We start from the raw sequence: 57671 nt of genomic DNA on the forward strand, positions 1-57671 counted from the left end.
CCGCGCCCGACTCCACTCGGCCCTGGGCTACACCACGCCAATAGAACACGAGCAATTACTCGCCAGCAATAAAGCTCAGCCGGCATAAGCCGCCTGATCAGCTGTCCACAACTTGCGGGCAACCCCAACGTTGTACTGCTGCGGGGGGTGTGGCGTTGGGGTAGACCCTAACGCAACAGTGCAGAACTGGCTCAATTGCGTTGCGTTAGGGTCCCTTTCTGGGTTTTGCGACACTTCTGTGCGCGGGTCTTGGGATGGTGCAACACACGAGACGAGAAGACGCGTCCGCGCGTTGCCTGGGTTGGCGATGGTCACAGGTGAACGATGCGGGATCCTTACCAGGGGTACATCTGTGTTGTAGACGTAGGTGTGGCAGGGGATGTGCTCGATCGAGTTGTGGGGGGAAGAGTGTCGTGAGAATCAGGAATTGGTTCAGGCGGGTGGTTGATCGGAAACCGGATGAGAGTGCTGAGAAGCATTCGGGTGGTGTCGGAAGTGCTCGTGTGACAGTCTCCCTTGAGGTGGGAGGGGGTCCTTGTGTGGAGGTGGCGGGTACAACGACGTTTGCCAAGCCGGCAGTGGTGGCGTTGGTCGACAGGTATCAATTGCCGGAGCGAGGCTATTTTGAAGCCGGGGCATGGTTACAGCGTGAACCGGAGAACCCTGTCGATGTTGATGCGGTCGCGGTCATCGTCGAGGGTGAGAAGGTCGGCAATCTCCCCTCGTATCGTGCCCGGGCCTTACAGCTTCCACCTCAGGCCAGTACGGAAGTTCGTTACCAGCTCCACGTACTCCAGGGTGAAAAGTGGGCAGCGAAGGCGTTTATCTGGCTGGGGCCAGGAGCCCCGCAGTGGACGTACTCGGCGGATAGCCCTCCTGCGTTGACGAGTAGGCAGCGCACTCTTGCTGCAGCGAAGCAGCAGTCCGAGATGGTCAGGGAAGCGCTTGAAGGCGGAGGTGATCGTGCTCGTCAGTTCCAGCGAGGCATGTATCAGGGTGTTCACTACCTCCAGCTGGTTGAGCCGATCAAACAGCTCAAGCGGGAGGACCGGTTGGAGGAAGCCCTGGCGTTGTGTTACCAAGCGATCAAAGGGGCCGAGCAGGATCGAGGCGGTCGTGAACCTGCCCCTTGGTACACCGAGCAAGCAGCGATCGTGCACCGCAAACTCGGGCAACATCAAGAAGAAATCACTGTGCTCGAACGCTGGCTGAGCATGACGCCACCGGATCGACGCGGAGGTAGCACGATCGCCGAACGTCACCGCAAGTGCGTGGAGAAAAAGGGTCTGCCCAAGGCGGACCACGGTACATAAGCCACCCAGCCCTATGTTGTTCGGGGCGTGTGCAGCACCTGATCAGAGTCCCGGCCAGGATGATGGAGAGCAGAGCTAGAGCCAGGGGAGGCAGCTCTGGAGTACGACGAGTACAACGACGATCTCTTAGCAGCGATCTACGACGGAGATAACCCGGACGGTCGTGACCATGACTACTACCGCGCACTGGTAACACGCCTTAGCGCGACTCGGATCACCGACCTGGGCTGCGGCACGGGCATCCTGACGGTCACACTTGCAGCGCCGGGGAGGACCGTTGCCGGTATCGACCACGCTGCGGCGATGCTCAGGTACGCCTCCTCCAGGCCCGGAGGTGACTCGGTGCAATGGCGCCTGGGTACCTCAACCGTGATCGACGCCGGCGTGAACGATCTGGTCATCATGTCGGGGAACGTGGCGATGCACATCCTCGGCGAGGACTGGCATACGACGTTGCGGGACATCGCCGCCGGGTTGAGGCCAGGAGGCGTGCTGGTTTTCGAGACCCGTAACCCGGCAGCACGGGCCTGGACTGGCTGGAGCGATCCGGGATCGGAGCGGGACACTGTCGTGGGTCGGCTTCGCGAGAGCACGGTCATCATGGGTCCTGACCCCGATGGTGTGGTCACGATGCGGTGCCACAACGAGTTCATCGACGCGGACCATGTCGTGGATGTCGAGCAGCGTCTTCAGTTCCGGAACCTCGAGCAGATCACCGCGGACTTGGAAGGTTCGGGCCTGACAGTCCTGAAGGTACGAAGCGATTGGGACGGGACCGCGTTCACCGGCTCTGCGACGGAGCCGCTGATGATCATCGAAGCACGCTCGACCGCCTGACTCATAGACCGCCACCAGCCCTGCACTCGAGCAGTGCACCCCATCTACAAGGTGTCCATCAAACGACCGATTGTGACAACCAAGAACTCGGGTAAGGAGAAGCCCCCGGTTGTCACGCAGTGCTGCCCTGAGCCATGGCGGTGAATGACGAACGGCATGGACTTCGATGGTGGAGGTGACGCTCCGCCGTCGGACGTCGATCGGGGCCGTGTCCGTGCCGTACCAGTGGATCACCGCTGTGCCGCGACCCGGTCCAGGGCTGTGCCCACGAGCCGGGCGTGTCCCGTCAGCGCTTCGATCAGGATCGCACCGTCGTCCTAGATCCCTTGTGGGCGCGGAGGTATCGGACACTCCTCGGGGAACAGAACCGACCGTACTCGGGCCATGTTCACGATGGGCCGGGGTCGGCGTCGAGCGCCCATAGGATCCGATGAGGGGTGTCTTCCGGACCGGACACAATTCCCGCTTCGGTTTTTGAATGCCGACGATCCTGCCCACGCCCCGCACCTCGCTAGGGTGGATGCGCGGCCACGTACGTACGCCGTCGCACCGATGCGGCGGGACCGGCCCGCCCTCCTGGGGAAGGACCCGCGCATGACCGTCGTCGAACGAGGGCCGGCCTGGCTGCGCCGGGGTGGTGGCATCTTCCTCATGGTGATCGCCGTGGTGCTCGCCCTGGTCGGCGCACTCGGCTCCACCTGGGGCCTGTACCTCGCGTCCCTCGCCTTTTTCACAGGCGCGGTCTGGTGGAGTTTCCTGGCCCGCATCTCGGTGACGGTCGACGACGATCGAATCGAGTTGCGCGGACCCCTCTGGAAGCGGACACTGCACCGGGAGGGCGTGCGGGACGTCGTCGTGGAGGACGACACCGGCATGAACCCCGGGATGATCAACTGGCCCGTCACCCTGCACGAGGGAGGCTCGCTCGTCCGGATGACCATGGGCGGCTCGGCGGCAGTCGGGTTCGTAGGTGATGGTCGCCGTTACCGGGTGGTCCTCGCCGACCGCCCCTCCGCCGAACGACTGGCCGAGGCCATCACCGGGTGAGGACGCCCGTCACCGCCGCCGCCCGAACTCGGTGACGGCGCGCTCGCAGGCCGCCCGCAACTGCTTCGCCGATGCCGCCCAGGAGTAGATGGACGCCTGCCGTGTCCCGGAAGCGGACGCAGCAGCCCAGCGGCCGGGGTCGTCGAGGGCGCGCACCGCGCTCGCCGCGGCACGGGGGTCGTCGGCGTCGACGAACAGCGGGGCGTCCCCGCCGACCTCCCGGAAGATCGGTATGTCACTCGCGATGACGGGTGTCCCGGTAGCCAGGGCCTCGATGACGGGCAGGCCGTAGCCCTCGGCCCTCGAGAGCGTGAGCAGCGCGGTGCACTCGGCCAGCAGGTCCTGGTACTCGGCGTCGGACACCCCGTCGTGGAACACGATCCGCTCCGGGTCCGTGGCCAGGGTGTGCAACTCGGCCCGCCGTCCGGGGGTGATCCTGCTGAGCAGGTGGAGCGTGTGCCCCGGAAGGAACGCCATGGCACGCACCAGCGTCTCCACGTTCTTGTAGGGCATGAACGAGCCCATGTAGAGCAGGGACGGCGAGCGCGGCGCATCAGGGTCCCGGTGGAGGGCCGTGGCCTGCGGTGCGTTGCCCACGAGCAGCACCGGCCGGCGGGTGAGTCGGTGCTGCCGCATGAGCGCCGCGGTGGTGCGGGAGATGGTGACGACGACGTCAGCCTTGTTCAGCAGGAGACGCTGCGGCCAGTACGCCAGATGGTAGAGCCGCCAGAGTGCCCGGACGGGCAGGGGCAGGAAGCCGGGCGGGGTGGGGTTCGAGTAGTAGATGAGATCGTGCAGGGTGAGGACCAGCGGGTACCTGCGTCCCCAGGAGCCCATGGTCTGCAGAGGGCTCACCACCACGTCGGGTGCCAGCCGGTTGAGCCGCCGGGCGATGAACAGTTCCGCGGGGGAGAGGGGACTGCTGACGAGCACGTGCGGCAGGTCCGGCAGGAGTGCCAGCTGGCGGGGGTCGCTGATGAGCAGGACGACGTCGTCGGTCGCGGCCAGAGCCTCGGCGAGGCTCGCCCCGTAGCGGCTGATGCCGTCGTGGTGGTCGGTACGCGTGAAGCGCGCGTCGAAGAGCACCCTCATGCAGGGTGCTCCCGGAGGAACCGCTGCACGAGGAGCGCGGCTTCGCGCGGCTTCTCGTAGTGCACGAGGTGGCCGACGGCGGGGAGGACCTCGAGGGTGGCGTCCGGTAGGGATGCTGCGAGGTGACGTTGGCTCTCCACCGGGCCGATGGGATCCTTCTCCGCCGCGATGAGCAGCACGGGCATCCGGAGCTCGTCCGCGGAGTCGCGGACGGTACCGGTGATGGAGGCGCGGAACGCCTCGAGGACCACGCGCCTGCTCGCGAACGCGCTGAAGTAGGCGGCGTGCTGGGCGTGGATCCAGCGGCGGAGTACGGGGTCCCGGGTTCTCGCCATGAAGACGCTCATGAGGCGGACGATGCCCGGATGGGACAGCAGCGCCCGCCCCGCAGGCTCGGGCAGTCGGTCCGCGGCGACGTAGTAGGCCTCCGCGATCCGCGAGGCCGTACGGCTCGGTCCCTCGAGGGCGGGGGAGCTGATCGGGTTCACCAGGACCAGCACGGGAGCCAGCCGCGGATCCCGTGCCGCGGCCTCGGCGGCGATCACGGACCCGAAGGAATGACCGAGCAGCACCCGGGGCCCGGGGGCGAAGCGGTCCGCGCAGGCGGCGACGAAGCGGGCGTACGCGGCGACGTCGTGCGTTCCCGGCAGCTCCGCACCCTGCCCGAAGCCGGGAAGATCCGGCAGGACCACCCGGTACCCGGGAAGTTCCTCCACCAGGCGCAGCAGCCCGTGGTGGTCCCCACGGAACCCGTGCACCATCACGAGCGTCCGCCGGGGAGGATCCTGGGCGGCCTGCTCGGCGGGGTACTCCCACACGCGCTGGAGCGTGCCCTCCCAGGAGAAGCTGCGGACCACCGCCTCGCGCATCACCCCACCCGGTCCGGGTGCGAGCCGAACCGCTGGTCGCGGTCCAGCGCGTGCAGGGCGGCGAGCTGGGCGTCGTCGAGCTCGACGTCGAACACGGCGAGGTTGCTCGCGATGCGCTCGCGGGAACTGGCCTTCGGGATGGTGAGGACGTCCTGCTGCAGGTGCCAGCGGAGGACCACCTGCGCCGGTGTCCTCCCGAGCTCGTCGGCGATGCCCTGGATCACCGGGTCCTCGAGGACGTGTCCGCGCCCCAGGGGACTCCAGGCCTGGGTGAGGATGCCGTGCCGCTCGTGGAAGGCCCGCAGGTCGCGCTGCTGCAGGTAGGGGTGGAGCTCGACCTGGTTGAGCGCCGGCGGCGTGTCCGTCTCGGCGAGAAGCCGCTCGAGGTGGGGCTGCTGGAAGTTGGAGACGCCGATCGAGCGCACCCGCCCCTCGTCCCGGAGGCGTTCGAGGGCTCGCCACGTGTCCACGTACAGGTCCTTGGCCGCGCAGGGCCAGTGGATGAGGTACAGGTCCAGGTACTCGAGCCCCAGCTGCTCCATCGACGTGTCGAAGGCGCGCAGGGCGGCGTCGTACCCGTGGTCGTCGTTCCACACCTTCGAGGTGACGAAGAGGTCCTCGCGCCGGCCCGTCTCCAGGAACTGCCGTGCGGCCCTACCCACACCGGCCTCGTTCCCGTACAGGGCCGCGGTGTCCAGGAGGCGGTACCCGACGTCGAGTGCCGTGGAGCACAGGGTCGCCGTGTCCTCCGGCGGGACCTTGTAGACGCCGAACCCGACGACGTCGATGCTGGTGCCGTCGGCGAGCGCCCTGCGGGGTACGGAGGAGGTCATGGGGGAGACTCTACCCAGCCGGTGCCCGCGAGCGGCCTCCGCGCCGTTCATGCGCGCATGTCACGGGCGGGAACGAGCCGCTCGGCGCGGTACCGGAGGAGGGGGAGAGCGCCGGCGAGGCACAGGACGCCCGTGACGAGGATCAGCACCCGGAAGTCCACCACGCCGATCAGTGCCGCCGCGATCGTGTTGGCCACCACCTGCGGCACGTTGATGAGCATGCTCGCCGCCGCCGAGGTGCGTCCCTGGAGCGAGGCCGGGGTCTCCTGCTGCCGGAGGGTCACGAAGGCGACGATCAACCAGCTGACGCCGCCCCCCATCAGGCCGGCACCGGTCAGGACCACGGGGAGGGAGGGGACGGCGGCGGCCAGCACGGCCACCGCGAGGAGCGCCACGCTGAGGAGGATGGACCGCCGCAGCCCGATCCTGGCCATGACGGTGGCCGCGGTGACACCGCCGACCACGGACAGGACACCCTGCGTACCGACCAGCACGCTGAGGAACTCCGGCGGCATGCCCAGGCCCTGCTCCACGGTGGCGAAGATGGTGACGTTGAAGATGCCCGTGGCGCCGACGGCGACGCCGAGGGTGATCATGGCGCGCGAGAGCAGCCGGTGCCCGGCGAGGAAGCGGAATCCCGCCGTCGTGCTCTGCCAGAACGATTCCGCCCCGCGACCGGCCCGGGGCATCTCGCTCACGTGCAGCGTCAGCAGGACCAGCGCCGCGACCATGAAGCAGGCGGCGGTGAGGAGCACCACGGACCGCATGCCCGCGAGGGCCAGCAGCGCGGCGCCGACGAGCGGGGAGACGATGCGCAGACCCTGGTCGATGCTGCTGAGCAGGCCGTTGGCCGGGGGGAGAAGGCGGTCGGCGAACAGGTCGCGCAGCAGACCCGACTGCGCCGCCGCGGTCACGTACGCCGTGGTGCCGTAGAGGAAGATCACCATGTAGACCAGCCACAGCTGGTCCGCGGTACGGACGGTGAGCAGGGCGAGGACCACGACGGCGGCGCAGAGGTTGTTGAGGACCAGCACACGACGCCGCGGGAAGCGGTCCGCGAGCTGCCCCGTCAGCGGTGCCAGGAGCGCGGGCAACCCCAGGGCCACGAACACCAGCCCCGCCGCGGCGTCGCTCCCGGTGAGCTGCTTGACCCAGATCGCCGCGGTGAGGAACAGCGCCGAGTCCCCGAAGTTGGAGAACACCCACACCATGCAGAGCCGCCGGAAGGCAGGGACGCGGAGGACGTCGGTGTTGGTGCCCCGGGCATCGGGGTCCTTCACCCGGAGCTCCGCCTCCGTCACCGGATCGTCGTCGTGCCCGGTCCGTGTGCCGCGTGCTGCGGCCCCACGCCGGCTCATGCGGGATCCTCCGAACCGTGGTGCGCGGGCCGGTCGGGGTCGATGTTGAGGATCGAGAGGACCTGGACGGGCAGGGACCCCTCCGGGCGCTGATCCGGGTTCCGCCACCGACCGTCGAAGCGCCGCTGGAGGGCCCAGATGTCCTCGCGCAGCTGGGCGATCTCCTCACGCGTCGCGTAGAAAGTCGAACTCGTGATCGTGGAGAGGTCCGCGTCCTCCACGGGGAGCTGCGGCGCTCGCTGGAGCCAGGACTGGATGCGGTCGAACTGCCGATGCAGGTACAGCCCCGCCATCGCGGACACGGCGTGGACGGAACCCGGCTCGGCGCGGTCGATCATCGCGGACCTGCCCTGCCCCACCGGCCTCCACGGTTTCTCCCGTCCGGGCTGGTCCACCTGCTCGATGTACCCGTGCTTGGCCAGGATGCGGAGATGGTAGGAGCAGCTGGCCACGGACTCCCCGATCCCGGCCGCGCAGACCGTCGCGGTGGCGGGACCCTCGTGGTCCAGGAAGTCGAGGAGTTCCAGGCGGGTGGGATGTGCCAGTGCACGGATGCGTACCGGGTCGCTGACCACCTGTTCATGACCGTTGCCCCGGTAGCCGGTGCCAGCGGGGAGCGCTTCGGGGTCATGCTGGGCGTCGTCGTTCGTCGTCATGAGTACATCTTGTATTCTAAAGAACTCTTTAGCAAGAAGTATTTAGAATAGAACTCAGCGGGTCAGATCCCCACCAGGCGACGTGCGCACCCCTCGTCGAGGATCAGGTCGGTGACGAGACCTGCGGCGAGCGCTCCGCGCAGTCCGTCGATCTTGGACTCACCGGACACCACGCAGATGCGGCGCCTCACCTGTCGGAGATCCTCGAGGTCCGGCCCGGTGCTGCGCTGGTTGAGCGTGATGCCGTGGTGGGAGCCGTCCGCCCGGAAGAACATGGTGGCCACGTCACCGGCCACCTCGTCGCGTTGCAGGCTGTCGAGGTCCTCGCGGTCCAGGTAGCCGCCGCGGTAGACATGGCTGGGGATGTCGGCGCCGATGGAGCCGACGCCGAAGATCGCCATGGTCATGCGGTTCTGCAGGTCGAGGATGCGCCGCACGCTGCGCTCCTCCCACATGGCGGTCTTGGTGGTGGCGTGGTCGAAGAACGCGGGGACGGGGAACTGCTCCACGCGTGCGCCGTAGGCCTGCCCGAAGCTCCGGAGGATCTCGCTCGCGTAGGTGATGCCGGTGGTCTGGGTGTTCCCAGCACCGTTGAGCTGCACGATCGTGCTGTCGTGGGTCTGCTTGCGGGTCAGGTGGTGGCTCACGGCGCTCAGGGTGGACCCCCAGGCGACGCCGATGGTGGCGTTGGACTCCACGAGCGGACCGATCGTGCGGGCGGCCTGGATCGCCACGCGGTCCAGCACCTCGGAGTCGTTGACGGAGTCCGCCACGGGGACCACGTGCGCCTCCACCCCGAACCGGCGCCGGATCTGGTGCGCGAGGGCAGGGGTGCGGTCGGAGGGGTTGTTCACCTGGATCTGCACGAGTCCGGTGCTCCGGGCCATCGACAGCAGCCGGGAGACCGTGGACCGGGAGGTGCGCAGCTCCCGGGCGATCGCCTCCATGGTGAGATCCTGCAGGTAGTACATCTGCGCCGCGCGGAGCGCGTCGCGGGACCGGCCGGGAGCGCCGTGCCCGAGTGCGCGCTGTCCGCCGTTCCGCTCGTCCTCACTCGTCATGAGGACAGTGTGAGCCGCCCGTGCACATATGTGCAATCGGATTGACTGTTATTCCCACCCGGCGAAGACTCTAACTGCGGCGTTGCGCCCACTCCGCGAGGACCGATGGTGCAACCCCACCCCGACATTGACGTTATGGAGTAGCACCGTGAGCAATCCAGCCGACCGGACCACCGGCGAAGGCACATCCACTTCAACCCGCACGGTGGTGCAGAGGCTCAAGGACAAGCCCCGCGCCTCGGTGCTCGTCATCGGAGGCGGCATCAACGGGGTCGGCACCTTCCGCGACCTCGCCCTGCAGGGCGTGGACGTGGCCCTCGTGGAGCGCGGCGACTACTGCCAGGGTGCTTCCGGCGCTTCCTCCCACATGATCCACGGCGGCATCCGCTACCTGGAGAACGGCGAGTTCCGGCTCGTCCGCGAGTCCGTGATCGAGCGCAACGCCCTCATGAAGATCGCGCCCCACTACGTGAAGCCGCTGCAGACCACCATCCCCATCTACACCACCTTCTCGGGGATCCTCTCCGCACCCCTGCGCTTCCTCACGCACCGCCAGGGCAAGCAGGTGGAGCGCGGCGCCGTGCTGATCAAGGCAGGCCTCACCATGTACGACTTCTTCTCGCGTGACGGCGGCAACGTCCCCCGCCACTCGTTCGTGGGGCACAAGAAGGCCCTGGCCGCGATGCCGGACATCCGCAAGGACATCAAGTACGCCGCCACCTACTTCGACGCCTCCGTGCACAACCCCGAGCGTCTCACCCTCGACGTACTGCGTGACGGCGCCGTGGCCAACCCCGAGGCGCGCGCCGCCAACTACGTCAGCGCCGTGGGCACCACGGACGACGGCGTGCTGCTGCGCGACGAACTCACCGGGGAGACCTTCTCCTTCCAGGCCGACGTCATCGTCAACGCCACCGGTGCCTGGACGGACGGCACCAACGAGGTGCTCGGCACCGAGACCCGCTTCATGGGCGGCACCAAGGGCTCCCACATCGTGCTGGACAACCCGGAACTGCTCGAGGCCTGCAACGGGACCGAGATCTTCTTCGAGCACGTGGACGGCCGGATCGTGCTCATCTACCCCATGGGTGACCGCGTGCTCGTGGGCACCACGGACATCGACGTGGACATCCGCGAGCAGGCCGTGTGCACGGACGAGGAGATCGACTACTTCTTCGAGCTGATCGGCCACGTGTTCCCGGACATCGAGGTCACGAACGAGCAGATCGTGTACAGCTTCTCCGGTGTGCGCCCGCTCCCGCGCCACGACGAGACCCAGCCCGGCTTCGTCTCCCGCGACTACCGGATCGAGCACCGCGAGGAGAAGATGGGCGGCCGGTCGGTCACCACCCTCAGCCTGGTGGGCGGCAAGTGGACCACGTTCCGCGCCCTGTCCGAGCACCTCGCGGACGACACCCTCGCCGCGCTCGGCGTACCCCGGAAGACCTCGACGGCCGGACTCGCCATCGGCGGTGGCCAGGACTTCCCGATGGACGACGACGCCGAGCGCGCCTGGATCCGCGACCAGGTACGCCCCGGCGTCGACGCGGCCAGGGTCCAGGTCCTGCTCACCCGGTACGGCACACGCGCCACCGACGTCATCGACTACCTCACCGCCGGCGACGACGCCCTGTTCACCTCCACCGACGAGCTCAGCACCCGTGAGGTCGCCTACATGGTGGAGCACGAGCAGATCGGCCACCTCATCGACGTCCTGGTACGCCGCACCTCGCTCGCCTTCCGCGGCCTCGTGACCAAGGAACTCCTCGCAGAGCTTGCGCAAACCCTCGCGCCGCTGTTGGGTTGGAGCAACACCGAGGCCGCCGGCGAGATCGAGCAGGCCGAGCGGATCCTCGCCGACGCCCACCGGGTCGAGGTCAAGAACCTGGTCGCATAGCGGCGTCCGCCGTTCCGCGATCGAACCGCTGTCCACTCGCAGCGGTGCACCACCAACGGCAGCAGGTGCCGGGGGGAAGAACGGGTGTCGTCGAGGCGGCGGCACCCGTCACAAATGAATAGGAGTCAACGATGTCTCTAGAAGTATTCGTCGCCGAGGCCTTCGGCACGATGCTGCTGATGCTGCTCGGTACCGGCGTGGTCGCCAACGTGGCGCTCGCGAAGACCAAGGGCAACAACGGCGGCACGCTGATGGTCAACTTCGGCTGGGGCCTCGCGGTCTTCGCCGGTGTCTACGTGGCGGCCCTCTCGGGTGCCCACCTGAACTTCGCCGTCACCATGGGTATCTTCTTCAGCGATGCCACCGAGTACGCCGCCGGGGTCGACAAGACCTTCGCCGCCACGATGGGGTACCTCGCGGCGCAGATGATCGGTTCGATCCTCGGTGCCGTGCTCACCTACCTCGCGTACAAGAAGCACTTCGACGCCGAGCCCGATCCCGCTGCCAAGCTCGGGGTGTTCGCCACCGGCCCCGCCATCCGCTCCTACGGGTGGAACCTGGTCACCGAGATCATCGCCACGTTCGTCCTGGTGCTCGTGATCCTCTCCTTCGGCTACACGCCCACCGAGATCGGCCCCCTCGCCGTCGCCCTCCTCGTGGTGGGTATCGGCGCCTCGCTCGGTGGCCCCACCGGGTACGCGATCAACCCGAACCGTGACCTCGGCCCCCGTATCGCCCACGCCCTCCTGCCCATCCGCGGCAAGGGCAGCAGCGACTGGGCGTACGCCTGGGTGCCGGTCGTCGGACCGATCATCGGTGGTTCGCTCGCCGGTCTCGTGGTCCAGCTGATCAGCTTCCCCGTCCCGGCCTAGCACCCGGGGGCCGCACGAGGCCCCACCCGAACATTCACGACGTCATCCGAAGAAGGAGTAAGACATGTCGCAGCAGTACGTCATCGCCATCGACCAGGGCACCACGTCCAGCCGAGCCATTGTGTTCGACCACAAGGGGGACATCGTGTCCTCCGGTCAGAAGGAGCACGAGCAGATCTTCCCGAAGGCCGGCTGGGTGGAGCACGACCCCGCCGAGATCTGGGACAACACCCGCGAGGTCATCGGCACCGCCCTCTCCAAGGCCAACCTGACCCGCCACGACATCGTGGCCGTGGGCATCACGAACCAGCGCGAGACCGCCGTCGTATGGGACAGGACGACCGGCAAGGCCGTGTACAACGCGATCGTCTGGCAGGACACCCGCACGCAGAGCATCGTGAACGAGCTCGCCGAGGACGGTGGCCTGGACCGCTACAAGGAGAAGGTGGGCCTGCCGCTGGCCACCTACTTCTCCGGCACGAAGATCAAGTGGATCCTCGACAACGTCGACGGCGCCCGCGAGAAGGCCGAGGCCGGGGACCTCCTGTTCGGCAACACGGACTCCTGGGTCACCTGGAACCTCACCGGGGGCACCGACGGCGGTGTGCACATCACTGACGTCACCAACGCCTCCCGCACCCTGTTCATGGATCTCGAGACCCTCACCTGGGACGAGGGGATCCTCGCGGACTTCGGTGTCCCGGTGTCGATGATGCCCGAGATCAAGTCCTCCTCCGAGGTGTACGGCGCGGTGCACGGCTCCCAGCTGCTGCGTGAGACCCCGGTGGCCGGGATCCTCGGCGACCAGCAGGCCGCGACCTTCGGTCAGGCCGCGTTCGACAAGGGCGGTGCGAAGAACACCTACGGCACCGGCAACTTCATGATCGTCAACACCGGCGAGGAGATCGTCCACTCCAAGAACGGCCTGCTCACCACGGTGTGCTACCAGCTCGGTGACGCGAAGCCCGTGTACGCACTCGAGGGATCGATCGCCGTCACCGGCTCGCTGATCCAGTGGCTGCGCGACAACCTCGGCATCATCAAGAGCGCGCCCGAGGTGGAGCAGCTCGCCACCACGGTCGAGGACAACGGCGGCGTGTACGTGGTGCCGGCGTTCTCGGGTCTCTTCGCCCCCTACTGGCGCTCGGACGCCCGCGGCGCGATCGTCGGCATGACCCGCTTCGTGAACAAGGGTCACATCGCCCGTGCGGCCCTGGAGGCCACGGCGTTCCAGACCCGCGAGGTCCTGGACGCGGCCAATGCCGACTCCGGGGTCAACATGGAGGATCTCCGGGTGGACGGCGGCATGGTCGCCAACGACGCCCTCATGCAGTTCCAGGCGGATATCCTGGGGATCCCGGTCATCCGACCCAAGGTCACCGAGACCACCGCCCTCGGCGCGGCCTACGCGGCCGGTCTCGCCGTCGGCTTCTGGAAGGACACCGACGAGCTGGCCACCAACTGGGCGGAGGACAAGCGCTGGAACCCCTCCATGGACGAGGAGGAGCGCGAGCGCCAGCTCCGCCTCTGGAAGAAGGCCGTCACCAAGACCTTCGACTGGGTCGACGACGACGTCCGCTAGCACCACCCGGCGTGCAGCGCCCGGACGCCCCCGGTCCACACCAGGACCGGGGGCGTCCCGCGTCCGGGACAGGAGCGGGTCCGCCCTGTGTCCTGGACCGGTGGCGTGTCCGCACTGCTAAGGTGGTGCCATGCTGCGCGTCCTCCTCCTTCCCTAGCCGCACGGTGTGCACCGTGCGGCGGCCCCTCCTGTAGTGAGGGGCTTTTGTGTGTCCGGCACCGGTACCGCCGGAACGGGCACCGAGGAGGGCACCGGGGAGGGCACCCCACCAGCGCAGCAGCACCGAGATCCACCGACAGGACAGGTCACCATACAGTGAGCAGCAATCCCGAGGGCGTCCAGCCGGACGAGAACACCTACGACGTCTCCGCCATCGAGGCGAGGTGGCCGGCGGTCTGGGACGACCTCCAGGCCTTTGCACCGGCCGACGACGGCTCGCGGGAGCGCCGCTACGTCCTCGACATGTTCCCGTACCCCTCGGGCGACCTGCACATGGGCCACGCCGAGGCGTTCGCGATGGGCGACGTCGTGGCGCGCTTCTACCGGCAGCAGGGCTACGACGTCCTGCACCCGATCGGCTGGGACTCGTTCGGTCTGCCCGCGGAGAACGCGGCGATCAAGCGCAATGCGCACCCGGCGGAGTGGACCTACGCGAACATCGACACGCAGGCCACCTCCTTCAAGCGCTACGCCATCAGCGCCGACTGGAGCCGCCGCCTGCACACCTCGGACCCCGGGTACTACCGCTGGACGCAGTGGCTGTTCGTCCGGTTCTTCGACAAGGGTCTGGCGTACCGCCGGAACTCCCCGGTGAACTGGTGCCCTAAGGACCAGACCGTGCTCGCCAACGAGCAGGTGGTCAACGGGGCCTGCGACCGCTGCGGTACCCCCGTGACCAAGAAGAGCCTGAACCAGTGGTACTTCAAGATCACCGACTACGCCGACCGCCTGCTCGAGGACATGGAGCAGCTGAAGGGATCCTGGCCCGAGCGCGTGCTCGCGATGCAGCGCAACTGGATCGGCCGCTCCGAGGGAGCCCACGTCACCTTCCGCATCGAGGCCGACGGCGGGTCCCCGGCGAGCGACGTCACGGTGTTCACCACCCGCCCCGACACCCTGTACGGGGCCACGTTCTTCGTGGTCGCCGCCGATGCCCCCCTGGCCCTGGAGCTCGTCGCTCCGGAGCGCCGCGCGGAGCTCGAGCAGTACCGGGAGCAGGTCAAGGGTCTGTCCGAGATCGAACGGCAGGCCACCGAGCGGGAGAAGACCGGGGTGTTCACCGGCCGCTACGCCGTCAACCCGCTCACCGGGGAGAAGCTGCCCGTCTGGGCCGCCGACTACGTCCTGGCCGACTACGGCACGGGCGCCATCATGGCCGTCCCCGCCCACGACCAGCGCGACCTCGACTTCGCCCGCGCCTTCGACCTGCCCGTGCGCACCGTCGTCGACACCGGGGCCGAGGACGCCGCGGACACCGGTGTCGCCACCACGGGCGAGGGCACCCTGGTCAACTCCGGGGAGCTCTCCGGGCTGGACAAGGCGACCGCCATCGCGCGCGCCGTCGAGCTGATCGAGGAGCAGGGCACCGGCGAGCACACCGTCAACTACCGGCTGCGTGACTGGCTGCTCTCCCGCCAGCGCTTCTGGGGCACGCCCATCCCGATCATCCACTGCCCGTCCTGCGGCGAGGTCCCCGTCCCGGACGACCAGCTGCCCGTGACGCTGCCCGAGGGCCTGCGCGGGGAGGCACTGGCGCCCAAGGGCACCTCGCCCCTGGCCGCCGTCGAGGAGTGGGTCAACGTGCCCTGCCCCTCGTGCGGGGGTGCCGCCGAACGCGACACCGACACCATGGACACCTTCGTGGACTCGTCCTGGTACTACCTGCGCTTCATCGACCCGCAGCTGGACACCATGCCGTTCGACTCCGACGCCGTCAACCGGTGGCTGCCCGTGGGCCAGTACGTGGGCGGCGTGGAGCACGCCATCCTCCACCTGCTCTACAGCAGGTTCTTCACCAAGGTGCTGTTCGACCTCGGGATGGTGGACTTCACCGAACCGTTCGCCGCACTGCTGAACCAGGGGCAGGTGCTCAACGGCGGCAAGGCCATGAGCAAGTCGCTCGGCAACGGCGTGGACCTCGGCGAGCAGCTGGACCGATTCGGTGTGGACGCCGTCCGCCTCACCATGGTCTTCGCCTCCCCGCCCGAGGACGACGTCGACTGGGCGGACGTCTCGCCGTCGGGCTCCGCGAAGTTCCTGGCCCGCGCCTGGCGGCTCGGTGGTGACGTGACCAGCGTCGTCGGCGTCGATGCATCGACGGGTGACCGGGCACTGCGCTCGGTGACGCACCGCACCGTCGCGGAGGCCACGGAGCTGATGGAGGCCAACAAGTTCAACGTGGTGGTCGCGAAGCTCATGGAGCTGGTCAACGTGACGCGCAAGGCGATCGACTCCGGGGTGGGGGGCGCCGACCCCGCCGTCCGCGAGGCCACCGAGGCCGTCGCGGTGCTGCTCAGCCTCTTCGCGCCCTACACGGCAGAGGACCTCTGGTCCCGGCTGGGCAGGCAGGCCACGGTGGCCACCGCGGGGTGGCCGGTCGTGGACCAGAGCCTACTCACCCAGGACACCGTGGTGGCCGTGGTCCAGGTGCAGGGCAAGGTCCGGGACCGGCTGACCGTGGCACCGGACATCACCGAGGACGAGCTGCGCGAGCTCGCCCTGGCCAGCGAGCAGGTGCAGCGGGTGCTGGACGGCCGCGGGATCCGCCCGGTGATCGTACGGGCCCCCAAACTGGTCAACATCGTCCCCGCCTGATGACCACGCGGAGCGATGGGGGCGGCGATCCCGAACGGGTCGCCGTCGTCACCGCTTCGGCCGCGGGCTCCCCCTCCGACTGGCTCGACGCCGGCGGACCTGCGGCCGGTCTGCGCGTGGTGCCGATGCCCGTGCTGGTGGGCGAGGACATCCTCACCGGGGAGCACGACGACGTCATCGCACCCCTCATGGTGGCGCTCGCCGCCGGTGCGGCGGTGCGGACCTCGCGTCCCTCGCCCGGCCAGTTCGACCGCATGTACCGGGGTCTTGCGGAGGAGGGGTACGGCGGGGGGGTCTCCGTGCCCCTCTCGGGCCCCCTCTCGGGGACGGGGGGGGCCGCGCGGCCCGCCGCGTCCCGCGCCCCGCTCCCGGCGGGGGGGATCGACACACGGACGGCCGGGATGGCACAGGGCAGGGCCGCCCGCGCGGCACTGGCCGCCGCGCCCGACGGTCTCCAGGGGGCCGCGGCGGCCGCCGCGATCGCCGCGCGGGGCTCCTCCCTGTTCTTCTACGTGCCGAGCGTCGCGCAGCTGCGGCGCGGCGGGCGGCTCCCGGCCGCCGCCGGCGGGGTCGGGGCCCGCCGCGCCGTCCGGGTGCTCCTGCACGTCCGGGGCGGGCGGCTGGTGCCGCTGGATCGCCTCCGCTCGGTACCCCGGGCCATGCTGCGGCTGCGGGAGTTGGTGGAGGCGGACGGCGCCAGGCGGAACGCCCCGGTCACGCTCACCGTGCACCACTTCGGCAACCCGGAGCAGGCCGCCGAGCTGGCAGGGAGCCTGGCGGGGGTGACGGGGGAGGACCGCGTGGCCCTCGCGCCGTGCCCGGCGGTCCTCGCCGCCCACGCGGGACTCGGGGTGCTCGCGGTGGCGGTCAGCGCGGATCACCGAGGCACACCGGACCGCTGATCGCCGGCCCCGCCCGGGTGCCCACCTCCTCTGCTCCTTCCCGCTGCCCTCCGGCGGATGTCCACATAGCCTCCGGCGGACCGTGGCGGGAGGAGACCCGCGCCTAGCGTGGCGGGCATGGGAAAGCCCCGATGGCCGACGGCGGGTGATGCCACGCCGCTCAGCACCGCGCCGCCTCCGGAACCGGTTTCACCGCCGGACCAGGGCCGACGAGCGCAGGGACGTTCCGGCTCACCGTGGACGTCAGGGGGGCGGGGGACACTGGGGGACGGTCCGCCCGCGGTGTTCCAGGGTGAGGGCGGAGCCGTGCACGACGCCGATGGTCGGGATGCCGGTCGCCCGGACACGGAGATCCGGGTCGATGCGTTCGGTGAGTGGTTCGAGGAGGACCAGCCCAGATCGCGGCCACCCGTGCAGTGGCGGGTCGCAAGGTCTGCGGCTCTCGTCTTCCTCGGCGTCGCCCTGGCGGTCGGCGCTGCCCTGTTCCTCGTCCGCAGCTCCGAGCCGTCGGCGGCCGCCGTGTCCGTGCAGCTGGACACCGAGGTCCCGGGACCTGCCTCGCCCGACGGTAGCCAGGAGAGCCAGGAGAGCCGGGGGGACGGGTCACCCGGGCCGGGGGAGGGCCCCGGGGACCTGCCCGGTGCGACCGCCCCGGGCGCCGCAGTGGGCCGGGCGATCGACGGTACGGGTGGAGCGACAGCTCCCTCGGGGGCCGTCGCGCCGACGGGTTCCGGGGGTACGGGCCAGCTGTCGGTCTTCTACGTCACCGGAGCGGTGGCCTCGCCCGGGGTGGTGACCGCCCCACCCGGTACGCGGTTGTTCGAGCTCATCGAGCAGGTGGGTGGTCCCACGCCCGACGCCGACCTCGAGGGGATCAACCTCGCGGCCACACCCGCGGACGGCGCACACATCCACCTCCTCGCCGTCGGGGAGGAACCGCGGGCAGGGTCGACGACCGCACCGGAGGGAGCCGGCACCGCCTCCGGGAATCCGGTGGGTGATCCGGCAGGGGCGTCAGTCGGTGCCCCCGCCGGCGCTACCGGTGCCTCTGCGGGTGAACCACCGGTGGTCACCGGTGGCACCGCGGGACTCGTCGACCTCAATGCCGCAACCCTCGCGGAGTTGCAGACCCTGCCCCGTATCGGCCCCGTGCTCGGCCAGCGGATCCTGGACTGGCGGGCGCAGAACGGGCCCTTCACCCAGCCGGCGGACCTCGACGCCGTACCCGGCATCGGCCCGGCGATGCTCGAGGGGATCCTCCCGCTCGTCGTCGTCCGATGAGCGGCGGTGGTCCGCGGAAGCGGCCCGGCTCCCGGCGGGCAGTACCTCCCTCCGGTGCGGGCGCCGGACCGGACGAGGGGCCGAGCGAGGCGGACCCGCTGTGGCAGGGCGACCTGCGCCTGCTCCCCTCCGCGGTCGTCGCCTGGGCCGCGGCCGCCTGGGCCATCCGGGTCGACGCGACGGACGCCACGGGTGCAGGTCTGGTCGCCGTTGCGGTCGCCGTCGTCCTCGCCTCCTGGGTGATCCTCCGGAGGCGGTCCGGGCGACGCCGGGCTGTGATCCCGGTGCAGGCCCTCGCCCCCGCCGCGACCCTCGCGCTGGTGCTCCTGGCCGCCGGAGGGAGTCTGGTTCGCGCGGAGTCGGGACCGGTGGGGGACGCGGTGACCTCCGGGTCCTCCTTCACCGCCGTGCTCCGCATCTCGGGGGAGCCGAGATCCCTCGGCCCGGGCGCCTTCGGTGGCGGTGACCGGATCCTGCTGGACGCCGAGGTCATCGGGGGCGTGCTGCAGGGGACGGAGTTCGTCGCCGAGACCCCCGTGGCGGTCCTCGCGGGCGATGCATGGTCCGAGGTGGCGATGGGCGACACCGTCACGGTGCTCGGGAGTGCCGAGCCGCCGGACCGCGTGGGGAGGGCCAGGGCGCTCTTCCTCCCGGCCACCGAACCGGTGATCGAGCAGGCGGAAGGCTGGCTCGCCTCCACCGACGCCCTGAGATCGGCGTTCAGGGACCACTCCCGCCACGACGACCGCGACGGCGGGCTCCTCCCGGGGATGGCCCTCGGGGACCGGACAGGGTTGGATCCCGACCTCGAGGAGAACATGAAGACCACCGGACTCACCCACCTCACCGCGGTGAGCGGGGCCAACTGCTCCTACGTGATCGCGTTCGCCTTCCTCGGCCTGCGTCTTGTACGGTGCCCCCGGTTTCCCGCGGCGGTGGGAGCGGTGCTAGCCCTCGTGGGCTTCGTCCTGCTCGTCCGGCCGGAACCGAGCGTCCTCCGCGCGGCGGTCATGGGTGCCATCGGGGTCGCGGCCGTCCTCTCCGGCCGCGGCAAGGTCTCCCTGACGCTGCTCCTGCTGTCGATCATCGTGCTGCTCGCCTTCGACCCCTGGCTCTCCCTGTCCTTCGCCTTCATGCTCTCGGTGGCCGCCACCCTCGGCCTGGTGACGGCGGGGCCCCTGGTGGTGGCGTCCCTGAGCGCCGTGCTGCCGCAGTTCGTCGCCCAGGTGCTCGCCATCCCCCTGACGGCGCAGCTGTTCTGCACCCCGATCCTCGTGGTCCTCCAGCCGTCCCTGCCGGTCTACTCCCTGCCCGCCAACATCCTCGCATCCCCCGTGGTCCCCGCCATCACACTGCTCGGTATGCTGGCCGTCCTGGCCCTGATCGCGGCCCCGGTCCTCGTCCAGCCGCTGGTCGGCACCGCACAACTCGGGACCCGGTGGGTCGCGAACACCGCCGACATGCTCGCCGCGGCACCGGCGGCGTCGCTGCCCTGGATCGCAGGACCTCCGGGCGTGATCGTCTCCTTCCTCTCCTGCGCCCTCGTGCTCACCCTGATCGTGTACCGCGAACGCCTCGTCGCCCAGGTGGCTGCCCGGAGGGGAGCGCTCGCGGTGGCGCCGTCCCCGCCAGGAACGCGCACCCCGCCACCGGGACGGGTCGCCGGGGTCGATCCCCGACGCAGGCGTCGCCTGGTGATCGGCCTCGTGCTGCTGCCCGGCGTCCTCACCGGCAGCATCATCCTGGTCCGTGCCCACCTCCCACCGGCACACGCCTGGTTCATGACCGTCTGCGACGTGGGGCAGGGCGACGGACTGGTGATCAGCTCGGCGCCGGGCCACGCCCTCGTGGTCGACGCCGGCCCCGATCCGGATGCCATGGACGGCTGCCTGGACCGCCTCGGCGTGGAGGTCCTGGACGCGCTGGTCATCACGCACCTCCACGACGACCACTACGGCGGTGTCGAGGGCGCCCTGCGCGGACGGACCGTCTCGGCCCTCTACTACTCCACCGGAGAGGCGGTCCTCCCGCCGGAGCTCACCGAGGCGGCGGAAGCCGCCGGGGCGGAGCCCCGGCTCCTCGACGAGGACACGTCCCTGGTGGTGCCCCCACTGGTCGTGGACGTCCTCTGGCCACCGGCCGGACCCGCCGACGGCGAGGAGAACAACGCGAGCGCCGTCCTCCGCGTCTCCGTCCCCACCCCGGAACGCACCCTCACGGTCCTCCTGACCGGTGACCTCGAAGAGGAGGCCGCCGCGAGGATGCTGCGCGCCGAACCCTCCCTGGCCACCGACGGGGTGGACATCCTCAAGGTGGCACACCACGGTGCTCAGAACGGTGGCACGGAACTGATCGGTGCCGTGCAGCCGGACCTCGCCCTGATCTCGCTCGGCCGGGACAACGACTACGGCCACCCGCACGCCACGATCATCGAGGCACTGGACCGCGCCGGGATCGCCACGGCCCGCACCGACCAGCTCGGCTCCTTCACCCTGGAGTTCACAGCGGGCACCCTCGAGGTCAGGGAACTACCGTGATGCCCTACCCGCGGGGACCGGCAGCACCGTCGCGACGATCGCGGGCAGGGGCGGACGCCGGTGACGGACATGGCACAGTAGGGGGAGACCGACCGAAAGGGAACATACGTCCGTGGCAACGAAACCATCCAGTGGTCGCAGCACTGCACCGTCCCAGCAGGTTTCCTGGAGGGACGCACGCCCCGCACCCCTGGTCCTGCTCTCCGGCCCGGAGGACTACCTCGCCTCGCAGGCCGCGGAGTCCATCCGCGCCCAGGTCCGCAGCGCCCAGCCCGGAGCGGAACTGGTGCAGCTCGACGCCGGGACCTACGAGGCCGGCACGCTGCTCATGCAGGCCAGCCCCTCGCTCTTCGGGGACTGGAAGATCATCGAGGTCTCCAATCTCGCCCAGATGAACGACGCCTTCCTCGTCGACGCGCTCGCCTACCTCACCGAGGTGGCCCCCGACGTCGTCCTGGTGATGCGGCACGGCGGCGGCAACCGGGGCAAGAAGCTGCTCGACGCACTCAAGGCGGCGAAGGCCACCGTGGTGGACTGCCAACCCCTCAAGAAGGACGCGGACAAGGCGGACTTCGTGACCACCGAGTTCAAGGCGGCACGGCGCAGGATCGACCCCGACGCGCTGCGCGCCCTGGTGGCCTCGGTGGGGTCCAAGCTCCCCGAGCTCGCGGCGGCGTGCAGGCAACTGATCAGCGACACCGCCGGGGACGTCGGCATCGAGACCGTCGAGAAGTACTACGGCGGACGCGTGGAGGCCACTGGGTTCAAGGTGGCCGACGCCGCGCTCGCGGGGCGCACCGCGAGCGCGCTGTCGATGCTGCGCCACGCCCTGGCCTCCGGTGAGGACCCTGTGCCGATCGTCGCCGCCCTGGCCATGAAGGTGCGTGCCGTGGCGAAGGTCCACGGCACGAGGGGATCCTCGGGTCAGCTGGCCAAGGAGTTCGGGATGGCGCCCTGGCAGGTGGATCAGGCCCGGAGGGAGGCGCAGCGCTTCAGCTCCGCCGGTCTCGCCCGATGCATCCGCGCGCTCGCCGAGGCCGACGCGCAGGTGAAGGGCGCATCCCGTGATCCGGTCTACGCCGTGGAGCGTGCGGTGACCGTCATCGCGCTCGGGGACGACTGACCCGCGAAGCAGTTCGAGACCAACCCGGAGAAACTCGGAGGAGCGATCGGCCGGACACGGCCGGTGCTCCCGACCGGCTCAGGAATCCTGCTCCGCCAGCTTCAGGACCGAGGCAGGTGTCTCACGGCCGAGGCGACGATCGAGCACCACGCGGAGCTTGGCCTTCTCGATCGTGATCTCGCGTTCGGCCGGGGTCGATCTGCGGAGGGAGGTCCTGCCGAGACCCCTGAAGCCGGGACGTCCGCCGGTGCGGATCCGTGCTGCGTCACTCATCGTCCGCCTTCTTTCCGATTACCGTGCCTCAATTGTCTGCCCACATCGACGAGCCGTCCAGCGCTCCACCTCCCGCGGTCGGGCGCCACCTCCGGGTCGTCGGTCCAGACGGCGTCCAGGACGGCGAGTTCCTCGGCGGTGGCCAGGTTGCTCTCGGCCAGGATCCGCAGCGCCCCGATCCCCGCCTTCCGCCGCGCGACGTCGTCCGAGAACGCGGCGTCCAGTGCCCACTGGGTCCTCCGCCACCACTCGGACCGGTCATCGGCCGCGTGTCGCTGTGCCAGTGCCCTCCCGTCGGCGAGGGATCGCTGCCAGAGGGCGAGGAGGGCGACGAAGGCCACCACGAAGGGTGCGAACGAGACCCAGGGATCCCACCACGCGGCATCGGAGACGATGTCGACGACAACCGGGGCCGGGGGCTGCGTGGCGTTCGCGATGACCATGCCGTCAGCCTATCCGCGGCGTCCGTCCCGCCCGCCCGGACCGGGGTCACCGGGGTGTATCGAACGACGAAGGGCCGGCTCCTTGCGGAACCGGCCCTTCGTCCATGCTCTTCGGCTCAGAGCGCGTTGACCTTCTTGGAGATCGCAGACTTGTGGTTGGCTGCGTTGTTCTTGTGCAGCACACCCTTGCTGACGGCCTTGTCGAGCTTGCGGCTCGCGGCCTGCAACGCGGTGGTGGCAGCGTCCTTGTCCGCACTCGTCACGGCCGTGTTCACGGCGCGGATGGCGGTCTTGAGCTCGGACTTCACCGAGTTGTTGCGCTGCCTCGCCTTCTCGTTGGTGAGGATGCGCTTCTTCTGGGACTTGATATTTGCCACGTATGAGAACTTTCTTTGTAATGCGGACTGGTCGTGAGGGTATTTCGGCCGACCAGAGACTGAGCGGCGTGGGGATACCGTATGGCGATCGGCCGAAGTGCCCGAAGACCTGCGCGGACACACAGCTGTAGAGCCTACCAGAAACCATCCTCGGGCCGCCGTCGCGCAGCGTGTTCGCACAGTGTGTTCCGGATCGGCCGGTGCCTCCCGGACCGGAGCCCGGGAGGGGATACCGCCAGGACGGCCTCCAGGGACTCAGTCGAGAGGGATTCAGTCGAGGAGATGGGCGGGGACGCGCGTGACGACGTCGTCGAAGCGGTCACGGGGGAGCACGGCACCTTCGCGTCGGATCGCGGCGGGGTCCAGGCGCAGCAGGCGGTCCACCTTGACCTCGCTGGGGCGGCCCCGTGTGTCCCATGAGCCGGTACCGATGTCCACGTAGCGATCGTCCCGCTCCCGGGCGTTGTTCCTGTCCCTGCTGGTCAGCATGAGGCCGAGGAGCTGCGATCCCTCCCGCCCCACGAGCAGGACGGGCCGGTCCTTGCCCTGGTGCGGATCGTCCTCGTAGGGGACCCACGTCCACACGATCTCCCCGGGGTCGGGGCGGCCGTCCGCGGAGGGGGAGTACTCGAACACCACGCCTCCGGAGGCGGTGCGCCGTGGTGCGGTGGTGCGCGCCCGGGCGGTCCCGGACGGCGACGGCGTCGTCGCCCGCGTCCCCCGACGTCGTCCACCGGAGCCCGGGGTGTCCGTGCGTGTCGGGGCGGACGAGCTCACCGAACGGGCCACCCGGAGAGCGAGGGACAGGAGGGAACGCGCATCGAACGGCATGACGGAAGCCTAGCCAGGCTCGCACCTGCAGGGCCAGGGGCGGGTGCCCGTCACCGCCCGGGTCCGCGCGATTGCCGGAGCCGCGCGGCTCCGTGGGACACTGTGAGGTAGGCGAATCGGCTCCGGCCGGCGCGGGACGCCGACGGCGGACCCGGGATGCCGGTGCTCGGGCCCGGCCCCTGTTCGGCTCAAGCCCTGTCCAGCAACAGTGAGGAACCCACGTGTCACCCATGGCCCGCACCGCCCCGGTGCCCGCCGCCACCGATCCGGCGATCATCAGGAACTTCTGCATCATCGCCCACATCGATCACGGGAAGTCCACGCTGGCGGACCGTATGCTCCAGCTGACCGGGGTGGTGGAGCAGCGGGACATGAAGGCGCAGTACCTGGACCGCATGGACATCGAGCGCGAGCGCGGCATCACCATCAAGTCACAGGCTGTCCGGCTGCCCTGGGAGCTGGACGGCACCGCGTACGCCCTCAACATGATCGACACCCCCGGGCACGTGGACTTCACCTACGAGGTCTCGCGATCCCTCGCCGCCTGCGAGGGAGCCATCCTCCTCGTGGACGCGGCGCAGGGCATCGAGGCGCAGACCCTGGCGAACCTGTACCTGGCGATGGAGAACAACCTCACCATCATCCCGGTGCTGAACAAGATCGACCTGCCCGCGGCGCAGCCGGAGAAGTACGCGGCGGAGCTCGCGAACCTGATCGGCGGGGAGCCCGAGGACGTCCTGCTCGTCTCCGGCAAGACCGGCGCCGGTGTGGAGGCGCTGCTGGACAAGATCGTCCGCGAGCTCCCCGCACCCACCGGGGACCCGGACGCCCCGGCGCGGGCCATGATCTTCGACTCCGTCTACGACACCTACCGCGGCGTGGTCACCTACGTGCGCGTGGTCGACGGGACACTGAGCCCGCGCGAGCGCATCCAGATGATGTCCACGCGCGCCAGCCACGAGCTGCTCGAGATCGGCGTCAGCTCCCCGGAGCCGAAGCCCTCCAAGGGCCTCGGCGTGGGCGAGGTGGGGTACCTCATCACGGGTGTGAAGGACGTCCGGCAGTCCAAGGTGGGTGACACCGTCACGAATCTGCAGAAGCCTGCCGCCGAGTCCCTGGGCGGGTACCAGGACCCGAAGCCCATGGTGTTCTCGGGGCTGTACCCGCTGGATGGCACCGACTACCCGGTGCTGCGCGACGCCCTGGCGAAGTTCACCCTGAACGACGCCGCCCTGGTGTACGAACCGGAGACCTCCGCCGCGCTGGGCTTCGGGTTCCGCGTCGGCTTCCTCGGTCTGCTGCACCTGGAGATCACCCGTGAGCGCCTCGAGCGCGAGTACAACCTGGACCTGATCTCCACCGCACCCAACGTGGAGTACGACGTCACGCTCGAGGACAGGACGGAGATCAAGGTCACCAACCCGAGCGAGTACCCGGTGGGCAAGATCTCCGAGGTGCGCGAGCCGATGGTGTCCGCCACCATCCTCGCGCCGTCGGAGTTCGTGGGCGCCATCATGGAGCTGTGCCAGCAGCGCCGCGGTGTGCTCGGCGGCATGGACTACCTGTCCGAGGACCGCGTGGAGATCCGCTACCGGCTACCGCTGGCGGAGATCGTCTTCGACTTCTTCGACCTCCTGAAGTCGAAGACCCGCGGCTACGGGTCCCTGGACTGGAAGGCCGACGGCGACCAGGTGGCGGACCTCGTGAAGGTGGACATCCTCCTCCAGGGCGACCAGGTGGACGCCTTCAGTGCCATCACCCACCGCGACAAGGCGTACGCGTACGGCGTCATGATGACGGGCAAGCTGCGCGAGCTGATCCCGCGCCAGCAGTTCGAGGTGCCCATCCAGGCCGCCATCGGCGCCCGGATCATCGCCCGGGAGAGCATCCGTGCCATCCGGAAGGACGTGCTCGCCAAGTGCTACGGCGGTGACATCACCCGTAAGCGGAAGCTGCTGGAGAAGCAGAAGGAGGGCAAGAAGCGCATGAAGATGGTGGGCCGCGTGGAGGTCCCGCAGGAAGCCTTCATCGCCGCCCTCTCCTCGGACGAGTCGAAGGACAAGCCCAAGAAGTGACGCAGCACGGACCCGGCGGGGAGGCGCACCATGCCTAGCACCCTGCCCCTGGGCCTCCCGGCACCGGAGGACGGCGTCCTCCCCGCAGGGGCCGCCGCCGGGGCGGACACCCGGGACTTCTGTCTCTACGTCCACATCCCGTTCTGCGCGGTGCGCTGCGGGTACTGCGACTTCAACACCTACACCGCCACGGAGCTCGGGGGAGGGGCGTCCCAGGACGCCTACGCCGGATCCGTGCTGGCCGAGCTGGAGCTCGGCGCGCGGGCACTGGCGTCGTCGGGGGTGCCGCACCGCGAACTGTCGACCGTCTTCTTCGGCGGGGGCACGCCCACCCTGCTCCCGGCGGAGGACCTCGCCACGATCCTGACGACGGCCACCGCGCTCTGGGGGCTGGCGGCGGACGCCGAGGTCACCACGGAGGCCAATCCCGACTCGGTGACACCGGAGTCCCTGCGGATCCTCAAGGACGCCGGCTTCACGCGCGTCTCCTTCGGCATGCAGTCCGCGGTGCCGCACGTCCTCGCGGTCCTCGACCGGACCCATGCGCCGGAGCGGGTGCTCCAGGCCGTGCGCTGGGCGCGCGAGGCGGGCCTGAAGGTCAGTCTCGACCTCATCTACGGCACGCCCGGGGAATCACTCGAGGACTGGCGGACGTCGCTCACCACGGCGCTCTCCTACGCACCCGACCACATCTCGGCCTACGCCCTCATCATCGAGGAGGGCACCAGGCTGGCGTCGCGCATCCGCCGCGGGCAAGTCCCGCCGATCGACGACGACGACCACGCGGACAAGTACGCCCTCGCCGAGGAACTCCTCGCCGGTGGCGGGCTCACCTGGTACGAGGTCAGCAACTGGGCCAGGACGCCGGACGACGAGTGCCGGCACAACCTCGCCTACTGGCGCGGCAGCGACTGGTGGGGCGCCGGGCCGGGAGCCCACTCCCACGTGGGTGGCACGCGGTGGTGGAACGTGAAGCATCCCCGGGCCTACGCCGCGGCGCTCGAGGCGGGGCGCTCACCCGCCGCCGGCCGCGAGGTCCTCTCGCCGGAGGACCGCCACGTGGAGGACGTCATGCTGCGGGTGCGGCTCCGTGAGGGGCTGTCCGCGGACGTCCTGACCCCCGGCGGACGCCGCGCCGTCGCGGGGCTGATCGCCGAGGGTCTCGTCGAGGCTGCTCCGGCCTTCGCCGGACGCATCGTCCTGACCTTCCGTGGCCGGTTGCTCGCCGACGCGGTGGTACGCCGGCTCCTGCCCGACTGAGCATCGACAGAACCGGGCACCGACAGGACCGGGCACCGACCGGATCGGGCGGCGTCGACCGCCGGGGCCGGTACCTCAGCGGCCCGGTGGATAGGGAGTCCGGTGGATCAGGCGTTCAGCGGATCCGCCGGAGGGTGAACGGGTACCGGTAGGGCAGTCCGCGACTGGCGTGCACACCCGCGATCACCGAGAACACGGTCAGCGTGATCCAGATGAGGGCGTTGAGGATCGCGAAGGCCACGCCGATCGCGGGGATGAAGGAGAGGAGCCAGGCGACGAGGGCGAGGATCGTGGGAGGGAGCGTGAAGTTGAGTGCCTCCGTGGACTCCTGCGCCGTGAACGGTCCGCGGTCCTTGAAGATCAGCCGGATCAGCAGGGCGGGGACGAAGCCGAGGATCCCGCCGAAGTGCGCCAGGGTGGCGAACTGCCGGTCCTCGGACGCCGTGAGCGGCAGTGCATTGACCGGTGCTCCCTCGAAGGGGGGCTCGGGAGCCGTCCACTCGGAACGGCGAGGGTCGGCGGTGTCGGACAACGGTCCTCCTCTCCTGGCGGGCGGACTCTCCCCCCACGAACGGGTCCAAGCCTACGTGGTCCCGGATCCGCCCGGCGCGCTGGGCGTCTGCGGTGCGGTCAGGAAGTCGATGACCTCCTCCACCCGGCCGAGCAGCGACGGCTCCAGATCCGCGTAGCTGGTCACGGCGCCGAGGATCCGTCTCCACCCCTGCGCCACCGCCGCCTGGTCCGCGTGCGGCCAGCCCAGCCCGGCGAGGACACCGGTCTTCCAGTCCTGGTGGCGGGGCACCACCGGCCAGGCGGTCAGACCGAGGGTGCCGGGTTTCACGGCCTGCCAGACGTCCACGTAGGGATGACCGATGATCAGCACGTGGCCCCGGGCTCCGGGCTGGTCCATGGCCTGCCGGGCGATCCGCGACTCCTTGGTTCCGGGGAGCAGATGGTCCACGAGGACCCCGAGGCGACGCCGCGGGCCGGGGGCGAAGGCGCGGATGGCACCCGCGAGGTCGTCGATGCCGTGCAGCGGCTCCACCACGATGCCCTCGAGCCGGAGATCGTCCCCCCAGACCTTTTCCACCAGCTCGGCGTCGTGCCGGCCCTCCACCCAGATCCTGCTCGCCCTGGCGGTCCGGGCCCGGGAGCCCTCCACCCGCACCGAACCCGAGGCGGTCCGCCCCGGGACGGTGGCCGGACGGACCACGGGTGCCACGAGGTGCACCGGATCGCCGTCGACGAGGAACCCGTGTCCCAGCCGGAACGTACGCTGCTTGCCGCGGCGGTCCTCGAGGACCATGACGTGCAGTCCACCCGATTTCTCCACGCGCACCACTGCACCCACGAACCCGCTTTGCACGTCCTTGAGGACCATGTCCTTCTCGACCGGTACATCGGGCAGTGCGGTGCGTCGCGGTGCGGAGATGTCCTGGGCCCCCCAGCCGTACTCCATCGCGGGTGCGTCCTTCCGTCGAGGGGCTCCGGCCGGCTGCCGCAGCCCGGCCCGCCAATGCTAGCAATCGTGGCAGAGGTACTAGACTTGGCACTTGGGTGTGTCGAGTGCTAACCGAGCGTGGCCACCCGTACGTGCTCGTGGAACGGACCCGGAGGTGGAGATCGGATGAGTGAGCCGCGACGTCTGGAGGTACTCCGGGCCATCGTCGAGGACTACGTGCACTCGCGGGAACCCGTGGGGTCCAAGGCCCTCGTGGACCGCCACCGGCTCGGGGTCTCCTCGGCCACCATCCGCAACGACATGGCCGTCCTCGAGGAGGAGGGCCTGCTCGCGGCCCCGCACACCCGCTCCGGGCGCATCCCCCCGGACAAGGGCTACCGCCTCTTCGTGGACCGGATCTCGGAGGCCAAACCGCTCTCCGGGCCCGAGAAGAAGGCGATCCGGACCCTGCTCGAGGGTGCCGACGATCTCGACGACGTCATGGACCGCACCGTGCGCCTGCTCGCCCAGCTCACGAACCAGGTGGCGGTGGTGCAGTTCCCCCGCACGGGGGGAGCCTCCGTACGCCATATCGAGTTCGTGCTCCTGGCCCCCCAGCAGATCCTCGTGGTCCTGATCATCAGCAACGGCACGGTGCAGCAGCGCGTGGTGCGCACCGGCACCGACCTCCAGGAGGCCGAGCTCGCCGAACTCAGGCAGCGCATCCTCTCCGCGGTGTCCGGCGTGCGGCTGGCGGCTCTCCCGGGGGAGCTGGCGGTGGCCTCCAGGCAGCTGCCGGTGGCGTTGCGGGGCCCCGGGGGTACGATCATCAGGGCACTGGAGCAACTCGCCGGGCTGGGCGGTGAGGACCGCATGCTGCTCGCGGGCACGGCGAACCTCGCCCGGGCCACGGGCGATTTCCCCCTGAGCATCGGACCGATCCTCGAGGCGCTCGAGGAGCAGGTGGTCATGCTGGGACTGCTGTCCGAGATGGAGTACGACGCCCGCGGCATCTCGGTGCGGATCGGGAGCGAGAACCCCTACGGGGGGTTGTCGGAGGCGTCCGTCGTCGCCACCGGGTACGGGCCCGGGGCGGGTGCGAAGCTCGGTGTCCTCGGTCCCACCCGCATGGACTACCCGACCACGATGGCCGCGGTGCGCGCCGTCGCCCGCTACCTCTCGAGGATCCTCGAGGAATGACCCGTCGGCCATCGTGGCCGACCACGTGATGCCCGCCGGTCCGCCGGCGGGTACGGAAGAACAAGTCTCCAACAGGAAGTGATGGGCAGCAGTGAGGAATCACTACGAGGGCCTCGGTGTGGCGCAGGGCGCGACCGGGGAGGAAATCAAGAAGGCCTACCGCAAGCTCGCCCGCAAGCTCCACCCCGACGTCAACTCCGGGCCGGACGCGGCGGAGGAGTTCAAGCTCGTGACGCGCGCGTACGAGGTGCTGTCGGACCCCCAGAAGCGCCGCGTGTACGACACCACGGGCAACGAGAACGGCACGGACGCCGGGTACGGCGGAGGATACTCGGGTTCGGGCTTCGCCTTCCAGGACATCTTCGAGACGTTCTTCGGGGGTGGCGGCCAGTCCGCGGGGGCGCCGTCGCGTGTCCGCCGGGGTCAGGACGCCCTGATCAACGTCCGGATCGACCTGAAGGACGCAGTCTTCGGCACCAACAAGAAGATCGAGGTGGACACCGCCGAGGTGTGCCCCACCTGTGACGGCTCGTGCTGCCAGCCCGGCACCTCACCCCGCACGTGCGACATCTGCGGAGGCTCCGGGCAGGTCCAGCGGGCCGTGCGCTCCATCCTCGGTCAGGTCATGACCAGCGCCCCGTGCGGCACCTGCCAGGGCTACGGCACCGTGATCCCCAACCCCTGCCACGAGTGCAGCGGCGAGGGCCGGGTCCGGGCGCGCCGCACCCTGACCATCAAGGTCCCCGCGGGCGTGGGCACCGGTACCCGTATCCAGCTCGCCGGGCAGGGCGAGGCCGGTATCGCCGGAGGGCCGCAGGGGGACCTGTACGTGGAGATCAGGGTCAACACCGACTCCACCTTCCTCCGCGACGGCGACGACCTGCACGTCACCCTCAGCGTGCCGATGACGGCCGCCGCGCTCGGCACCACGGTGCACCTCGACACGTTCGACGGGGACGAGGAGCTGGCGATCAAGCCGGGGACGCAGTCGGGTGAGATCCTGACGCTCCGCGGCCTCGGCGTCACCCATCTGCGCAACCAGGGCAGGGGGGACCTCCGGGTGCACCTGAACGTGGAGCCCCCCCGGAACGTGGACGCCCAGCAGGAGGAGCTCCTGCGCAAACTGGCGGAGCTGCGCAACGAGGAGTACACGGACGGTCAGCTCGCCAGCAGCGGATCCGGTGTCTTCGCCCGCCTGCGGGAGCGCCTCGGGAACCGCTGACCATGACGCGCCCCCTGTTCTTCGGAGAGCCCGGCGCCGTCCGGGCAGCGCGCCCCGGCAGTGTCTTCGTCCTCGACGGTGACGAGGGGCGCCACGCCGCGACCGTCCGGCGCCTCGCCGTCGGTGAGCCGATCGACGTCTCCGACGGCGCCGGCTTCCGGCTGGGCGGGGTGATCACCGAGGTGGGTGGGGGTATGGTGCACCTCGAGGTGGAGGCGGCGGACCAGGAACCGGCGCCCGCCCACCGCCTCGTCCTGGTGCAGGCCCTCGCGAAGGCCGGCCGGGACGAGCAGGCCGTCGAGGCGGCCACGGAACTGGGGGTCGACGTCGTCGTGCCCTGGCACGCGGAACGGAGCATCGTCCGCTGGCGCGGTGACAAGGCGGAGAAGGGGCGGGCCAAGTGGGCCGCCCTCGCCGCCGCGGCGTCCAAGCAGTCGCGCCGCTCGTTCGTCCCCGAGGTGCTGCCCGTCCTCGACACCACGCGGCTCGCGGGGTGGGCGTCCGCCGTGGACCACCTCTTCGTCCTCCACGAGGACGCCACCGCGTCACTGGCCGCCCAGGTGACCGGGCTGCGCACCTCCGGTGCGCTCGGTGCCTCGTCGTCCACCGCCGTCGTGGTGGGACCCGAGGGCGGCATCAGCGAGGCCGAGCTCGGGAAGCTGGGCGCCTCCGGGGCGCGGACGGCACTGCTCGGCCCGTACGTGCTCCGTTCCTCGTCCGCAGGACCGGCGGCGCTCGTGCTGCTGAACCAGATGCTCGGGCGGTGGTGACCCGCGCCCGGGCGCGGCAGGCTCAGCGCAGCAGCACGGTCTTCGAGTCCGACGCCTCGCCGTCGGGCGTCCGGGCGGAGACGGTGATCTCGTAGCGGCCGGGCGGCAGTGCCACCGTGGAGGAGTACGCGCCCGCCGCGCCCTCGGCGGGGGAGACCTCCGCACGTCCCTCCTGCAGCGGCGGCGCGGGGCCGCCCGCCGAGGAGTCGCTCGTCCCGGCCGCCGTGCGGTCCACGCGCCAGGCGACCACCTGCTCGTCGGTGGGTGCCTGGCCGTGGACGCCCAGCGTGCCCGCCTCCGCCTCCACCCCCTCCTGGGGGTCGATGATCCACACCGGGGCCGGGGCGGAGCCGTCGCGGCCCCATTCGCCGCGCAGGTCGACGGCGCCGAACGCGCGGTACCCGGACTGGCCGTCGACGAGCACCACCACGGAGCTCGCCTCGCCCCCGGTGATGAGACCGGCGTGGGCGGCGGTGGCGGTGGCGGGGTGCACGAGCTGCTGCAGTGCCGGGGTCGCCTCGCCCTCGTCGAGCCGGTCGGAGAACGCGTCCGGGGAGAGGTCGACGGTGATGACGTTGCGGGTGGAGATGGAGGAGCTCACGCTCGACGCCGGCTGCCAGAGGGAGCGGTAGTCCGGGTCCAGCGGTTCCCTCGACGTCATCTTCAGGACGGCGTCGGCGATGGGGTCCCCGGTGGAGGTCGCGGGCGCCTCCAGGTACTCGCGGAACAGCCCGTCGCGGTTGCCGGCGTCGCCGACCCAGTACACCGGCAGGAGGGGCCGCGGTGCGCTCGACGCCCGCGCCGACCCGTCGACCACCGGGCCGCCCGCGGCGGTGTCCGTGCTCAGCTCCGCCGACGCGGACGGCGGGACGCGCAGATCGGTGGTGGGCGCCACGCCCTGCAGGAGCCCGGTGCCGGGGACCAGGATCACACCGCTCACCAGGAGGGCCCCTCCGGAGACCAGGAGGATCCTGCGGAGGCCGAGCCGTGGCCGTTCCAGGGGGTCCTGCTCGCTCATGCGGGTCCCTCCTTCGACGGGGCGCGCCGATCCGCGGATCGGGTGGTGCATTCGTGGGACCGGGAGCAGGGGGCCGCTGGTCGGCCCCGTCCGTGCCCCGATCCGTCCCAGCTTCGCACAGCACGAGAACGACGACGGCACCGGAAGCGGCCCTCGCGAGGACTGAAACCCGATCGATACGAAGTGGTCCCGCCGCAGCAGCCGCCGGCTCCCGGACCGGCCGGTGTCCGGACCGGGTGCGGCGCCGCACACCCGGGACCGTCCTCACGACCGCAGGCCGGGTCCAGCCCCGCTCCCGCGGGGGAGGCATGGCGTACCATGATCATCGTCCGCGCGGTGGTACCACGCGGCGGAACCCGGCACGACAGCACCGACACCACAGCGGCACGACTACTCGAACGAGGGGCGATTGAAGGCCGGACGGCCGAGCTATGAGCGAAACTTCAACAGGCATCAACGCGGCAGGACTCGACACGAGGACGTTCGTCTTCGACTCCACCGAACAGATGGTGCAGGCGCTGGGTTCCAACGACGAAGCGCTCCGCCTCATCGAGAAGTCCTTCCCCGGAGTGGGTCTCCAGGCCAGGGGGAACGAGCTGACCATCACCGGGCCCTCCGCCGACGTGAACCGGACGGAGCGGCTGGTGGGGGAGATCCGCACCATGGCGAGCAACAACGCCACCATGTCCCCGCAGGTGCTCGAGCAGCTCGTGTCGATGCTGAAGACGCAGAGCGCAGCGCGCCCCTCCGAGGTCCTCTCGGTGAACATCCTGTCCTCGCGTGGCAGGACCATCCGGCCCAAGACGCTGAACCAGAGCACCTACGTGGACGCGATCGACCGCAACACCATCGTGTTCGGCATCGGCCCCGCAGGGACCGGCAAGACCTACCTGGCCATGGCGAAGGCGGTGCAGGCGCTGCAGCAGAAGGAGGTCAACAGGATCATCCTCACACGCCCCGCGGTCGAGGCAGGGGAACGCCTCGGCTTCCTGCCCGGCACCCTGAACGACAAGATCGACCCGTACCTGCGACCCCTGTACGACGCCCTGCACGACATGATGGATCCCGATTCCATCCCGCGGCTCATGGCCGCCGGGACCATCGAGGTGGCGCCACTCGCCTACATGCGCGGGAGGACCCTCAACGACGCCTTCATCATCCTCGACGAGGCGCAGAACACCACGCCGGAGCAGATGAAGATGTTCCTCACGCGGCTGGGGTTCGGCTCCAAGATGGTGGTCACCGGGGACGTCACCCAGGTGGACCTCCCGAACGGCACCAGCTCCGGTCTCCGGATCGTCAGCGAGATCCTCCGCGACGTCGACGAGATCCACTTCAGCAGCCTCGACGCCTCCGACGTCGTCCGGCACCGCCTCGTGGGGGACATCGTCAGCGCCTACAGCACCTGGGACGAGGAGCAGCGCGCCGGGTACGCGCGCTCCGACAGGCCGGTTGCGCGATGAGCGTCGAGGTCAACAACGAGACCGGGCACGACGTCGACGAGGAGTCCCTGGTACGGCTGGCCAACTTCCTGTTCGAGGCGCTCTTCCTCCACCCCGAGGCCGAGCTGTCCATCATCCTGGTGGACACCGCCGCGATGGAGCGGCTCCACGTCGAGTGGATGGACGAGCCCGGGCCCACCGACGTCCTGTCCTTCCCCATGGACGAGCTGCGCCCGGGGACCCCGGGCCGGGTGACCCCTGCCGGGCTGCTCGGCGACATCGTGCTCTGCCCCGAGGTCGCGGCGACCCAGGGCGCCGCTGCGGGCCACAGCACCGGGACCGAACTACTGCTGCTGACCACCCACGGCGTGCTGCACCTGCTCGGGTACGACCACGCCGAGCCCGACGAGGAGAAGGAGATGTTCGATCTGCAGCGCCAGCTCCTGGCCGATTTCCTCGGCGGCACCGCACCGCAGGAGACACGCTCGTGATCATCTCGGTGCTCGCGTTCCTCGGGGTGGTCTTCGCGCTGACGGCGGCACTCGTGACGGCCGCGGAGTCCGCGTTCAGCTACCTCCCGCGCCAGGAGGGCGAGGCACTCGTCCAGGGCTCCCGGTCCACGTCGTTGCGCCGGATCCTCGACGCCCCCGTGGCCCACATGCACGCCCTGCGCTTCTGGCGGGTCTGGTTCGAGATGGCCGGGGCGGTGGCCGTCGCCATCCTGTTCCACGACCTGCTCGACAACGTCTGGCTCGCCGGTCTCCTGGCCACGATCGTGATGGCCGCGATCGGGTTCGTGATCGTCGGCGTCTCACCGCGCCAGGTGGGGCGCACCCACGCCTCCGCCGTGGTGCGTGCCACCGCGGGGCTCGTGGCGTTCCTCAGGGCCGTCCTCGGCCCCGTTCCCCGCTGGCTCGTACGGCTCGGCAGCGCGTTCACCCCGGCGGCCGCCCGGGACGAGGCCGCGTTCTTCACCGAGGAGGAGTTCCGCGAACTGCTCTCCCGTGCCTCGGACGCCGAGATGATCGAGGACAACGAGGCCGAGCTCATCCACTCGGTCTTCGAGCTGGGCGACACGAAGGTCCGGGCGGTGATGGTGCCCCGCACCGACATGGTGACCATCGAGACCGGGTCCACCCTCAGCCAGGCCATGTCCCTGTTCCTCCGCTCCGGCTACTCGCGCATCCCCGTGATCGGTGAGAGTTCGGACGACATCCGGGGCCTGCTGTACCTGAAGGACGTGGTGGCCTCGCTGCACGGGCGGCCGGCGTCGAACCTCGCCCGCCCCGTCGACTCCGAGTGCCGACCTGCCCGCTACGTCCCCGAGTCCAAGCCCGTGGGGGACCTCCTGCGTGAGCTGCAGCGCGAGTCCACCCACGTGGCGATCGTGATCGACGAGTACGGCGGAACGGCCGGGCTCGTGACCCTCGAGGACCTGATCGAGGAGATCGTGGGCGAGATCGTGGACGAGTACGACTCCGAGGTGCCGGAACTGGAGCAGCTCGACGACGTCGAGTACCGTATCAGCGCCCGCATGGGGATCACCGACCTCGGAGAGCTCTTCGGCATCGAACTGAGCGACGAGGAGGTGGACACCGTGGGCGGACTCCTCGCGAAGACCCTCGGCCGGGTACCCATCGTGGGCTCGGAGGTGATCGTGGACGGCATCGCCCTCCGGGCCGAGCGCGTGGAGGGCCGACGCAACCGGGTGTCCCACGTGATCGCCCGCCGTGTACCCGCCGCGCAGCCGGCAGTAGGAGATCGACACCTGATGGAGGCCGACAGTGAACGACACTGAGCACCGCGCCGGATTCGTCTCCCTGGTGGGGAGACCGAATGCGGGTAAGTCCACCCTGACCAACGCGCTGGTGGGGCAGAAGGTGGCCATCACGTCCGCCAAGCCGCAGACCACCCGTCACACCATTCGCGGGATCGTGAACCGTCCGGACGCGCAGGTGGTCCTGGTGGACACCCCGGGTCTGCACCGGCCACGCACCCTGCTCGGCCAGCGCCTCAACGACCTCGTGGCGGACACCCTGGCCGAGGTCGACGCCGTCGGGTTCTGCCTGCCCGCCAACGAGAAGATCGGCCCGGGTGACAGGTTCATCGCCGAGCAGCTGGCACGGCTGAACCGCAAGCCGCTCATCGCGGTGGTCACGAAGACCGACCTGGTGCACCGCCGTGCGCTCACGGAGCAGTTGCTCGCGGTGGCGGCCCTCGGCACGGACGTGGCCGGCGCAGGGGGCTGGGCCGAGATCGTGCCGGTGTCCGCCGCGGACGGTTTCCAGGTGGACACCGTCGCCGGGGTGTTCAGCGCGCACATGCCCGTCTCCCCGGTGCTGTACCCGGGCGGAGAGCTGACGGACGAGCCGGAGGCCGTCATGGTCGCCGAGCTGGTGCGGGAGGCCGCGCTCGAGGGTGTGCGGAACGAGCTGCCGCACTCGCTCGCCGTCGTGGTGGAGGAGATGATCCCGCGGGAGGGCCGCCGGGAGGACGACCCGATGCTCGACGTGCACGTGAACCTGTACGTGGAGCGCCCGTCGCAGAAGGCGATCATCATCGGCAAGGGTGGGGCTCGGCTCCGGGAGGTGGGTACCACCGCCCGGCAGGGGATCGAGGCGCTCCTCGGCACGCGCATCTTCCTGGACCTGCACGTGAAGGTCGCGAAGGACTGGCAACGCGACCCGAAGCAGCTGGTGAAGCTGGGGTTCTAGCGTGCGCCGGGTCACCCTCCCGGGTATCGGGCCCGGCGGTGGTTAGGGTGGGACTGTCCGGTCGCCTGGGTGGACGGCGACCGGTGTACCACCAGCGACTGCATCTAGCGACCGAAGGAGCCCGGCATGACACGCCGATCACGCCAGGAGGACGGTGCCGGCACCGGTGATGCCGTGACCGCGTCCGCCGGGGCCGACGCACCGGCGGGCAGACATCTGGGCCGGCGTCGTGCGCTCGGGCCGCTGGCGGTGATCGCGCTGGTCATGGCGACGGTGCTCGTGGGTGCCGTGGCCTTCGTGGGTGTCCACCTCCACCGCCTGCAGAGCAACCTGTCGACCATGCCGTTGAACCTCGGGGAGGAGCAGGGGCAGGGGCTGCCAGTGGACTCGAGCACCGATGCGCTGCAGATCCTGATCCTCGGCACGGACGCACGCGTGGGCAACACCGGTGAGTACTTCGGGGGTGAGGACGAGGATTCCGACGAGAACAACTCGGACGTCATGATGCTCATGACGCTCTCCGCGGACCGTGAGAACGTCAACGTCGTGTCCTTCCCCCGCGATCTCCTGGTCCCCCTGCCGAGCTGTGTCGACCCCGTCACCGGCGAGCCCTCGGGCGCCGTGGAGCTCGCCCAGTTGAACGGGGCCCTCAACGAGGGTGGTCCGGGCTGTACGGTCGCCGCCATCAACGACCTCACCGGGATGTCCATCGACCACTTCATGATGGCGGACTTCAACGCGGTCAGGGAACTCTCCACGACGCTCGGTGGGGTGGAGGTGTGCGTCGACGCGCCGGTGGAGGACGAGTACTCCGGTCTCTCGCTCCCCGCCGGCACCAGTGAGGTGGAGGGGGACCAGGCCCTGGCCTTCCTCCGGACCAGGCACGCGTTCGGTGACGGCGGTGACACCGGACGGATCGCCGCCCAGCAGTCGTTCCTCGCCTCGATGGCCCGCAAGGTCCGGGCCGAGGGCACGCTCACGAACATCCCCCGGCTCTACGCCATCGCGGACACCGTGACCCGCAACCTGACCATCGACGAGGGGCTCTCCCGACCCGCAGAACTGCTGAAGATCGCGGACCGGCTGCGGGACGTGGACCTGGGGCGCATCGCGTTCGTCACCGTGCCGAACGTCCCCTGGCCGGAGGACCCCAACCGCCTGATCCTCGACGAGGGACCCGCCGAGGCCGTGTTCGAGACGCTCCGGGAGGATCGCAGTCTGGTCGCCGCCGACCCCGAACCCGCGCCCGGGACGGCCCCGCCGACCCCGGCACCCGGGACGACCCCGGTCCCGGCCACCCCGGAGGGTCCCCGCCGTCGACCCGGCCACCGTGCCCGTCCTGGTCGTCAACGCCACCACCGATCCGGAACGGGCGGCGGAGGTGCAGGAGATCCTCGCGACCGCCGGGTACACCCAGACCTCGCCCTACCCGTCCGCCCCGGTGGAGACCACGCAGGTGGTGTTCGGCGGTGGCTACGCATCCGCGGCCGAGGACCTCGCCTCCCGGCTGGGCGTCCAGGACAGCCAGGTGTTCGAGAACACCGAGGTGATCGGTCTCCAGCTGCTCATCGGCGCCGACCTGTCCACCGGCGACCGCGTGGTGGTGCCGCCGCTCGGCACGGACCTCCGCGGGCAGACGGCCGACCAGGTGACCTGCCAGGCGGCCTCACCCTTCTAGGGGCGGGCGCCCTGTCGTCCGCTCCCGCATGCGGGGTGACGCGGCAGGTTCCCGGCTCCCGGGGGACTCGACGCGCGTCCTGCCCGCGCCTCCTCCGGGAGCCGGTGATCACCCTCCGAGCAGCCGCAGGGTCACCAGATCCGTACGCGCTCCTCGGGTGCCAGCCAGAGCGCGTCGCCCTCCTCCACGCCGAACGCCTCGTGGAACTCGTCGAGGTTCCGCACCACCTGGTTGCACCGGAACTCGTTGGGGGAGTGCGGGTCCACCGTGAGCCGGCGCAGCGCCTCCTCCGGCCGGATCTTCTGCTGCCAGCACGTGGCCCAGGAGAGCAGGAACCGCTGCGTGCCGGTGAGTCCGTCGATCACCGGGGCCTCCGCTCCGCCCAGGCTCAGCAGGTAGGCGCGGTAGCTGATCCCCAGGCCGCCGAGGTCGCCGATGTTCTCACCGAGCGTCAGTTCGCCGTTCACGGTCCGGCCGGGCACCTCGGAGGGTTCCAGGGCCGCGTACTGGGCCACCAGCCGTCCGGTGAGGGCGTCGAAGGCCGTCCGGTCCGCCTCGCTCCACCAGTCGGACAATCTGCCGGTGCCGTCGAACTGGGATCCCTTGTCGTCGAAGCCGTGCCCGATCTCGTGGCCGATCACCGCGCCGATCGCGCCGTAGTTGACGGCGTCGTCGGCCTCGATGTCGAAGAACGGTGGCTGCAGGATCGCCGCGGGGAACACGATCTCGTTCATGGTGGGCATGTAGTAGGCGTTGACCGTCTGCGGTGTCATCAACCAGGCACCGCGGTCGATCGGCCGACCGAGCTTGCCGAGCTGCCGGGAGTGCTCGAACTCGTTGGCGCGGAGCACGTTGCCGTACAGGTCCGAGGCGCGGACGTCGAGGGGTCCGTAGTCGATCCACGTGTCCGGGTAGCCGATTTTGGTGGTGAACCGGCGCAGTTTCTCGAGCGCCCGCTCCCGGGTCGCGTCGGTCATCCACGTGAGCTCGGTGATGCTCGACCCGTACGCCGAGATGAGGTTTCCCACCAGCTCCAGCATGGCCTCCTTGTGGGTGGCCGGGAAGTGCCGCTCCACGTAGCGCTGACCGATCGCCTCCCCCATGGCGCCCTCCACCAGGGCGACGCCGCGCTTCCAGCGGTCCTTCAGCCGGGGGGTGCCGGCCAGGTGGGTCCCGTAGAAGGTGAACGCAGCATTCACGAAGCGGTCGTCGAGGTAGTCGGACGCGTCGAGCAGGATCCTGCTGACAAGCCATTCCTGCCACGTGGCGAGCTCCTCCTCGCCCAGGGCGGCGTCGAGTCCGCGCACGAAGTCGGGCTGGCTGACGATCACCTCCGCGCACTGGTCCGTCTCGTCCGTGACGACCCGCAGCCAGGGGACGAGGTGCCCGGAGAGCTCGGCGACGCCGTCGAACGGGACCAGGTTGTAGGTCCGCTGCGGGTCCCGGCGCTCCACACTGCCCATGGAGGATGCGGCCAGTCGCGTCTCGAGGTCGAGGACGCGCTGCGCGGAACCCTCCGGATCCGTGGTGTCCGCGAGGCCGAAGAGCGTGGCGAGCAGGAGACGGTACTGCTCGCGGGTCTCGGCGAAGCCCTCCTCGCGGTAGTAGGACTCGTCGGGGAGACCGAGCCCGGACTGGTACAGGTGCAGGAGGTACCGGTCGGGGTTCCCGGCGTCGTTGCTCACGTAGGGAGCCACGAGACCCTGCACCCCGGACCTGCTCAGACCCGCGCTGAGTTCCACGAGATCACCGATGGTGGTGACCGAGCGCACGCGCTCCAGCAGCGGCAGCACCGGTGCGATCCCCGCGGCCTCGATCCCGGCGGTGTCCATGAAGTCCGCGTAGAGCGTCCCGAGCTTGGCCCCGACGTCCTGCGGCGAACCGTCCGCCGCCTCGCGCGCGGCGTCCTCGATGATGTCCCGTACGGCTTCCTCGGAGGCGTCCCGCAGGGCGGTGAAGGATCCGGTGAGTGCGCGGTCCTCTGGGATCCGTGCGTCCTTCAGCCACACGCCGTTGGCGTGCCTGAACAGGTCGTCCTGGGGGCGGACCGACCCGTCGAGATCGTCCGGGTCGAGGGTGCTGATCGTCATGTTCGCTTCCGTTTCCTCGCGGTGGGGCGCTCGTCCGAACGCCCCACCGGCCATCCTATGTGCCGTGCTATGGTGGCGAAGTGCGCGCACACAGGACTCTTCTTCGGTGCCGCGGCGGGGCCATCTAGGACACACGAGCTACTGGCCATCCCCGCCGCGGAGTCTCGCGTCGCCCGGCCGCCGGCATCCTCAGTCCCACAGAAAAGGCCGATCCCCATGCAGAACACGCAGCAGACCTCGGGCATGCCCTTCGGCAAGTACCGCCCGTTCCAGGACCAGATCTCGGTGGAGCTGCCGGATCGCACCTGGCCCGACCGGACCATCACCCGGGCGCCACGCTGGTGCGCGGTGGACCTCCGCGACGGCAACCAGGCCCTGATCGACCCGATGAACCCCGAGCGCAAGCACAAGATGTTCGACCTCCTGGTCCGCATGGGCTTCAAGGAGATCGAGGTCGGGTTCCCCTCGGCGTCGCAGACGGACTTCGACTTCGTGCGCCAGCTCATCGAGGGGGACCGCATCCCGGACGACGTCTCCATCCAGGTCCTCACGCAGTCCCGGGAGCATCTGATCGAACGGACCTACGCCTCCCTCGAGGGCGCCGACCGGGCGATCGTCCACCTCTACAACTCCACCTCCGTGCTGCAGCGCCGGGTGGTCTTCCACCAGGACCGGGACGGCATCGTCGACATCGCGCTGCAGGGGGCGCGGCTGTGCCGCAAGTTCGAGGAGAACCTGGGCGACACGGAGATCACCTACGAGTACTCACCGGAATCCTTCACCGGGACGGAACTGGACTTCGCCGCGCGGATCAGCAACGAGGTGGCGGAGGTGCTCGAGGCATCCCCGGAGCGCCGGATGATCCTCAACCTCCCGGCCACCGTGGAGATGGCCACCCCCAACGTGTACGCGGACTCCATCGAGTGGATGACCCGCAACCTCGCCGACCGCGACAGCATCATCCTGTCCCTGCACCCGCACAACGACCGCGGTACCGGGGTGGCGGCCGCCGAACTCGGTTACCTGGCCGGCGCTGACCGCATCGAGGGATGCCTGTTCGGCAACGGCGAGCGGACCGGCAACGTCGATCTGGTGACCCTCGGCATGAACCTGTTCAGCCAGGGGATCGATCCGCAGCTCGACTTCTCCGACATGGACTCGATCCGGCGCACGGTGGAGTACTGCAACCAGCTCAGCGTGCCGGAGCGCTCACCCTACGGCGGGGACCTCGTGTTCACCGCGTTCTCCGGGTCCCACCAGGACGCGATCAAGAAGGGCTTCGAGAGCATGGAGTCCGACGCCGCCGCGCAGGGGGTCGGCCTCGACGACATCCCGTGGGCGGTCCCGTACCTGCCCATCGACCCCAAGGACATCGGACGCTCCTACGAGGCCGTGATCCGCGTGAACTCGCAGTCGGGCAAGGGTGGCGTGGCCTACCTGCTCAAGAGCGAGCACAGCCTGGACCTGCCCCGGCGCGCGCAGATCGAGTTCTCCGGGGTCATCCAGCGCCGCACGGAGACCCAGGGCGGCGAGGTCAGCGGCGCACAGCTCTGGTCCGTGTTCCAGGACGAGTACCTGCCCACGCGGACCGACGGCGGCTCCGAGCCGTGGGGCCACTACGAGCTGACCTCGGTCACCACCGCCACGGCCGAGGACGGCGCCTTCGAGCTCGGTGCCACCCTGCTCGTCGACGGCGTGCAGCAGCGCAGGACGGCGCACGGCAACGGCCCGATCGACGCGCTGCTGGCGATGCTGAGCGAGGACGGCGTGGACGTGCGGGTGCTCGACTACACGGAGCACGCGCTCGCCTCCGGGGGGAACGCCCGCGCGGCCGCCTACGTGGAGTGCGCGGTGGGCGAGCGCGTGCTGTGGGGCACGGGTATCGACGCGAACACCACCATGGCCGCACTGAAGGCCGTGGTCTCCGCGGTGAACCGGGCCATCCGCGACGCCGCCTGACCGGTCCGGGGTCCCCCTGCCCCCTCGGGCCGGCCCGCTCGTGCGGGGGCGGCAGGTGGGATGATGGACACGTGGCTTCCTCATCGACCCCGCGGACGTACCGCACCGAAGGCGTGGTGCTCCGCACCTACAAACTCGGGGAGGCCGATCGCATCATCGTGCTCCTGACCCGGGAGCACGGGCAGGTCCGGGCCGTGGCCAAGGGTGTGCGGCGTACCAGCAGCAAGTTCGGTTCCCGCCTGGAGCCCTTCATGGCGGTGGACCTCCTCCTGGCGCGCGGGCGGAACCTCGAGGTGGTGACCCAGGCCCAGACGAAGGGCGCCTACGGCTACGGGATCGCCTCGGACTACGGCCGCTACACGGCGGCGACCGCCATCGCGGAGACGGCCGAACGCCTGACCGACATCGGTGAGTCCGGAGGGGCGCAGTACGCGCTGGTGGCGGGTGCGTTCTCCGCACTGAGCCGGGGCCTGCACCCGTCGGAGCTCATCCTCGACTCCTACCTGCTGCGGGCGCTCGCCACCGCAGGATGGGCCCCCAGTTTCACCGACTGCGCCCGGTGCGGTGCTCCCGGGCCCCACACGGCCTTCTCCGCACCCCTCGGCGGTGCGGTCTGTCCGGTCTGCCGGCCACCCGGGGCGGCATCGCCCTCGGGCGCCGCCATGGAGCTGCTCGGTGCCCTGCTCACCGGGGACTGGCAGATCGCGGACGGCGCGGCGGCCGGTCCGCGGCGTGAAGCGGCCGGGCTCGTCGCGGCCTACCTGCAGTGGCATCTCGAACGCGGAGTGATCTCCCTCGACCATGTGGAGCGTGCATGAAGAACGCAGCAGCCCGACCCGTGGCCCCCTGGCCCCACCCGAGCGGCGAGGTGGTGCCGGCCATCCCGCGCCAGTTCGTGCCGGAGCACGTGGCGATTGTCATGGACGGCAACGGCCGGTGGGCCAACGAACGGGGCCTGCCGCGCACCGAGGGTCACCGGGCCGGTGAGGCCGCCCTGCTGGACGTCATGGCGGGGGCGATCGAGATCGGGGTCCGTCACGTGTCCGTCTACGCCTTCAGCACCGAGAACTGGAAGCGGTCCCCCGAGGAGATCCGCTTCCTCATGGGCTTCAACAAGGAGGTGCTGCGCCGCCAGCGGAACCAGCTGGACGCCTGGGGCGTCCGGGTGCGCTGGGCGGGCCGGAGATCCAGGCTCTGGCCGTCCGTGGTCCGGGAGCTCGAGGACGCCGAGCGGCACACGGCCGGGAACACCACGTGCACCCTGACCATGTGCATCAACTACGGGGGCAGGGCCGAGATCGCGGATGCGGTGAAGTCGATCGCCGAGGACGTCGCCGCAGGACGGCTCCGTGCCTCCTCGGTGAGCGAGAAGACGGTGCAGCGGTACCTCGACGAACCCGACCTCCCCGACGTCGACCTGTTCCTGCGCACCTCGGGCGAGCAGCGCCTGTCCAACTTCATGCTCTGGCAGTCCGCGTACGCGGAGATGGTGTTCATGGACACCCTCTGGCCCGACGTCGACCGCCGCACCCTGTGGCGCGCCATCGAGGAGTACGCGGCACGGGACCGCCGCTACGGTGGGGCCGTGGACCAGGCGGCCGACCGGTCGGCCGGCGGGGCGTCCGGCTGACCGGGTGCTCCGGAGGCTCAGCCGGACGTCGGAGGCGTTGCGACCGACGGCGGCACCTGGACCCCCAGCCAGCGGACGGTAGCCGCGGCGGCGTCGTCGCGCACGGGCCGGCGTGAGAGGAAGACGTCGTGGAGCGCACCCCGGAAGCGTCGGATGGTCACGTCGGGGCCGAGGTCGGCCGCCCGGCGCACCGTCCTCGTGACATCCAGGATGCTGTCCGACTCGAGCATCGAGTCCTTCCACGTGGGGCTCGTGGTGGACGTCGCGGAACACAGCACCAGGATCGGCGTGTCCACCGTGACGCCGTGGGCCAGTTCCGCATGCCCGGCCAGTACGGCGGCCAGCCACCCGACGCGGATCGGGAAGCCCGCCTCGGGCCGCCACGACGGCTCGATCGACCACTCGCCGTCGCGGGTGTCGCTGATGCTCCGGAAGTAGAAGCCGAGCTCGGGGAGCAGGATCCGGGCCTTCGGCCGGAGCCTCGACATCGTGTCCAGCCCGCCCCGGGCCATGCCCCGCAGGACGGTGTTCCCCTGGGTCTCGAGCCAGGGGCCGTTGAGCACCAGGGCTGCGAGCCGGCCGGGATGACGCGCGCTCCACAGGACCGCCGAGAGCCCCCCGGTGGAGTGCGCCATCAGCACGAGCTGCACCTCCACGGGCCCGCCCACTCGCTCACCCAGGCGTTCGGTCAGTGCCGCGATGCCGGCCTCGAGATCCTCGTCGTAGTCGCTCAGCGATGTCACGAACCCGGGGGTCTGGTGCGGCAGGAGACTGCGGCCGTGCTTGTGGAGGTCCAGCGCGAAGAACGCCCAGCCCGCTGAGTGCAGTGCGGAGGCCAGTTCCGCGTGGTGGAAGTAGTCGCTGAAGCCGTGGATGTGGAGCACGGCCCGGATCCTCACCGGACCGTGCCCCCCGCGGTGCTCCGCCCGCGGGGCCACCGCATCACCGCCGCCGTCGGCGGACGCCGGGGCTCCCGCGATCCCGGGCTCGTGGGCCACCAGCGTGGCCACGCGCGTGCCCTCGTCGTCGGGGGTGAGCCACAGGGTCCGTGCCACGAACGGGTGGCCGAGGAAGTCCTGGTCCCAGTGCCCGTCCATGCTCCGACCCTACCCCCGGTCCTCGGGAGCACGGAGGAGTTGGAGGGTGTCACCCCTGCGTGGAATTCTGGTCGCATGCGCATCTACCCCACCTTCTTCCGGGTCGTGTTCTCCGGGATGGACGCCGAGCGCGCCCACACGATCGGCTTCGCCCTGATCAAGGCCGCGGACCGGACCCCCGCGGGGTGGTTCCTGCGCCGCTACTGCGCACCGGATCCGCGCCTGGCCACCTCGGCCTTCGGCGTCGAGTTCCCGTCCCCGTTCGGCCTGGCCGCGGGGTTCGACAAGGCGGGCGAGGGGGTGCTGGCGCTCACGGCGCTCGGGTTCGGTCACGTGGAGATCGGCACCATCACGGGTCAGGCCCAGCCCGGCAACCCGCGCCCGCGGCTCTTCCGGCTGTTGGAGGACCGCGCCGTGATCAACCGGATGGGCTTCAACAACGACGGCGCCGCCCTGGTGGGCCCGCGGCTGCGGTCGGCGCGTCAGCGGCTGGCCCGCAGGTACGGTTCACGGCCCCGCCCGGTCGTCGGCGCGAACATCGGTAAGACCAAGACGGTGGATCTCGCGGACGCCGTGGCCGATTACCTCGTGAGCGCGGAGCAGCTCGCACCCGAGGCCGACTACCTGGTGGTGAACGTGTCCTCCCCGAACACCCCGGGGCTGCGTCTGCTGCAGACCGCCGACTCCCTCCGGCCCCTCCTGGAGGCGGTACGGAGCACGGCGGACCGGTCCGCGGGCCGCCACGTGCCCCTGCTGGTGAAGATCGCCCCCGATCTCACGGACCAGGATCTCGACGACGTCGCGACGCTCGCCCTCGACCTGGGCCTGGACGGCATCGTGGCCACCAACACCACCATCACGCGGGAGAACCTCCGCACCGACGACGCCGTGGTGATCGCCAAGGGCGTCGGTGGACTGAGCGGTGCGCCCCTGAGGGCGCGGTCCCTCGAGGTGCTCGAGCGCTTGCGTGCGGCGGTGGGGGACCGGCTGGCGATCATCTCGGTGGGCGGCGTCGAGACCCCCGCGGACGTCCACGAGCGGCTCGAGGCGGGAGCCACCCTGGTGCAGGGGTACACGGGGTTCCTGTACGAGGGACCGTTCTGGGCCGCCCGGATCAACCGGGGACTCCTGCGGTCGAGGATCCCCGCGGCGCACCACGCCTGAGGACCTGACCCCCGGGACGGGTGAAGCCGGACCAGCAGGTCCGGCTTCACCCGTCCGCCCCGGAGGTGGGTCCGGGCGCCGATCGATCAGGAGGGGTACTGGCCCCGGCGGACCTGCGGCTTGGGCAGCCGGAGCCTGCGCAGCTGGAGCGCCCGCGTCACCGCGTACCAGAGGTCTCCCTGGGCCGGTCCGCCGAACTTCTCGGTGAGCTTCCGCTTCAGCTTGCGCCGCAGCAGGATGCAGTCCACGATCACGACCACGATGAGGAACCAGAAGGCCATGAGCACGGCGCTCTGCACGGCCAGGGACTGGAAGAAACTGAGGACCACGAACACCAGGGCGGCGATCATGAGGAACTCGCCCACGTTGATGCGGGCGTCCACGAACTGGCGGACGTAGCGGCGGTGGGGTCCCTTGTCACGGAGGGGCAGGTACCGCTCCTCGTCGGTGTCGAGTGCCTGCCGCGTCCGGAGGCGGTCCTCCCGCATCGCTGCGCGGCTCTTCTCCTTGGCGGCCTTGCGGTCGTTCGGTACCAGGGGCCGCCTGCGGGCGGCCTCCTGCACGCTGCGCTTGGGCGTCGGCACGCCCTTGCCCTGCTGTCGCGGTGTCTCCTGGGGCGGGGAAGCGCTGTCGACTACTTCCTGGGCGGTGGGGGCTTCTCGATTTCGTCCGAACACCCCCCCAGGATACCGGCTCGGGGAAGAGCACCTCGGAGACCTACGGGCCGAACGGTCCGGGAGGACCGCTCCGCCCCGTCCGGGGCCCCTGTGTAGGGTTCTGGCATGACCTCCATGAACACCTCCTCCGGCCCGGCAGCGGGCCCCTCCGACGTCGTCGACCGCCTGCGGGCGAGCATCGACGCCGCCTTCCCCCGTATCGTCGAGCAGCTCGGCGACCTCGTGGCCATCCGGGGCATCGCCTGGGACGCCTTCGACGCCGCCGACCTCGACCGCAGCGCCGACGCGGTGGCCGGCCTGGTCCGGGACGCCGGGATCGACGACGTCCGGATCCTGCGCGTGGACAACGCGGGGGTGCCGGGCGGTCCCGCCGTCGTCGCCCGCCGCCCCGCGGCAGCCGGTATGCCCACCGTGCTGCTCTACGCCCACCACGACGTGCAGCCGCCGGGGGACCCTGCGCTCTGGGACACCGATCCCTTCGTCGCCACCGAACGCGACGGCAGGCTCTACGGCCGGGGGAGCGCCGACGACAAGGCGGGTGTCATGGCCCACGTGGGTGCCTTCACGGCCCTGGCCGACGTGCTCGGGGACTCCTTCGGCGTCGGGGTGACACTTTTCGTCGAGGGGGAGGAGGAGGCCGGCTCGCCCACGTTCCGCAGCTTCCTCGAGACCTACCGCGAGGACCTCGCGGCGGACGTGATCGTCGTGGCCGACTCCAGCAACTGGAAGGTGGGCGTCCCCGCGCTGACCACCAGCCTGCGCGGGCTCGTGGACGGCACCATCGAGGTGCAGGTCCTGGACCACGCGGTGCACTCCGGGATGTTCGGCGGGCCCGTGCTGGACGCCCCCACGCTCCTGGCGCGGCTCATCGCCACCCTGCACGACGACGCCGGGGACGTCGCGATCGCCGGGCTGCGGAGCGGGGACGACGCCTCCGTGGAGTACGAGGAGCAGGACTACCGCACCGACGCGTCCGTGCTCGACGGCGTCCGGCTCGCCGGTACCGGATCCATCGCCTCGCGTCTGTGGACCAAGCCCGCCCTCTCGATCATCGGCATGGACATCCCCACCGTGGCGCTGTCCTCCAACACCCTGCTGCCGCGCGCACGGGCCAAGTTCAGCCTGCGCCTCGCCCCCGGTGAGGAACCGGCGGCGGCCATGGACGCGGTCCGGCGCCACGTGGAGGCGCATGCCCCGTTCGGTGCCCGGGTGACCTTCACGCCGGGGGAGAGCGGGAGCCCCTTCAGCACCGACACCGGAGAGCCCGCCTCCCGGCTGGCCCTGGAAGCGCTGGAGGAGGCCTGGGGTGTGCAGCCGGTCGAGGCGGGGATGGGCGGATCCATCCCGTTCATCGCGGACCTCACCGAGGTGTTCCCGTCCGCCCAGATCCTCATCACCGGGGTGGAGGATCCCGATTCCCGGGCGCACAGTGCCAACGAGTCGCTGCACCTCGGCGAGTTCCGGAAGGCCGTCCTCGCCGAGGCGATCCTGCTCGCGCGGATCAACGACGGCGGTCTGACCGGCGCCTGATCCGTGCCGGGCCCGTGCCCGGCCCGAGGGGGCGGGCACGGGAGGAAATGTTCTGGGCGTCCCGTCCGTTATCCCAGGTGCGGGTCCGGCGTACGCTTGGACGAGGCCATGTGCCCCGCACCGCGGCAGGCACTGAGAGCGGGCACGCGACGACGGGTCCGAGCTAGGAGAGACACAATGAGCACTTCGACCACCGAGAACGAGTCCCTGCAGGGGGCCACGGAGCTGCCGATCCACGAGGTCGCGCTGTCCGACGTCGCCGCAGGCAAGGTGCGCAGCCTCCTCGAGCAGGAGGGGCGCACGGATCTCCGCCTGAGGGTGGCGGTGCAGCCGGGCGGCTGCTCGGGACTCATCTACCAGCTGTACTTCGACGAGCGGGTCCTTGACGGTGACGCCGTACGGGACTTCGACGGGGTCGAGGTCATCGTGGACAAGATGAGCGTGCCCTACCTGTCGGGCGCCTCCATCGACTTCGAGGACACCATCTCGAAGCAGGGCTTCACCATCGACAACCCGAATGCGGGCGGATCGTGCGCCTGCGGGGACTCCTTCCACTAGCACGACGCTCGAGGCCCGGAACACCACGCGGACAGTGTGTTCCGGGCCTCTTTCGTGTCACCGGATCGCGGGTCTTGCCGGTAAGCTCTACAGTGAGTAGTAAAACTGGATGTGCACCCCGAGCAGCTTCATGGGCGGGTGGCAACGCACGTAGAGAAGGAAGGTCCGTCTGTGATTTCGCAGGACCGAACCAGTAGCAAGCGCGTCAGGATCGCGAAGATCTCCAGCCTCTCGCTGGCCGGCGCCCTCCTACTGACCGGCTGTTCGGCAGAAGCCCAGAAGGGGTGGCTGCCGGCAGACCGGGACAACACGAACCACACCGGGATCATCACCGATCTCTGGGTCAACTCCTGGATCGCCGCGCTCGTGGTGGGGATCATCACCTGGGGTCTGATCATCTGGTGCATGGTGGCGTACCGCCGCCGGAAGAACGACACCGGGTACCCGCGGCAGCTCAGCTACAACCTGCCGCTGGAGATCTTCTACTTGACGATCCCGCTGTTCATGGTCCTCGTGTTCTTCTACTTCACGGAGCGGGACATCGCCACGATCGACGCCCGGCAGGAGAACCCCGACGTGATCATCGACGTCCAGGGCAAGCAGTGGTCCTGGGACTTCAACTACGTCAACGAGGACAAGTACTCCACCGGTGTCCAGGTGAGCCTCAACGGCGAGGAGGGCGTCCCCGAGCGTCTGCCCACCCTGTACCTGCCGGTCAACCGGTCCGTCGAGCTGCAGCTCAACTCGCGCGACGTGCAGCACTCGTTCTTCGTACCGGCATTCCTCCAGAAGCGCGACCTCTACCCCGGCCGCACCAACTACATCAACCTCACTCCCACCAAGGAGGGCGTCTTCGCCGGTAAGTGCGCGGAGTTGTGCGGTCAGTACCACTCCGAGATGCTCTTCAACGTCGAGGTGGTCTCCCAGGAGGAGTTCGACGCCCAGATGGCCCTGCTGGAAGACGGGCAGGTCGGCGACGACTACGGCCGCGACTCCTCTCCGGCGGATGTTCCCGATACCGACCCAGCCAGGAGCAGCAGCTGATGTCAACTTTCGAATACACCCTCGAGGAGGCCGGCACCGTCGCGGCCCCGCGTGTGGTGCCCAGGTCCAAGGGCCGGATCGTGGTCAGCTGGCTGACCTCGACCGACCACAAGACGATCGGGTACATGTACCTGATCGCGTCGTTCATCTTCTTCTGCTTCGCCGGGGTGATGGCGCTCATCATCCGCGCCGAGCTCTTCGAGCCCGGCATGCAGATCCTGCAGACCAAGGAGCAGTACAACCAGCTGTTCACCATGCACGGCACGGTGATGCTCCTGATGTTCGCCACACCGCTGTTCGCCGGGTTCGCCAACATCATCATGCCGCTGCAGATCGGCGCCCCGGACGTGGCGTTCCCGAGGTTGAACGCCCTCGCGTTCTGGTTCTTCCTCTTCGGTAGCACGATCGCCGTCTCGGGCTTCATCACCCCCCAGGGTGCGGCATCCTTCGGCTGGTTCGCCTACGCCCCGCTGTCGAGCACCACGTTCTCCCCGGGCGTCGGCGGGGACCTGTGGGTCTTCGGTCTCGCCCTGTCCGGGTTCGGGACCATCCTCGGTGCGGTCAACTTCATCACCACGATCGTGTGCATGCGTGCCCCGGGAATGACCATGTGGCGCATGCCCATCTTCACCTGGAACACCCTGATCACCGCGATCCTCGTCCTGATGGCCTTCCCCCCGCTCGCCGCGGCGCTGTTCGCCCTCGGTGCGGACCGCCGGTTCGGGGCACACATCTTCGACCCCGAGAACGGTGGGGCCATCCTGTGGCAGCACCTCTTCTGGTTCTTCGGTCACCCCGAGGTGTACATCATCGCGCTGCCGTTCTTCGGCATCGTCTCGGAGATCTTCCCGGTCTTCAGCCGCAAGCCGATCTTCGGCTACAAGGGTCTGGTCTACGCCACGATCGCCATCGCCGCCCTGTCGGTGACCGTGTGGGCACACCACATGTACGTCACCGGTGCGGTGCTCCTGCCGTTCTTCGCCTTCATGACCATGCTGATCGCGGTACCGACCGGGGTGAAGTTCTTCAACTGGATCGGCACGCTCTGGCGGGGCTCGCTGACGTTCGAGACCCCGATGCTCTGGAGCCTCGGATTCCTCGTCACGTTCCTCTTCGGTGGTCTGACCGGCATCATCCTCGCCTCACCGCCTCTGGACTTCCACGTCTCGGACACCTACTTCGTGGTGGCGCACTTCCACTACGTGGTGTTCGGTACCGTGGTGTTCGCGATGTTCGCCGGCTTCTACTTCTGGTGGCCCAAGTTCACCGGGAAGATGCTCAACGAGCGTCTGGGCAAGATCCACTTCTGGATGCTCTTCCTCGGCTTCCACGCCACCTTCCTCGTGCAGCACTGGCTCGGCGTCGAGGGTATGCCCCGGCGTTACGCCGACTACCTCCCGGAGGACGGCTTCACGCTGATGAACCAGTTCTCCACCGTCGGTTCCTTCGTACTCGGCGCCTCGCTGATCCCGTTCTTCTGGAACGTGTACATCACCTGGCGATCGGGTAAGAAGGTCGAGGTGGACGACCCCTGGGGCTTCGGAGCCTCGCTGGAGTGGGCCACCTCGTGCCCGCCCCCGCGCCACAACTTCACCTCGCTGCCGAGGATCCGCTCGGAGCGTCCCGCGCTCGACCTGCACCACCCCGAGCTGCAGCAGACGCACACACCCGATGACAACGTTGCCGGAGCTGCTATGGGTGCGGCCGACCGAGGGGATGCCAAGTCATGAGGATCGAGAAGAATCTCTTCCTGATCGGAGTACCGATCTTCGTGCCGGTGGCTCTGGTCTACGGATGGCTCAACGAGTGGAACGAATGGGTGGGCTTCCTGGGGATCCTGCTGGTGGGTGGACTCGCCGGCATGATCGGGTTCTACCTCGCGTTCACGGCGAAGCGGGTCGGTCAGCGTCCCGAGGACCGCCTCGACGCCGAGATCCACGAGGGCTCCGGGGAGCAGGGCCACTTCAGCCCGTGGAGCTGGTGGCCGCTGATGCTGGCCGCAGCTGCGGCGACCTCGTTCCTCGGGATGGCGGTCGGATTCTGGATCCTGTACATCGGGATGGGTATGGCCGTCATCGGCCTTGTCGGCTGGGTGTACGAGTACAGCCGTGGAGATCACGCACACTAGCGTCCTCGATCGGAAAGGAAGAGCCCGCCTCGAGCGGGCTCTTCCGCTTTAAGGAGCGAGCACCGGTTCCACGGATGGTCGGCACCGATCCGGGAGAGCCTCCTCCTCGGCCCTCCAGCGGGGTGAAGGAGCTTCATCCACCCCGCGGCGCACCCCGGGGCCCCGGAAGGATGTTATTCGGACTCCGTAGGCCCCTTCCCGTGGGTCTGCAGCGCCGTGGAGCGGTTCGGGAAGCTTCTCGCCTCCGGAGGTGTGGTCAGGCCGTCCGGTCGGGGTTCACGGGATGAAGATCGCGAATCCACTTCCGATGAGGGTACCCACCGCGTAGCCGGCCACCACCTGGGCCGGTGTGTGGGCCCCGAGCCGCACACGGGACCAGCCGACCGCGAATGCCATCACCGTCAGCGTCCATGCACCGGGGCCGATGAGCGAGATGCAGCCCACCGTCACGAACGCGGCGACCGCGGAGTGGGCTGAGAGCTTCCACCACAGGTTCACCACGAGGACGACGACGACACCTGCCACGGTGCAGAGCACCGTACCGGTCACGCGCCAGGGCGCGTCGAGGAGGACGAGCAGGACGATCCCGACCGAGATGGACACGAGGGTGGCGGCCAGGACCGGTGCCCGCTGTGCGCGGTCACTCAGATGATGATCGACGAGCACACCGCGTCGGACCAGGAGGAGCACCCCGCCGAGTGGGACAAGGGTGGTGAAGACGACGGCAGTACCTGCGTGGAGGGCCGACACGGGCCCTCGAGTGCCACCGAGGGCGGCGATCAGGATGAAGACGGTCACGAGGACTGCCGGCGCGCACAGCTCACTGATGACCCGTGCGAGCGGTGCGCTCCACCGGCGGTGGGGACGGATGGTCACTGGGGGAGACACGGAGGGCTTTCTCCTGGTGGGAACGTGGGGTGGGTTCACCTGGCACAGCATGAAGGGCCCGGACGAACACGTCCGGGCCCTTCATCGTTTCTCGTTAATCACGAACTACCGGCTGGTGATGGCCTCGCGGTCCTGAGCACCGGCGACTTCACCGTGGTGGTCGTGGTGGGACTCCTCGAGCTCCCTCGGGGTCACCGGTGCCACCCGGTCCTCGAAGAAGAAGCGGGACACGCGTCCGTGGACCTTGTCCACGAGACCGACCTTGCCGTTCGCGTCCGCCCGCGGGATAGATACCTCGGGGGAGTTGAAGCTCACGAGCTTGTACAGCTTGTAGTCGTCGACCGGCTCGTGGACCTCGATGAACTCACCATGGGGAAGGCGCACGATACGACCGGTCTCGCGGCCGTGGAGTGCGATCTCCCGATCCTTCCGCTGCAGGGCGAGAGCGATCCGGCGGGTCACCATGAAGGCGATCACCGGTCCGAAGATCACCAGGAAGCGCAGGACGTAGAGAACGTCGTTGAGCGACACCAGGAAGTGCGTGGCGATCAGGTCGGAGCTGGCAGCAGCCCACTGGATGCAGTAGAACACGACACCGGCCACGCCGATGGCGGTACGGGTGGGAGCGTTCCGGGGACGGTCCAGCAGGTGGTGCTCACGCTTGTCCTTCGTGATCCAGGCCTCGATCCACGGCCAGGTGAACATCAGCGCGAAGATGATGGTGGCCGGGACGAGTGCGGGGAACAGGACATTGAGGGACAGTGCGTTGTCACCCCAGGGGAAGGGGATCATGAACTCGAAGTCGAAGTTCGGCCCCAGCGTGCCGGGCATCAGGCGCAGCGCGCCGTCGACCCAACCGATGTACCAGTCGGGTTGTGTACCCGCGGAGACGGGGGAGGGGTCGTACGGTCCGTAGTTCCAGATCGGGTTGATCGTGAAGGCTGCGGAGATGGCGGCCAGCACGCCGAAGACGATGAAGAAGAAACCGCCCGCCTTGGCGGCGTAGACCGGACCGACAGGGTATCCGACCACGTTGGTGTTCGTCCGGCCCGGGCCAGGGAACTGGGAGTGCTTGTGCAGCACCACCATGAAGAGGTGGATGCCGATCATGAGCAGGATCACTGCCGGGATGAGCAGGATGTGCAGCACGTACAGTCGGCCGATGATCGCCGTGCCGGGGAACTCGCCACCGAACAGGAAGAAGCTCAGGTACGTCCCGACCACCGGGATCGCCTTCATGACCCCGTCGATGATGCGCAGCCCGTTGCCGGAGAGCAGGTCGTCGGGGAGCGAGTACCCGGTGAAACCTGCGGCGAGGCTCAGGATGAGCAGGACGCATCCGACCACCCAGTTGAACTCGCGGGGGCGGCGGAAGGCGCCCGTGAAGAAGACGCGGAGCATGTGCACCGCGACCGACGCCACGAAGAGGAGCGCCGACCAGTGGTGCACCTGTCGCATGAACAGGCCGCCGCGGATGTCGAACGAGATGTCGAGCGAGGACGCGTACGCCACCGACATCTCCACCCCACGCAGCGGCAGGTAGCTGCCCTCGTAGTGCGTCTCGGCCATGGACGGGTCGTAGAAGAAGGTGAGGAACGTTCCCGAGATGAGCAGGATGACGAAGGTGTAGAGGGCCACCTCGCCGAACATGAACGTCCAGTGGTCGGGGAAGATCTTCCGGCCGAATTCCTTCACGATCCCGGATCCGCCCACACGCGAATCCACATAATCGGTGACCTTCCCCACGCGCGTCTTCGGCACATAGGGTTGCGTCGCAGTCGAACTGCTCATGGTCAGCCTCGCTCCCAGAAACTAGGTCCTACGGGTTCTTGGAAATCGCTTGACGCGACGAGATAGCCCTCGTCGTCGACTTCGATGGGTAGCTGTGGCAGCGGGCGAGCAGCAGGGCCGAAGATCACCTTGCACTCCTGCTCCAGGTCGAAGGTCGACTGGTGGCAGGGGCAGAGCAGGTGGTGGGTGTGCTGTTCATACAGTGCTACCGGGCAGCCGACGTGCGTGCAGATCTTGGAATACGCGACAATTCCGTCGTAGCCCCAGTTCTCCCTACCGGGAGAGGGGTTGAGTTCCGAGGGGTCCAGGCGCATGAGCAGGACGACTGCCTTGGCCTTTTCCTCAAGCTTGTTCTCGACCTCGTTGAGTCCCTCGGGGATCACGTGGAACGCGGAGCCCCTCGTGACGTCCGAGGCGCGGATCGGCGTGCCGCTCGGGTCGCGGGTGAGGCGCACCCCTGCGTCCCACATCGTCTCCTTGAGCACGTTGCCCGGCAGCGGCCCGAGATCGCGGAAGATCGCGATGGCGGGAAGAGGTGCGAGCACCACGGCCCCCAGGAGGGTGTTGCGGATCAGCGGGCGGCGCTTGATACCGGACTCGTCGAGAATGTCGTTGACGATCTTCTCGGCGTCCTGACGGTCGTTCTCGGGACGGATCTCGTGGCGGCTCTCGGTGACCTCGTGGTCCGGCATGAGGGTCTTCGCCCAGTGCACGATCCCCACGCCGATGCCGAGCATCGCGAAGGCGGTGCCGAGGCCGAGGGTGAGGTTCTGCAGCCGCAGACGCGCGATGGTGTCGTTCAGGGGGATGAAGAAGTACCCCACGAAGAAGAGCAGGGTGCCGATCACGGAGATCGTGAACAGCAGCGCGACCTGTCGTTCGGCGCGCTTCTCGGCACGGGGGTCCCGGTCCGCCAGACGTGGTCGGTGCGGGGGAAGACCCGGGTTCTCGAACTCGTCGAGCTGCTGGCCCGGCGAGGCGAGGGTGACCGAGGTCCGCGAAGCGTCCTCTCTAGAGTCGGCCATGATCTTTTTCATCCTTCTTTAGATGCTGCATTCTCAAGCTCTTCGGGTAGTTCGTCCGCCGGAGGTGTGCGGATGGTCAGGAGGACCGCGACGTGAGCCAGACGGTGAAGGCGATGATCACACCGAGACCGGCGACCCAGATGAACAGCCCCTCCGACACCGGGCCGAGCGACCCGAGGGCGGCTCCGCCGGGGGAGCCCTGCGACTCGATGGTCTTGAGGAACGCGATGATGTCCTGCTTGTCCTCGGGGGTGATGTTCGCGTCGCTGAAGACAGGCATGTTCTGCGGTCCCGTGACCATCGCCTCGTAGATGTGACGCTCCGAGGTGCCGTCGATGGCGGGGGCGTACTTGCCACGGGTCAGTGCCCCACCGGCGGCGGCGGCGTTGTGGCACATGGCGCAGTTGACCCGGAACAGCTCGCCACCGTGGGCGGGGTCACCCTCGGAGGCATCGACCATCTCGTCGGTGGGGATCGCCGGGCCGGCGCCGAGGGAAGCGACGTACGCGGCCATCTGGCCGACCTGCTCGTCGGTGAACTGCACCGGCTTCACCTGCGCCTGGGGCCCGTCCATCTGCATGGGCATGCGCCCGGATCCCACCTGGAAGTCGACGGAGGCGGCACCGGCACCCACCAGCGACGGCGCTGCATCGGAGCCGGTGGCACCCATGCCGTGGCAGGAGGCGCAGTTGGCCGCGAACAGCTTGCCGCCCTCCTCGACGTCGTTCGCGGTGAAGGTGACGGCCTGTGCCTTCGCCTCGTTCGCGGAACTGGCCACGGCGTAGATTCCGCCGGTGACGAGGAGCGCCATCAGCAACAGTGCGACCGCTGCTAGAGGGTGACGCCGCCTCTGGGAAAGTGCCTTCACGGGATGCTTCCTGCCTTTTGTGGTACCAGAGCTGCGGGGGTTCTTCATTGAATTCTACCTCTAGTAGAAGAGTTTACGGGAGGCGATCACTGAAGGAAGTAGATGATGATGAACAGGCCGATCCAGACCACGTCGACGAAGTGCCAGTAGTAGGAGGTCACGATGGCCGAGGTGGCTTCGAAGTGGCCGAACTGGCGGGCGATGAACGCCCGGCCGATGATGAGGAGGAACGCGACCAGCCCGCCTATCACATGGATGCCGTGGAAACCAGTGGTCATGTAGAACGCCGAGCCGAAGGCGTTCGAGGAGAGCGAGATCCCTTCGGCCACGAGCTCCGCATACTCGAAGGCCTGCACGGACACGAAGATGGCGCCCATGAAGAAGGTGAGGATGAACCACTCCAC

At 69.4% G+C, this 57671-nt stretch carries 51 protein-coding genes and 1 pseudogene (1 of these 52 running past the window's edge); 31 read left to right on the forward strand and 21 right to left on the reverse strand.

The window, feature by feature from the left end:
- Positions 1-539: 539 nt before the first annotated feature.
- From AC792_RS17080 to AC792_RS13035, 3 genes are all read left to right on the forward strand, one after another.
- Positions 540-1313, forward strand: coding sequence for a hypothetical protein (locus tag AC792_RS17080; RefSeq protein ID WP_152916220.1), 774 nt, complete (start codon positions 540-542; stop codon positions 1311-1313).
- A 186-nt stretch (positions 1314-1499) separates the two neighbouring features.
- The gene (locus AC792_RS13030; RefSeq protein WP_268753386.1) at positions 1500-2150 is read left to right on the forward strand and encodes a class I SAM-dependent methyltransferase; all 651 of its coding nucleotides are present in this window, start codon (positions 1500-1502) and stop codon (positions 2148-2150) included.
- 594 nt (positions 2151-2744) lie between these two features.
- Positions 2745-3197: a hypothetical protein gene (locus tag AC792_RS13035; protein ID WP_049830936.1), complete on the forward strand. Its 453-nt coding sequence runs from the start codon at positions 2745-2747 to the stop codon at positions 3195-3197.
- Between the two features lie 9 nt (positions 3198-3206).
- Here the strand turns inward: AC792_RS13035 and AC792_RS13040 are convergent, their stop codons facing one another.
- The 6 genes from AC792_RS13040 to AC792_RS13065 form a co-directional block, all read right to left on the reverse strand.
- Positions 3207-4289: a glycosyltransferase family 4 protein gene (locus AC792_RS13040; protein ID WP_049830937.1), complete on the reverse strand. Its 1083-nt coding sequence runs from the start codon at positions 4287-4289 to the stop codon at positions 3207-3209.
- Positions 4286-5158 carry an alpha/beta fold hydrolase gene (locus AC792_RS13045; RefSeq protein ID WP_049830938.1) on the reverse strand — a complete coding sequence of 291 codons (873 nt, stop codon included), beginning with the start codon at positions 5156-5158 and terminating at the stop codon, positions 4286-4288. The genes AC792_RS13040 and AC792_RS13045 overlap by 4 nt, the downstream gene beginning before the upstream one ends.
- The gene (locus AC792_RS13050; RefSeq protein ID WP_049830939.1) at positions 5158-5991 is read right to left on the reverse strand and encodes an aldo/keto reductase; all 834 of its coding nucleotides are present in this window, start codon (positions 5989-5991) and stop codon (positions 5158-5160) included. Before AC792_RS13050 ends, AC792_RS13045 begins: the two co-directional genes overlap by 1 nt.
- A gap of 47 nt (positions 5992-6038) precedes the next feature.
- Positions 6039-7349 (reverse strand): MFS transporter, encoded by a 1311-nt coding sequence (locus AC792_RS13055; RefSeq protein WP_049830940.1) that lies wholly within the window; start codon positions 7347-7349, stop codon positions 6039-6041.
- A complete protein-coding gene (locus AC792_RS13060) occupies positions 7346-8005 on the reverse strand; it encodes a winged helix-turn-helix domain-containing protein (protein ID WP_049830941.1) in 660 nt (219 codons plus the stop codon). Before AC792_RS13060 ends, AC792_RS13055 begins: the two co-directional genes overlap by 4 nt.
- A 62-nt stretch (positions 8006-8067) precedes the next feature.
- Positions 8068-9066 carry a sugar-binding transcriptional regulator gene (locus AC792_RS13065; RefSeq protein ID WP_082177737.1) on the reverse strand — a complete coding sequence of 333 codons (999 nt, stop codon included), beginning with the start codon at positions 9064-9066 and terminating at the stop codon, positions 8068-8070.
- Between the two features lie 148 nt (positions 9067-9214).
- Here AC792_RS13065 and AC792_RS13070 point away from each other — a divergent pair, with 148 nt between their 5' ends.
- From AC792_RS13070 to holA, 8 genes are all read left to right on the forward strand, one after another.
- Entirely contained in the window at positions 9215-10963 is a 1749-nt protein-coding gene (locus tag AC792_RS13070; protein ID WP_049830942.1) for a glycerol-3-phosphate dehydrogenase/oxidase, read from the forward strand.
- 131 nt (positions 10964-11094) lie between these two features.
- Positions 11095-11835, forward strand: a complete 741-nt coding sequence (locus tag AC792_RS13075; protein WP_049830943.1) for an MIP/aquaporin family protein — start codon at positions 11095-11097, stop codon at positions 11833-11835.
- A 64-nt stretch (positions 11836-11899) separates the two neighbouring features.
- Positions 11900-13417 carry a glycerol kinase GlpK gene (gene glpK / locus AC792_RS13080; protein ID WP_049830944.1) on the forward strand — a complete coding sequence of 506 codons (1518 nt, stop codon included), beginning with the start codon at positions 11900-11902 and terminating at the stop codon, positions 13415-13417.
- 315 nt (positions 13418-13732) lie between these two features.
- Positions 13733-16231, forward strand: coding sequence for a leucine--tRNA ligase (gene leuS / locus AC792_RS13085; RefSeq protein WP_049830945.1), 2499 nt, complete (start codon positions 13733-13735; stop codon positions 16229-16231).
- Positions 16231-17133 carry a DegV family protein gene (locus tag AC792_RS13090; protein ID WP_049830946.1) on the forward strand — a complete coding sequence of 301 codons (903 nt, stop codon included), beginning with the start codon at positions 16231-16233 and terminating at the stop codon, positions 17131-17133. Before leuS ends, AC792_RS13090 begins: the two co-directional genes overlap by 1 nt.
- Positions 17134-17415: 282 nt before the next feature.
- Positions 17416-18414 carry a ComEA family DNA-binding protein gene (locus AC792_RS13095; protein ID WP_049830947.1) on the forward strand — a complete coding sequence of 333 codons (999 nt, stop codon included), beginning with the start codon at positions 17416-17418 and terminating at the stop codon, positions 18412-18414.
- Positions 18411-20951 (forward strand): ComEC/Rec2 family competence protein, encoded by a 2541-nt coding sequence (locus tag AC792_RS13100; RefSeq protein ID WP_049830948.1) that lies wholly within the window; start codon positions 18411-18413, stop codon positions 20949-20951. Before AC792_RS13095 ends, AC792_RS13100 begins: the two co-directional genes overlap by 4 nt.
- A 112-nt stretch (positions 20952-21063) precedes the next feature.
- A complete protein-coding gene (holA, locus tag AC792_RS13105) occupies positions 21064-22074 on the forward strand; it encodes a DNA polymerase III subunit delta (protein ID WP_049830949.1) in 1011 nt (336 codons plus the stop codon).
- A 78-nt stretch (positions 22075-22152) separates the two neighbouring features.
- On the opposite strand, the gene AC792_RS13110 is transcribed toward holA, so the two are convergent.
- From AC792_RS13110 to AC792_RS13125, 4 genes are all read right to left on the reverse strand, one after another.
- Positions 22153-22347: a hypothetical protein gene (locus AC792_RS13110; protein WP_049830950.1), complete on the reverse strand. Its 195-nt coding sequence runs from the start codon at positions 22345-22347 to the stop codon at positions 22153-22155.
- A complete protein-coding gene (locus tag AC792_RS13115; protein ID WP_049830951.1) occupies positions 22344-22790 on the reverse strand; it encodes a hypothetical protein in 447 nt (148 codons plus the stop codon). The genes AC792_RS13110 and AC792_RS13115 overlap by 4 nt, the downstream gene beginning before the upstream one ends.
- Positions 22791-22906: 116 nt before the next feature.
- Complete coding sequence (rpsT, locus tag AC792_RS13120; protein WP_049830952.1) at positions 22907-23167, reverse strand: 30S ribosomal protein S20; 261 nt, start codon at positions 23165-23167, stop codon at positions 22907-22909.
- Positions 23168-23437: 270 nt separating this feature from the next.
- Positions 23438-23998 carry a type II toxin-antitoxin system PemK/MazF family toxin gene (locus AC792_RS13125; protein WP_049830953.1) on the reverse strand — a complete coding sequence of 187 codons (561 nt, stop codon included), beginning with the start codon at positions 23996-23998 and terminating at the stop codon, positions 23438-23440.
- A gap of 221 nt (positions 23999-24219) precedes the next feature.
- Between AC792_RS13125 and lepA the strand changes: the two genes are divergently transcribed.
- Entirely contained in the window at positions 24220-26073 is a 1854-nt protein-coding gene (gene lepA, locus AC792_RS13130; RefSeq protein ID WP_049830954.1) for a translation elongation factor 4, read from the forward strand.
- A gap of 30 nt (positions 26074-26103) precedes the next feature.
- Positions 26104-27333 carry a radical SAM family heme chaperone HemW gene (gene hemW, locus AC792_RS13135; RefSeq protein WP_049830955.1) on the forward strand — a complete coding sequence of 410 codons (1230 nt, stop codon included), beginning with the start codon at positions 26104-26106 and terminating at the stop codon, positions 27331-27333.
- Positions 27334-27448: 115 nt separating this feature from the next.
- Here hemW and AC792_RS13140 read toward each other — a convergent pair whose 3' ends face one another.
- Together AC792_RS13140 and AC792_RS13145 are read right to left on the reverse strand one after the other, a co-directional pair.
- The gene (locus AC792_RS13140) at positions 27449-27865 is read right to left on the reverse strand and encodes a DUF4870 domain-containing protein (RefSeq protein ID WP_049830956.1); all 417 of its coding nucleotides are present in this window, start codon (positions 27863-27865) and stop codon (positions 27449-27451) included.
- A gap of 51 nt (positions 27866-27916) precedes the next feature.
- Positions 27917-28792 carry a DUF3097 domain-containing protein gene (locus tag AC792_RS13145; RefSeq protein WP_049830957.1) on the reverse strand — a complete coding sequence of 292 codons (876 nt, stop codon included), beginning with the start codon at positions 28790-28792 and terminating at the stop codon, positions 27917-27919.
- 168 nt (positions 28793-28960) lie between these two features.
- Here AC792_RS13145 and hrcA point away from each other — a divergent pair, with 168 nt between their 5' ends.
- The 3 genes from hrcA (at position 28961) to AC792_RS13160 (ending at position 31966) form a co-directional block, all read left to right on the forward strand.
- On the forward strand, positions 28961-29974 hold the full coding sequence (gene hrcA / locus AC792_RS13150; RefSeq protein ID WP_049830958.1) for a heat-inducible transcriptional repressor HrcA: 1014 nt from the start codon (positions 28961-28963) through the stop codon (positions 29972-29974).
- Positions 29975-30065: 91 nt separating this feature from the next.
- Positions 30066-31196, forward strand: a complete 1131-nt coding sequence (gene dnaJ, locus AC792_RS13155; RefSeq protein WP_049830959.1) for a molecular chaperone DnaJ — start codon at positions 30066-30068, stop codon at positions 31194-31196.
- 2 nt (positions 31197-31198) lie between these two features.
- Positions 31199-31966 carry a 16S rRNA (uracil(1498)-N(3))-methyltransferase gene (locus AC792_RS13160; RefSeq protein WP_049830960.1) on the forward strand — a complete coding sequence of 256 codons (768 nt, stop codon included), beginning with the start codon at positions 31199-31201 and terminating at the stop codon, positions 31964-31966.
- A 22-nt stretch (positions 31967-31988) separates the two neighbouring features.
- Here AC792_RS13160 and AC792_RS13165 read toward each other — a convergent pair whose 3' ends face one another.
- Positions 31989-32984 carry a GerMN domain-containing protein gene (locus tag AC792_RS13165; RefSeq protein ID WP_049830961.1) on the reverse strand — a complete coding sequence of 332 codons (996 nt, stop codon included), beginning with the start codon at positions 32982-32984 and terminating at the stop codon, positions 31989-31991.
- Between the two features lie 431 nt (positions 32985-33415).
- Between AC792_RS13165 and AC792_RS13170 the strand changes: the two genes are divergently transcribed.
- The 6 genes and pseudogenes from AC792_RS13170 to AC792_RS13195 all read left to right on the forward strand — a co-directional run bounded on the left by AC792_RS13170 (position 33416) and on the right by AC792_RS13195 (position 38818).
- Positions 33416-34447: a PhoH family protein gene (locus AC792_RS13170; protein WP_049830962.1), complete on the forward strand. Its 1032-nt coding sequence runs from the start codon at positions 33416-33418 to the stop codon at positions 34445-34447.
- Entirely contained in the window at positions 34444-34917 is a 474-nt protein-coding gene (gene ybeY / locus AC792_RS13175; RefSeq protein ID WP_049830963.1) for an rRNA maturation RNase YbeY, read from the forward strand. The genes AC792_RS13170 and ybeY overlap by 4 nt, the downstream gene beginning before the upstream one ends.
- The gene (locus AC792_RS13180) at positions 34914-36224 is read left to right on the forward strand and encodes a hemolysin family protein (protein WP_049830964.1); all 1311 of its coding nucleotides are present in this window, start codon (positions 34914-34916) and stop codon (positions 36222-36224) included. The genes ybeY and AC792_RS13180 overlap by 4 nt, the downstream gene beginning before the upstream one ends.
- On the forward strand, positions 36211-37140 hold the full coding sequence (gene era / locus AC792_RS13185; protein WP_049830965.1) for a GTPase Era: 930 nt from the start codon (positions 36211-36213) through the stop codon (positions 37138-37140). The genes AC792_RS13180 and era overlap by 14 nt, the downstream gene beginning before the upstream one ends.
- Before the next feature lie 510 nt (positions 37141-37650).
- Positions 37651-38043, forward strand: a pseudogene (locus tag AC792_RS18225) (LCP family protein); the annotation flags it as partial.
- Positions 38044-38470: 427 nt separating this feature from the next.
- Positions 38471-38818 (forward strand): LytR C-terminal domain-containing protein, encoded by a 348-nt coding sequence (locus AC792_RS13195; RefSeq protein WP_049830967.1) that lies wholly within the window; start codon positions 38471-38473, stop codon positions 38816-38818.
- A 131-nt stretch (positions 38819-38949) separates the two neighbouring features.
- Here AC792_RS13195 and AC792_RS13200 read toward each other — a convergent pair whose 3' ends face one another.
- On the reverse strand, positions 38950-40908 hold the full coding sequence (locus AC792_RS13200; RefSeq protein ID WP_049830968.1) for a M13 family metallopeptidase: 1959 nt from the start codon (positions 40906-40908) through the stop codon (positions 38950-38952).
- 216 nt (positions 40909-41124) lie between these two features.
- Between AC792_RS13200 and leuA the strand changes: the two genes are divergently transcribed.
- The 3 genes from leuA to AC792_RS13215 all read left to right on the forward strand — a co-directional run bounded on the left by leuA (position 41125) and on the right by AC792_RS13215 (position 44497).
- Positions 41125-42867 (forward strand): 2-isopropylmalate synthase, encoded by a 1743-nt coding sequence (gene leuA / locus AC792_RS13205; protein ID WP_049830969.1) that lies wholly within the window; start codon positions 41125-41127, stop codon positions 42865-42867.
- 71 nt (positions 42868-42938) lie between these two features.
- On the forward strand, positions 42939-43685 hold the full coding sequence (recO, locus tag AC792_RS13210; RefSeq protein ID WP_049830970.1) for a DNA repair protein RecO: 747 nt from the start codon (positions 42939-42941) through the stop codon (positions 43683-43685).
- Positions 43682-44497, forward strand: a complete 816-nt coding sequence (locus tag AC792_RS13215) for an isoprenyl transferase (RefSeq protein ID WP_049830971.1) — start codon at positions 43682-43684, stop codon at positions 44495-44497. Before recO ends, AC792_RS13215 begins: the two co-directional genes overlap by 4 nt.
- Before the next feature lie 17 nt (positions 44498-44514).
- Here AC792_RS13215 and AC792_RS13220 read toward each other — a convergent pair whose 3' ends face one another.
- Complete coding sequence (locus AC792_RS13220) at positions 44515-45594, reverse strand: alpha/beta hydrolase (RefSeq protein ID WP_049830972.1); 1080 nt, start codon at positions 45592-45594, stop codon at positions 44515-44517.
- A 75-nt stretch (positions 45595-45669) separates the two neighbouring features.
- Here AC792_RS13220 and AC792_RS13225 point away from each other — a divergent pair, with 75 nt between their 5' ends.
- On the forward strand, positions 45670-46758 hold the full coding sequence (locus AC792_RS13225; protein WP_049830973.1) for a quinone-dependent dihydroorotate dehydrogenase: 1089 nt from the start codon (positions 45670-45672) through the stop codon (positions 46756-46758).
- A gap of 86 nt (positions 46759-46844) precedes the next feature.
- Here AC792_RS13225 and AC792_RS13230 read toward each other — a convergent pair whose 3' ends face one another.
- Complete coding sequence (locus AC792_RS13230) at positions 46845-47435, reverse strand: DUF3043 domain-containing protein (RefSeq protein ID WP_049830974.1); 591 nt, start codon at positions 47433-47435, stop codon at positions 46845-46847.
- Between the two features lie 105 nt (positions 47436-47540).
- Here AC792_RS13230 and AC792_RS13235 point away from each other — a divergent pair, with 105 nt between their 5' ends.
- From AC792_RS13235 to AC792_RS13255, 5 genes are all read left to right on the forward strand, one after another.
- The gene (locus AC792_RS13235) at positions 47541-48965 is read left to right on the forward strand and encodes a dipeptidase (protein ID WP_049830975.1); all 1425 of its coding nucleotides are present in this window, start codon (positions 47541-47543) and stop codon (positions 48963-48965) included.
- 177 nt (positions 48966-49142) lie between these two features.
- Positions 49143-49523 carry a HesB/IscA family protein gene (locus tag AC792_RS13240; RefSeq protein ID WP_049830976.1) on the forward strand — a complete coding sequence of 127 codons (381 nt, stop codon included), beginning with the start codon at positions 49143-49145 and terminating at the stop codon, positions 49521-49523.
- Positions 49524-49694: 171 nt separating this feature from the next.
- Positions 49695-50567: an aa3-type cytochrome oxidase subunit II gene (gene ctaC / locus AC792_RS13245; RefSeq protein ID WP_049830977.1), complete on the forward strand. Its 873-nt coding sequence runs from the start codon at positions 49695-49697 to the stop codon at positions 50565-50567.
- Entirely contained in the window at positions 50567-52297 is a 1731-nt protein-coding gene (gene ctaD, locus AC792_RS13250; RefSeq protein WP_049830978.1) for an aa3-type cytochrome oxidase subunit I, read from the forward strand. The genes ctaC and ctaD overlap by 1 nt, the downstream gene beginning before the upstream one ends.
- Positions 52294-52695: a cytochrome c oxidase subunit 4 gene (locus AC792_RS13255; protein WP_049830979.1), complete on the forward strand. Its 402-nt coding sequence runs from the start codon at positions 52294-52296 to the stop codon at positions 52693-52695. Before ctaD ends, AC792_RS13255 begins: the two co-directional genes overlap by 4 nt.
- A 276-nt stretch (positions 52696-52971) precedes the next feature.
- On the opposite strand, the gene AC792_RS13260 is transcribed toward AC792_RS13255, so the two are convergent.
- From AC792_RS13260 to ctaE, 5 genes are all read right to left on the reverse strand, one after another.
- Entirely contained in the window at positions 52972-53583 is a 612-nt protein-coding gene (locus tag AC792_RS13260) for a phosphatase PAP2 family protein (protein WP_160317648.1), read from the reverse strand.
- Between the two features lie 105 nt (positions 53584-53688).
- Positions 53689-55374: a cytochrome bc1 complex cytochrome b subunit gene (gene qcrB / locus AC792_RS13265; protein ID WP_049830981.1), complete on the reverse strand. Its 1686-nt coding sequence runs from the start codon at positions 55372-55374 to the stop codon at positions 53689-53691.
- A 2-nt stretch (positions 55375-55376) separates the two neighbouring features.
- Positions 55377-56399, reverse strand: coding sequence for a cytochrome bc1 complex Rieske iron-sulfur subunit (gene qcrA, locus AC792_RS13270; RefSeq protein ID WP_049830982.1), 1023 nt, complete (start codon positions 56397-56399; stop codon positions 55377-55379).
- A 76-nt stretch (positions 56400-56475) separates the two neighbouring features.
- Positions 56476-57267, reverse strand: a complete 792-nt coding sequence (gene qcrC / locus AC792_RS13275; protein ID WP_049830983.1) for a cytochrome bc1 complex diheme cytochrome c subunit — start codon at positions 57265-57267, stop codon at positions 56476-56478.
- An 86-nt stretch (positions 57268-57353) separates the two neighbouring features.
- Positions 57354-57671, reverse strand: the end of a protein-coding gene (gene ctaE, locus AC792_RS13280; protein ID WP_082177742.1) for an aa3-type cytochrome oxidase subunit III. Its footprint extends 321 nt past the window's final position; only the last 318 of its 639 coding nucleotides appear in the window; its start codon lies off the right edge, out of view; it ends in the stop codon at positions 57354-57356.

Origin of the sequence: Arthrobacter sp. RIT-PI-e (genome assembly GCF_001187915.1) — a bacterium.
GTDB lineage: Bacteria > Actinomycetota > Actinomycetes > Actinomycetales > Micrococcaceae > Arthrobacter_D.

Coding starts and splice junctions, on each gene's coding strand:
- AC792_RS13160 (WP_049830960.1), top strand. CDS start 31,199: ATGACGCGCCCCCTGTTCTTCGGAGAGCCCGGCGCCGTCCGGGCAGCG.
- AC792_RS13225 (WP_049830973.1), top strand. CDS start 45,670: ATGCGCATCTACCCCACCTTCTTCCGGGTCGTGTTCTCCGGGATGGAC.
- AC792_RS13125 (WP_049830953.1), bottom strand. CDS start 23,998: ATGCCGTTCGATGCGCGTTCCCTCCTGTCCCTCGCTCTCCGGGTGGCC.
- AC792_RS13110 (WP_049830950.1), bottom strand. CDS start 22,347: ATGAGTGACGCAGCACGGATCCGCACCGGCGGACGTCCCGGCTTCAGG.
- AC792_RS13065 (WP_082177737.1), bottom strand. CDS start 9,066: ATGACGAGTGAGGACGAGCGGAACGGCGGACAGCGCGCACTCGGGCAC.
- ybeY (WP_049830963.1), top strand. CDS start 34,444: ATGAGCGTCGAGGTCAACAACGAGACCGGGCACGACGTCGACGAGGAG.
- AC792_RS13060 (WP_049830941.1), bottom strand. CDS start 8,005: ATGACGACGAACGACGACGCCCAGCATGACCCCGAAGCGCTCCCCGCT.
- AC792_RS13035 (WP_049830936.1), top strand. CDS start 2,745: ATGACCGTCGTCGAACGAGGGCCGGCCTGGCTGCGCCGGGGTGGTGGC.
- AC792_RS13220 (WP_049830972.1), bottom strand. CDS start 45,594: ATGGACGGGCACTGGGACCAGGACTTCCTCGGCCACCCGTTCGTGGCA.
- AC792_RS13170 (WP_049830962.1), top strand. CDS start 33,416: ATGAGCGAAACTTCAACAGGCATCAACGCGGCAGGACTCGACACGAGG.
- AC792_RS13215 (WP_049830971.1), top strand. CDS start 43,682: ATGAAGAACGCAGCAGCCCGACCCGTGGCCCCCTGGCCCCACCCGAGC.
- hemW (WP_049830955.1), top strand. CDS start 26,104: ATGCCTAGCACCCTGCCCCTGGGCCTCCCGGCACCGGAGGACGGCGTC.
- AC792_RS13045 (WP_049830938.1), bottom strand. CDS start 5,158: ATGCGCGAGGCGGTGGTCCGCAGCTTCTCCTGGGAGGGCACGCTCCAG.
- ctaD (WP_049830978.1), top strand. CDS start 50,567: ATGTCAACTTTCGAATACACCCTCGAGGAGGCCGGCACCGTCGCGGCC.
- AC792_RS13240 (WP_049830976.1), top strand. CDS start 49,143: ATGAGCACTTCGACCACCGAGAACGAGTCCCTGCAGGGGGCCACGGAG.
- AC792_RS13235 (WP_049830975.1), top strand. CDS start 47,541: ATGACCTCCATGAACACCTCCTCCGGCCCGGCAGCGGGCCCCTCCGAC.
- qcrA (WP_049830982.1), bottom strand. CDS start 56,399: ATGGCCGACTCTAGAGAGGACGCTTCGCGGACCTCGGTCACCCTCGCC.
- qcrB (WP_049830981.1), bottom strand. CDS start 55,374: ATGAGCAGTTCGACTGCGACGCAACCCTATGTGCCGAAGACGCGCGTG.
- hrcA (WP_049830958.1), top strand. CDS start 28,961: ATGAGTGAGCCGCGACGTCTGGAGGTACTCCGGGCCATCGTCGAGGAC.
- AC792_RS13165 (WP_049830961.1), bottom strand. CDS start 32,984: ATGAGCGAGCAGGACCCCCTGGAACGGCCACGGCTCGGCCTCCGCAGG.
- AC792_RS13200 (WP_049830968.1), bottom strand. CDS start 40,908: ATGACGATCAGCACCCTCGACCCGGACGATCTCGACGGGTCGGTCCGC.
- AC792_RS13050 (WP_049830939.1), bottom strand. CDS start 5,991: ATGACCTCCTCCGTACCCCGCAGGGCGCTCGCCGACGGCACCAGCATC.
- AC792_RS13100 (WP_049830948.1), top strand. CDS start 18,411: ATGAGCGGCGGTGGTCCGCGGAAGCGGCCCGGCTCCCGGCGGGCAGTA.
- AC792_RS13040 (WP_049830937.1), bottom strand. CDS start 4,289: ATGAGGGTGCTCTTCGACGCGCGCTTCACGCGTACCGACCACCACGAC.
- AC792_RS13055 (WP_049830940.1), bottom strand. CDS start 7,349: ATGAGCCGGCGTGGGGCCGCAGCACGCGGCACACGGACCGGGCACGAC.
- AC792_RS13255 (WP_049830979.1), top strand. CDS start 52,294: ATGAGGATCGAGAAGAATCTCTTCCTGATCGGAGTACCGATCTTCGTG.
- AC792_RS13115 (WP_049830951.1), bottom strand. CDS start 22,790: ATGGTCATCGCGAACGCCACGCAGCCCCCGGCCCCGGTTGTCGTCGAC.
- AC792_RS13075 (WP_049830943.1), top strand. CDS start 11,095: ATGTCTCTAGAAGTATTCGTCGCCGAGGCCTTCGGCACGATGCTGCTG.
- AC792_RS13145 (WP_049830957.1), bottom strand. CDS start 28,792: ATGGAGTACGGCTGGGGGGCCCAGGACATCTCCGCACCGCGACGCACC.
- leuA (WP_049830969.1), top strand. CDS start 41,125: ATGCAGAACACGCAGCAGACCTCGGGCATGCCCTTCGGCAAGTACCGC.
- glpK (WP_049830944.1), top strand. CDS start 11,900: ATGTCGCAGCAGTACGTCATCGCCATCGACCAGGGCACCACGTCCAGC.
- AC792_RS13090 (WP_049830946.1), top strand. CDS start 16,231: ATGACCACGCGGAGCGATGGGGGCGGCGATCCCGAACGGGTCGCCGTC.